This is a genomic window from Photorhabdus sp. RM96S (assembly GCF_042879335.1).
In the GTDB taxonomy this organism is placed as follows: domain Bacteria; phylum Pseudomonadota; class Gammaproteobacteria; order Enterobacterales; family Enterobacteriaceae; genus Photorhabdus; species Photorhabdus kayaii.
The window spans coordinates 57,672-115,342 of record NZ_JBHFKT010000013.1 but is presented as its reverse complement, the minus strand read 5'-3'; the positions used below and the strand labels follow the sequence as shown (position 1 = coordinate 115,342).

Annotated in this window: 50 protein-coding genes and 7 tRNA genes (2 of these 57 cut by a window edge); 37 read left to right on the top strand and 20 right to left on the bottom strand. The window is 42.8% G+C overall.

What is annotated here, in order from left to right; genetic code table 11:
* The 11 genes from ACGF49_RS10170 to der form a co-directional block, all read left to right on the top strand.
* Positions 1-4,910: the 3' portion of an alpha-2-macroglobulin gene (locus tag ACGF49_RS10170; protein WP_113043665.1), read on the top strand. Its footprint begins 121 nt before the window's first position; only the last 4,910 of its 5,031 coding nucleotides appear in the window; its start codon lies beyond the left edge, outside the window; the stop codon is at positions 4,908-4,910.
* A gap of 56 nt (positions 4,911-4,966) precedes the next feature.
* Positions 4,967-7,288 carry a peptidoglycan glycosyltransferase PbpC gene (pbpC, locus tag ACGF49_RS10165; RefSeq protein ID WP_113043664.1) on the top strand — a complete coding sequence of 774 codons (2,322 nt, stop codon included), beginning with the start codon at positions 4,967-4,969 and terminating at the stop codon, positions 7,286-7,288.
* 218 nt (positions 7,289-7,506) lie between these two features.
* On the top strand, positions 7,507-7,932 hold the full coding sequence (gene ndk / locus ACGF49_RS10160) for a nucleoside-diphosphate kinase (protein ID WP_112876258.1): 426 nt from the start codon (positions 7,507-7,509) through the stop codon (positions 7,930-7,932).
* Between the two features lie 182 nt (positions 7,933-8,114).
* Positions 8,115-9,293: a bifunctional tRNA (adenosine(37)-C2)-methyltransferase TrmG/ribosomal RNA large subunit methyltransferase RlmN gene (locus ACGF49_RS10155; protein ID WP_113043663.1), complete on the top strand. Its 1,179-nt coding sequence runs from the start codon at positions 8,115-8,117 to the stop codon at positions 9,291-9,293.
* 93 nt (positions 9,294-9,386) lie between these two features.
* Positions 9,387-9,812 (top strand): tetratricopeptide repeat protein, encoded by a 426-nt coding sequence (locus ACGF49_RS10150; protein ID WP_229015580.1) that lies wholly within the window; start codon positions 9,387-9,389, stop codon positions 9,810-9,812.
* A gap of 122 nt (positions 9,813-9,934) precedes the next feature.
* Positions 9,935-10,969 carry a cytoskeleton protein RodZ gene (gene rodZ / locus ACGF49_RS10145; RefSeq protein ID WP_262978132.1) on the top strand — a complete coding sequence of 345 codons (1,035 nt, stop codon included), beginning with the start codon at positions 9,935-9,937 and terminating at the stop codon, positions 10,967-10,969.
* A 74-nt stretch (positions 10,970-11,043) separates the two neighbouring features.
* Positions 11,044-12,165, top strand: coding sequence for a flavodoxin-dependent (E)-4-hydroxy-3-methylbut-2-enyl-diphosphate synthase (ispG, locus tag ACGF49_RS10140; RefSeq protein WP_113043660.1), 1,122 nt, complete (start codon positions 11,044-11,046; stop codon positions 12,163-12,165).
* A 117-nt stretch (positions 12,166-12,282) separates the two neighbouring features.
* Positions 12,283-13,560 (top strand): histidine--tRNA ligase, encoded by a 1,278-nt coding sequence (gene hisS, locus ACGF49_RS10135; RefSeq protein ID WP_112895224.1) that lies wholly within the window; start codon positions 12,283-12,285, stop codon positions 13,558-13,560.
* An 11-nt stretch (positions 13,561-13,571) separates the two neighbouring features.
* A complete protein-coding gene (locus tag ACGF49_RS10130; RefSeq protein WP_387490793.1) occupies positions 13,572-14,192 on the top strand; it encodes a YfgM family protein in 621 nt (206 codons plus the stop codon).
* Between the two features lie 14 nt (positions 14,193-14,206).
* Positions 14,207-15,379, top strand: coding sequence for an outer membrane protein assembly factor BamB (bamB, locus tag ACGF49_RS10125; RefSeq protein WP_113043658.1), 1,173 nt, complete (start codon positions 14,207-14,209; stop codon positions 15,377-15,379).
* Positions 15,380-15,536: 157 nt separating this feature from the next.
* The gene (gene der / locus ACGF49_RS10120) at positions 15,537-17,018 is read left to right on the top strand and encodes a ribosome biogenesis GTPase Der (RefSeq protein ID WP_113043657.1); all 1,482 of its coding nucleotides are present in this window, start codon (positions 15,537-15,539) and stop codon (positions 17,016-17,018) included.
* A gap of 24 nt (positions 17,019-17,042) precedes the next feature.
* On the opposite strand, the gene ACGF49_RS10115 is transcribed toward der, so the two are convergent.
* The 3 genes from ACGF49_RS10115 to hemF all read right to left on the bottom strand — a co-directional run bounded on the left by ACGF49_RS10115 (position 17,043) and on the right by hemF (position 19,779).
* Positions 17,043-17,360 carry a protealysin inhibitor emfourin gene (locus tag ACGF49_RS10115; RefSeq protein ID WP_228899746.1) on the bottom strand — a complete coding sequence of 106 codons (318 nt, stop codon included), beginning with the start codon at positions 17,358-17,360 and terminating at the stop codon, positions 17,043-17,045.
* Between the two features lie 159 nt (positions 17,361-17,519).
* Positions 17,520-18,638 carry a metalloprotease PrtS gene (gene prtS, locus ACGF49_RS10110; RefSeq protein WP_262978131.1) on the bottom strand — a complete coding sequence of 373 codons (1,119 nt, stop codon included), beginning with the start codon at positions 18,636-18,638 and terminating at the stop codon, positions 17,520-17,522.
* 232 nt (positions 18,639-18,870) lie between these two features.
* A complete protein-coding gene (hemF, locus tag ACGF49_RS10105) occupies positions 18,871-19,779 on the bottom strand; it encodes an oxygen-dependent coproporphyrinogen oxidase (RefSeq protein ID WP_387490787.1) in 909 nt (302 codons plus the stop codon).
* Between the two features lie 137 nt (positions 19,780-19,916).
* Between hemF and ACGF49_RS10100 the strand changes: the two genes are divergently transcribed.
* Entirely contained in the window at positions 19,917-20,348 is a 432-nt protein-coding gene (locus tag ACGF49_RS10100) for a GNAT family acetyltransferase (RefSeq protein ID WP_011145692.1), read from the top strand.
* A gap of 124 nt (positions 20,349-20,472) precedes the next feature.
* Here ACGF49_RS10100 and ACGF49_RS10095 read toward each other — a convergent pair whose 3' ends face one another.
* Positions 20,473-20,889, bottom strand: coding sequence for a YgiW/YdeI family stress tolerance OB fold protein (locus ACGF49_RS10095; RefSeq protein WP_041379996.1), 417 nt, complete (start codon positions 20,887-20,889; stop codon positions 20,473-20,475).
* Between the two features lie 174 nt (positions 20,890-21,063).
* Here ACGF49_RS10095 and ACGF49_RS10090 point away from each other — a divergent pair, with 174 nt between their 5' ends.
* The 6 genes from ACGF49_RS10090 to cysM all read left to right on the top strand — a co-directional run bounded on the left by ACGF49_RS10090 (position 21,064) and on the right by cysM (position 26,738).
* Entirely contained in the window at positions 21,064-21,672 is a 609-nt protein-coding gene (locus ACGF49_RS10090; RefSeq protein WP_387490784.1) for an RpoE-regulated lipoprotein, read from the top strand.
* A 242-nt stretch (positions 21,673-21,914) separates the two neighbouring features.
* Positions 21,915-22,937: a sulfate ABC transporter substrate-binding protein gene (locus ACGF49_RS10085; protein ID WP_228899754.1), complete on the top strand. Its 1,023-nt coding sequence runs from the start codon at positions 21,915-21,917 to the stop codon at positions 22,935-22,937.
* Positions 22,937-23,770: a sulfate/thiosulfate ABC transporter permease CysT gene (gene cysT, locus ACGF49_RS10080; RefSeq protein WP_113043650.1), complete on the top strand. Its 834-nt coding sequence runs from the start codon at positions 22,937-22,939 to the stop codon at positions 23,768-23,770. The genes ACGF49_RS10085 and cysT overlap by 1 nt, the downstream gene beginning before the upstream one ends.
* Positions 23,770-24,615 carry a sulfate/thiosulfate ABC transporter permease CysW gene (gene cysW, locus ACGF49_RS10075; RefSeq protein WP_262978129.1) on the top strand — a complete coding sequence of 282 codons (846 nt, stop codon included), beginning with the start codon at positions 23,770-23,772 and terminating at the stop codon, positions 24,613-24,615. The genes cysT and cysW overlap by 1 nt, the downstream gene beginning before the upstream one ends.
* Before the next feature lie 14 nt (positions 24,616-24,629).
* Complete coding sequence (gene cysA / locus ACGF49_RS10070) at positions 24,630-25,718, top strand: sulfate/thiosulfate ABC transporter ATP-binding protein CysA (protein WP_113043648.1); 1,089 nt, start codon at positions 24,630-24,632, stop codon at positions 25,716-25,718.
* Between the two features lie 138 nt (positions 25,719-25,856).
* Positions 25,857-26,738, top strand: a complete 882-nt coding sequence (gene cysM / locus ACGF49_RS10065; RefSeq protein ID WP_113043668.1) for a cysteine synthase CysM — start codon at positions 25,857-25,859, stop codon at positions 26,736-26,738.
* On the opposite strand, the gene ACGF49_RS10060 is transcribed toward cysM, so the two are convergent.
* From ACGF49_RS10060 to cysZ, 6 genes are all read right to left on the bottom strand, one after another.
* Complete coding sequence (locus tag ACGF49_RS10060; protein WP_387490780.1) at positions 26,646-26,876, bottom strand: hypothetical protein; 231 nt, start codon at positions 26,874-26,876, stop codon at positions 26,646-26,648. The genes cysM and ACGF49_RS10060 overlap by 93 nt on opposite strands.
* A gap of 157 nt (positions 26,877-27,033) precedes the next feature.
* Positions 27,034-27,543 carry a PTS glucose transporter subunit IIA gene (gene crr, locus ACGF49_RS10055; protein WP_011145700.1) on the bottom strand — a complete coding sequence of 170 codons (510 nt, stop codon included), beginning with the start codon at positions 27,541-27,543 and terminating at the stop codon, positions 27,034-27,036.
* 48 nt (positions 27,544-27,591) lie between these two features.
* Positions 27,592-29,319, bottom strand: coding sequence for a phosphoenolpyruvate-protein phosphotransferase PtsI (gene ptsI, locus ACGF49_RS10050; protein ID WP_112895211.1), 1,728 nt, complete (start codon positions 29,317-29,319; stop codon positions 27,592-27,594).
* Positions 29,320-29,628: 309 nt separating this feature from the next.
* Positions 29,629-29,886 (bottom strand): phosphocarrier protein Hpr, encoded by a 258-nt coding sequence (gene ptsH / locus ACGF49_RS10045; RefSeq protein WP_112895210.1) that lies wholly within the window; start codon positions 29,884-29,886, stop codon positions 29,629-29,631.
* Between the two features lie 552 nt (positions 29,887-30,438).
* The gene (gene cysK, locus ACGF49_RS10040) at positions 30,439-31,392 is read right to left on the bottom strand and encodes a cysteine synthase A (protein ID WP_113043647.1); all 954 of its coding nucleotides are present in this window, start codon (positions 31,390-31,392) and stop codon (positions 30,439-30,441) included.
* A gap of 114 nt (positions 31,393-31,506) precedes the next feature.
* A complete protein-coding gene (gene cysZ / locus ACGF49_RS10035) occupies positions 31,507-32,277 on the bottom strand; it encodes a sulfate transporter CysZ (protein ID WP_113043646.1) in 771 nt (256 codons plus the stop codon).
* Positions 32,278-32,497: 220 nt separating this feature from the next.
* Here cysZ and zipA point away from each other — a divergent pair, with 220 nt between their 5' ends.
* The 4 genes from zipA (at position 32,498) to ACGF49_RS10015 (ending at position 37,207) form a co-directional block, all read left to right on the top strand.
* The gene (zipA, locus tag ACGF49_RS10030; RefSeq protein WP_113043645.1) at positions 32,498-33,409 is read left to right on the top strand and encodes a cell division protein ZipA; all 912 of its coding nucleotides are present in this window, start codon (positions 32,498-32,500) and stop codon (positions 33,407-33,409) included.
* A gap of 61 nt (positions 33,410-33,470) precedes the next feature.
* On the top strand, positions 33,471-35,489 hold the full coding sequence (ligA, locus tag ACGF49_RS10025) for an NAD-dependent DNA ligase LigA (protein ID WP_113043644.1): 2,019 nt from the start codon (positions 33,471-33,473) through the stop codon (positions 35,487-35,489).
* A 234-nt stretch (positions 35,490-35,723) separates the two neighbouring features.
* Complete coding sequence (locus ACGF49_RS10020) at positions 35,724-36,908, top strand: NupC/NupG family nucleoside CNT transporter (protein WP_113043643.1); 1,185 nt, start codon at positions 35,724-35,726, stop codon at positions 36,906-36,908.
* A gap of 83 nt (positions 36,909-36,991) precedes the next feature.
* Positions 36,992-37,207, top strand: coding sequence for a DUF3820 family protein (locus ACGF49_RS10015; protein ID WP_113043667.1), 216 nt, complete (start codon positions 36,992-36,994; stop codon positions 37,205-37,207).
* A gap of 95 nt (positions 37,208-37,302) precedes the next feature.
* Here ACGF49_RS10015 and ACGF49_RS10010 read toward each other — a convergent pair.
* From ACGF49_RS10010 to gltX, 3 genes are all read right to left on the bottom strand, one after another.
* Positions 37,303-37,378, bottom strand: a tRNA-Ala gene (locus ACGF49_RS10010).
* Positions 37,379-37,434: 56 nt separating this feature from the next.
* Positions 37,435-37,510 (bottom strand) — tRNA-Ala (locus tag ACGF49_RS10005).
* A gap of 187 nt (positions 37,511-37,697) precedes the next feature.
* Positions 37,698-39,116, bottom strand: a complete 1,419-nt coding sequence (gene gltX, locus ACGF49_RS10000) for a glutamate--tRNA ligase (RefSeq protein ID WP_113043642.1) — start codon at positions 39,114-39,116, stop codon at positions 37,698-37,700.
* Positions 39,117-39,386: 270 nt separating this feature from the next.
* On the opposite strand from gltX, the gene ACGF49_RS09995 reads away from it, so the two are divergent.
* The 5 genes from ACGF49_RS09995 (at position 39,387) to ACGF49_RS09975 (ending at position 39,919) form a co-directional block, all read left to right on the top strand.
* Positions 39,387-39,462, top strand: a tRNA-Val gene (locus tag ACGF49_RS09995).
* Positions 39,463-39,492: 30 nt separating this feature from the next.
* Positions 39,493-39,568, top strand: a tRNA-Val gene (locus ACGF49_RS09990).
* 45 nt (positions 39,569-39,613) lie between these two features.
* Positions 39,614-39,689, top strand: a tRNA-Val gene (locus tag ACGF49_RS09985).
* A gap of 43 nt (positions 39,690-39,732) precedes the next feature.
* A tRNA-Lys gene (locus ACGF49_RS09980) sits at positions 39,733-39,808 on the top strand.
* A 35-nt stretch (positions 39,809-39,843) separates the two neighbouring features.
* Positions 39,844-39,919: transfer RNA gene (locus ACGF49_RS09975), tRNA-Lys, on the top strand.
* Between the two features lie 74 nt (positions 39,920-39,993).
* Here the strand turns inward: ACGF49_RS09975 and nadS are convergent.
* Positions 39,994-40,278: a NadS family protein gene (gene nadS / locus ACGF49_RS09970; protein ID WP_113043641.1), complete on the bottom strand. Its 285-nt coding sequence runs from the start codon at positions 40,276-40,278 to the stop codon at positions 39,994-39,996.
* Positions 40,279-40,674: 396 nt separating this feature from the next.
* Between nadS and ACGF49_RS09965 the strand changes: the two genes are divergently transcribed.
* The 4 genes from ACGF49_RS09965 to pgm all read left to right on the top strand — a co-directional run bounded on the left by ACGF49_RS09965 (position 40,675) and on the right by pgm (position 44,822).
* On the top strand, positions 40,675-41,028 hold the full coding sequence (locus ACGF49_RS09965) for a hypothetical protein (RefSeq protein WP_113043639.1): 354 nt from the start codon (positions 40,675-40,677) through the stop codon (positions 41,026-41,028).
* 135 nt (positions 41,029-41,163) lie between these two features.
* Positions 41,164-42,129, top strand: coding sequence for a glucokinase (glk, locus tag ACGF49_RS09960; RefSeq protein ID WP_113043638.1), 966 nt, complete (start codon positions 41,164-41,166; stop codon positions 42,127-42,129).
* 466 nt (positions 42,130-42,595) lie between these two features.
* Complete coding sequence (gene seqA / locus ACGF49_RS09955) at positions 42,596-43,120, top strand: replication initiation negative regulator SeqA (protein WP_113043637.1); 525 nt, start codon at positions 42,596-42,598, stop codon at positions 43,118-43,120.
* 61 nt (positions 43,121-43,181) lie between these two features.
* Positions 43,182-44,822, top strand: coding sequence for a phosphoglucomutase (alpha-D-glucose-1,6-bisphosphate-dependent) (gene pgm / locus ACGF49_RS09950; protein WP_387490772.1), 1,641 nt, complete (start codon positions 43,182-43,184; stop codon positions 44,820-44,822).
* A gap of 63 nt (positions 44,823-44,885) precedes the next feature.
* On the opposite strand, the gene ACGF49_RS09945 is transcribed toward pgm, so the two are convergent.
* Both ACGF49_RS09945 and ACGF49_RS09940 read right to left on the bottom strand, forming a co-directional pair.
* Entirely contained in the window at positions 44,886-45,257 is a 372-nt protein-coding gene (locus ACGF49_RS09945) for an EamA family transporter (RefSeq protein ID WP_387490802.1), read from the bottom strand.
* Positions 45,226-45,387, bottom strand: a complete 162-nt coding sequence (locus ACGF49_RS09940; RefSeq protein WP_339367037.1) for a hypothetical protein — start codon at positions 45,385-45,387, stop codon at positions 45,226-45,228. The genes ACGF49_RS09945 and ACGF49_RS09940 overlap by 32 nt, the downstream gene beginning before the upstream one ends.
* Positions 45,388-46,198: 811 nt before the next feature.
* On the opposite strand from ACGF49_RS09940, the gene ACGF49_RS09935 reads away from it, so the two are divergent.
* The 6 genes from ACGF49_RS09935 to ACGF49_RS09910 all read left to right on the top strand — a co-directional run bounded on the left by ACGF49_RS09935 (position 46,199) and on the right by ACGF49_RS09910 (position 52,717).
* Positions 46,199-47,431: an MFS transporter gene (locus ACGF49_RS09935; protein WP_349010376.1), complete on the top strand. Its 1,233-nt coding sequence runs from the start codon at positions 46,199-46,201 to the stop codon at positions 47,429-47,431.
* The gene (locus tag ACGF49_RS09930) at positions 47,397-47,792 is read left to right on the top strand and encodes a ParB N-terminal domain-containing protein (RefSeq protein WP_011145716.1); all 396 of its coding nucleotides are present in this window, start codon (positions 47,397-47,399) and stop codon (positions 47,790-47,792) included. The genes ACGF49_RS09935 and ACGF49_RS09930 overlap by 35 nt, the downstream gene beginning before the upstream one ends.
* Positions 47,785-48,981, top strand: a complete 1,197-nt coding sequence (locus tag ACGF49_RS09925) for a hypothetical protein (RefSeq protein ID WP_349010377.1) — start codon at positions 47,785-47,787, stop codon at positions 48,979-48,981. Before ACGF49_RS09930 ends, ACGF49_RS09925 begins: the two co-directional genes overlap by 8 nt.
* 242 nt (positions 48,982-49,223) lie before the next feature.
* A complete protein-coding gene (locus ACGF49_RS09920; RefSeq protein ID WP_191214879.1) occupies positions 49,224-51,074 on the top strand; it encodes an aminotransferase class I/II-fold pyridoxal phosphate-dependent enzyme in 1,851 nt (616 codons plus the stop codon).
* Positions 51,071-51,745, top strand: coding sequence for a formyltransferase family protein (locus ACGF49_RS09915; RefSeq protein WP_271858638.1), 675 nt, complete (start codon positions 51,071-51,073; stop codon positions 51,743-51,745). The genes ACGF49_RS09920 and ACGF49_RS09915 overlap by 4 nt, the downstream gene beginning before the upstream one ends.
* A gap of 159 nt (positions 51,746-51,904) precedes the next feature.
* On the top strand, positions 51,905-52,717 hold the full coding sequence (locus ACGF49_RS09910; protein WP_228902459.1) for a Cof-type HAD-IIB family hydrolase: 813 nt from the start codon (positions 51,905-51,907) through the stop codon (positions 52,715-52,717).
* 70 nt (positions 52,718-52,787) lie between these two features.
* Here the strand turns inward: ACGF49_RS09910 and kdpE are convergent, their stop codons facing one another.
* The 4 genes in view from kdpE to kdpB are tightly spaced (at most 11 nt apart) and all read right to left on the bottom strand, a layout consistent with a single transcriptional unit that may run on beyond the window.
* On the bottom strand, positions 52,788-53,480 hold the full coding sequence (gene kdpE, locus ACGF49_RS09905) for a two-component system response regulator KdpE (protein WP_191214880.1): 693 nt from the start codon (positions 53,478-53,480) through the stop codon (positions 52,788-52,790).
* The gene (gene kdpD, locus ACGF49_RS09900; protein WP_113043627.1) at positions 53,477-56,170 is read right to left on the bottom strand and encodes a two-component system sensor histidine kinase KdpD; all 2,694 of its coding nucleotides are present in this window, start codon (positions 56,168-56,170) and stop codon (positions 53,477-53,479) included. Before kdpD ends, kdpE begins: the two co-directional genes overlap by 4 nt.
* A gap of 8 nt (positions 56,171-56,178) precedes the next feature.
* Positions 56,179-56,760, bottom strand: coding sequence for a potassium-transporting ATPase subunit KdpC (kdpC, locus tag ACGF49_RS09895; RefSeq protein WP_113043626.1), 582 nt, complete (start codon positions 56,758-56,760; stop codon positions 56,179-56,181).
* 11 nt (positions 56,761-56,771) lie between these two features.
* Positions 56,772-57,671 carry the 3' portion of a potassium-transporting ATPase subunit KdpB gene (kdpB, locus tag ACGF49_RS09890; protein ID WP_113043625.1) on the bottom strand. The gene runs 1,167 nt beyond the window's last position, so the window shows 900 of its 2,067 coding nt (coding positions 1,168-2,067); its start codon lies beyond the right edge, outside the window; it ends in the stop codon at positions 56,772-56,774.

Below are 57,671 nucleotides of genomic sequence, written 5' to 3'. Positions count from 1 at the left end.
CTGCTCAACCGCAGTCCACGGAAATTCAAAGTGAAAAAGCACCTCAACAATCAAATACTCCCCCAAAATCAGTAAAACCGAAAGATGCAGCATCACTGGCTGAATTAGTAAAACGTTATGCCGGTAAACCAGTGAAGATTCTGGATGCCTCGGAAGTTCAGCTTGATGGCGCTAGTGCAATGGTGGTGACATTTTCTGTTCCTTTAGATCCGAATCAGGATTTTGCGCAGAATGTCCGTTTGGTGGATGTCAAAGAGGGCAAACTTGATGGGGCGTGGGAACTGTCAGATAACATGATGGAACTTCGCTTGCGCCATTTGCCGCCCTCCCGTAAGTTGCAATTGACCGTAGATAAAGATGTTAAAGGTATCAATGATCGTCAACTCGAAACGGCTTATGAGAAAACGCTGACCACCGCGACGATTTCTCCGTCTGTCGGTTTTGCCAGCAAAGGCTCTTTGTTACCCAGTAAAGTTGCTGAAGGTTTGCCGGTATTGGCTCTAAATGTTAATCGTGTTGATGTTAATTTTTTCAGGATAAAAGAGGTGGCATTACCGGTTTTTATTGCACAGTGGCAATATCGCAATAATATGAATTCTTGGGAATCTGAAGAGATGCTCAAAGATGCGGAACTGGTTTATACCGGCCGTTTCGATCTGAATCCAACACTGAATACCCGCGAAAAATTACTGTTGCCATTAAGTAATATCAAAGAGTTACAGCAAGATGGCGTTTATCTGGCGGTGATGCAACAAACGGGTAAATACGCTGATTCCAATCCAGCAACAATGTTTACCTTAAGTGATATTGGTGTTTCTATGCACAGCTATCTGGATAAGATGGATGTGTTTACCCAATCTTTGGCGCAAGGTAGCAGCCTGAAAGGGGTGGAAATACGGCTGTTGGATGAGAAAGGGCAATTATTGTCAAAGGCAACAACGGACGATGATGGGCACGTCAGCTTAGAAAAAAATGCGAAAGCGAAACTATTGCTCGCTACTCATGATCACCAAACCAGTATGATTGATTTGGTATCACCGGCGCTGGATCTGTCTGAATTTGATATCTCTGGTCTACAAGGGTACAGCAAACAGTTTTTTGTTTTTGGACCTCGTGATCTCTATCGCCCGGGTGAAACGTTGATTGTCAATGGCCTGTTGCGTGATGGTGATGGCCGTGCAATGAAAAGTCAGCCAGTTAAAGTGGATGTACTGAAAACCGATGGTCAGGTTGTTCGTAGTTTTGTCTGGCAACCCGAAAATGGGTTGTATCAGTATCGCTATGCGATCCCCCAGTCAGCGGCTACCGGGCTCTGGTCGCTACGTTTTGATTTGGGCGATAACAAACCCCGTTATTACAAGTTTAATGTCGAAGATTTTATGCCGGAGCGCATGGCTCTGGAAATTAGTAGTGAGTCGCAACCCGTGATGAAAGACCACGATGTGGATTTCGCGATTAAAGGCCGTTATCTATATGGCGCACCTGCCGCATATAATCGCTTGCAAGGGCAATTATTTCTGCGTCCAGCTCGGGATGCGATAGCAAAATTACCTGGCTATGAGTTTGGTGCGGTTACAGAAGACAATCTTAGTCGCACATTGGATGAGTTTGACTTGGTTTTAGGTAATGAGGGTAAAGCCGTAATTAATGTCAGTGCCGACAACTGGAGTTCGGTCTCTTCGCCGGTAAACGTCATTGTACAGGCAGGTTTGCTTGAATCTGGTGGCCGCCCGGTAACTCGTCGAGTTGAACAGGCCGTTTGGCCGGCAGAAAAGCTGGTTGGTATCCGTCCGTTGTTTAATCAGAAAGAGATTTATGACTATCGCGTAGGTCGTTACCAAAGTCGTTATAATGTGGATGAAAATTCACTGGCGCAATTTGCGGTGGTGTATGCCGATGCCAATGGAAAAAAATATGCTGCAAAAGATTTAACTGCCCGTCTGGTTTATGAACGCCGTGACTATTATTGGCGTTGGTCGGATGGTGAAGGTTGGCAATCAGGCTATGACCAGAAAGATTTGGTGATGGCGGATGAACATATCCAGATTGCTCAAGATGGTACGGCAAAGGTCAGTTTTCCGGTTGATTGGGGGTCGTACCGTATTGAAGTGGTTAATCCTGAAAATCAATTAGTGACCAGCGTTAATTTCTGGGCAGGTTACTCATGGCAGGACAATACCGGTGGTACAGGGGCTGTTCGTCCTGATCAGGTGAAGTTATCTCTGGATAAACCCGCTTATCAGGTAGGTGAGAAGATAAAACTGCATATGGTTGCACCACAGGCCGGTAAAGGTTATCTGTTGGTGGAATCCAGTGAAGGGCCACTTTGGTGGCAAAAAATTGATGTGCCAGAACAAGGTTTGGATGTGGAAGTGCCGGTAAATAAAGAGTGGCGTCGTCATGATCTTTATTTAACCGCTGTGGTGGTGCGTCCAGAGGATAAATCTCGTCAGGTGACACCGAAACGGGCCATTGGCGTGTTGCACCTGCCGTTGGCTGATGAAAATCGTAAGCTGGATTTGACGCTATCCGCACCGGAAAAAATGCGTCCGAATCAGAATCTTACTGTTAAAGTCAAGGCGATACCACAGCAAGGGCGGAAATTACCCAAGCAGGTTAATGTGCTGCTTTCTGCTGTCGATACGGGGGTGCTGAATGTCACGAATTTTAAAACGCCGGACCCCTATGAGGCTTTCTTTGGTCGTAAGCGTTACAGTGTCGATCAATATGATGTGTATGGTCAGTTGATTGAAGGTGAAGGCCGTCTGGCGAATCTGCGTTTTGGCGGTGATGGTGATGATAGCGCCCTTGATCGTGGAGGCAGAAAGCCATTAACCGAAGTTAAGATTATCGCTGAACAAGCACAGCCAGTGACGCTGGATGAAAATGGCGAAGGGCAGATTGTTTTGCCAATCCCTGATTTCAATGGTGAATTGAGGTTGATGGCTCAAGCGTGGAGTGAAGATGAGTTCGGCCACGGTGAAAATAAAGTTGTCATTGCTGCGCCGGTGATTACACAGATGGCACTACCTCGCTTTATGGCGAGTGGTGATCATGCATTGTTGTCGTTGGATTTGACTAACTTGACTGAACAGACGCAGAACTTGACCTTGAACTTTGCTGCTAATGACCTGATTAAGTTAGAGGGGGATATTAGCAAAGCGATAACATTGGAAAAAGGCAAACGCACCACAGTAGAGATTCCGGTCACAGCGGATTTGGGGGTTGGTCAAGGAGAGGTTTCCCTGACGATTGATGGTCTGAATTTACCCGGTGAAAATCTGAAACCGTATAAAAATAGTTGGAAGATTGGTGTGCGTCAGGCACAGCCAGCGGAAACTGTTCTGTTCGCTAATGTTATTCATCCGGGAGAAGAGTGGCAGTTGCCGTTAAATGCCTTATCGGGTTTATCACCAGAAGGCACCGAGGGGCAGTTGCTACTGAGCAGCCGTCCACCGTTACAGATTTCACGCTATATTCGTGAATTGTACGCCTACCCATATGGCTGTCTTGAACAGACAATCAGTGGGCTTTATCCGTCACTCTATTCGAACAAATCAGAGCTGAATAGTTTGGGTATCATGGCGGAAGATGATAATAAACGCCGGGCAAGTATTGATGAGGGAATTATTCATCTGTTGAGTATGCAGCGTCATGACGGTAGCTTTGCTTTATGGGATAAAACCGGTGATGAAGAATATTGGTTAACGGCTTATGCCACCGATTTTCTATTCCGTGCAAGTCAACGAGGTTTCAGCATCCCTAAAGAGGTGTTGACTTCTGCCAATAACCGTCTGTTACGTTATTTACAGGATAAGAGTGTTATTAACTATCCCTACAGCCAGAATCAGGAAGCAATGCGATTCTCGGTTCAGTCTTATGCTGGTCTGGTGCTTGCCAGTCAACAGAAAGCACCATTGGGCGCTCTGAGACAAGTTTATGAACGCCGTCAGCAAGCAGGCAATGGCTTGTCACTGGTACAACTGGGAGTCGCACTGAAATTGATGGGGGATAACACCCGAGCAGATGAAGCGGTTCGTTTGGGGATCAGTAAAAACCGGAATGATGATTTAGATTTAGGTGATTACGGCAGTGACATCCGTGACAACGCAATGATTGTTGCTCTGTTGACTGAAAATAACATGTTAATAAAGGAACGTGATGAGAAATTGCTGGCTCTGTCTGATGAATTGACATCCCGCAATTATTTCTCAACTCAGGAGAGTCATTCACTCTACTTGGCGGGACGTTTCTTTATTGATACATCAGTGCAGCCGTGGAAAGCGGTGATTAATCAGCGGACTTCACCAATAAGTAGAGATAAGCCCTATAGTGAGATGCTGTATCCACAGGATATTCAGCAAGGTGTGAGTATCAGTAACCTTGGTGACAGCACGCTCTATTCACGAGTGAATGTGGTGGCCTACCCACTGCGCTCTCCGAAACCTTACGCTAATGTGCTGAAAATTCAGCGTAGCTATCTGGATATGAAAGGTAATCCGGTTTCCATTGACCATCTGAAAAGCGGTGAAATGGTGGTTGTGAAGCTGATGGTGAGCTCAGATAAACCCGTACAGGATGCTTTGGTTGTTGATTTATTGCCCGCCGGCTTGGAGCTGGAAAACCAGAATTTGGCTAACAGCAGTGCCAAGTTGAGTGAGAGTGCCGCTAATCTTCAGGAGTTGATTGGCGATATGCAACAGGCGACGATTCATCATATTGAATATCGTGATGATCGATATGTGGCGGCAGTAGCGGTTGATCCGTCTCAGCCAGTGACGTTGCTCTATCTGGCACGTGCTGTAACTCCGGGTGTTTACACCATTCCTGCACCACAGGTGGAATCTATGTATGTGCCTTACTGGCGTGCAGTGGGTTCTACACCTGAAAAACTGGAAGTTGTCCGCTAAATTTGTCAGCCCTTATGCTCTGGTGTAAGGGCTGGTTTCTCTCTTGGTGTTCATAGATGAAGAAAACGCATCGCCTTATGTGGCTGATTGTACTGTTGTTGTTTTTGCTCCCGGCGGGTTTATGGCTGGCAGATAAAATCTGGCCTCTGCCACTGCGTGAAGTCAAAATGGCGCGCATTGTCGTGAGTGAGGATGGTACGCCACTTTGGCGTTTTGCCGATGATGAAGGTGTTTGGCGTTATCCGGTGACGTTGGGTCAAGTGTCGCCGGAATATATTCAAGCTTTGCTGACTTATGAAGATCGTTGGTTCTACCAGCATCCAGGGATTAACCCGATTTCTCTGGTCAGGGCTGCCTGGCAGGATATTCTGGCAGGTAAAATTTTGTCCGGCGGCAGTACGCTGTCAATGCAGGTTGCCCGGTTGATTGACCCCCATTCACGCACTTTCGGCGGGAAGCTGAAACAGATCTGGCGTACTTTGCAGCTTGAATGGCACTATTCTAAAGATGAAATTCTGGAGATGTATCTGAACCGTGCGCCGTTTGGTGGCACATTACAAGGTGTCGGTGCGGCGAGTTGGGCATATTTGGCTAAACCGCCCTCTGAACTTTCAGCGGGAGAAGCGGCTTTACTGGCTGTTCTGCCACAGGCTCCTAGCCGTTTAAGGCCAGATCGCTATCCTGAACGGGCACAGGCTGCTCGTGATAAGGTGTTGCAACGGTTGGAGCACTATAAAATCTGGCCGGAACAGACGATTGCTGATATTCGGCAAGAAACGTTGTGGTTGGCTCCTCGGCAGGTGCCACAGCTTGCCCCTTTACTTGCCAGACGAATGGCGAAAGGTACTCGTCAGGAGATCATCAAAACAACCCTTGATGTGGGATTACAGCGTCAGCTTGAAGATATGGCGGTGAATTGGAAGTATCAGTTACCAGAAAAAACGTCGATTGGCGTGTTAGTGGTTGATCATACAGACATGGCGGTAAAAGCCTATATCGGCTCGCTGGATCTACGGGATGATAGCCGTTTTGGTCATGTCGATATGATAAGTTCATGGCGTTCGCCGGGATCAACCTTGAAGCCATTTTTGTATGCCATGGCGCTGGATGATGGGTTAATTCATGGGGAATCATTGTTACAGGATGTGCCTCGCCGTTTTGATTATTATCGTCCCGGAAATTTTGACAGTGGCTTTCATGGGCTGGTCAGCGCCAGTGAGGCGTTGGTTCGTTCACTGAATTTACCCGCCGTGCAACTGCTTGAAGCCTATGGCGCCAAGCGGTTTACCGCCAATATGCGTAATGTGGGAACCGTATTGCGTTTTCCTCCCGGCAGTGAACCCAATTTATCATTGATTCTTGGTGGTACGGCAACCCGGATGGATCAACTGGTGGCGGCTTACTCGGCGTTTGCCCGTCAGGGGAAAGTTTCCCCCTTGAGATTCACTCCGCAGCAGACATTGCGTGATCGGCAACTTTTTTCCCCCGGCGCGGCATGGATAGTGAGGCGAATTATGGCTGGAGAAGCTCTGCCGCAACCTGATGATGTTTTGCCGGCACAAGTGCCGCTGGCTTGGAAAACCGGTACCAGCTATGGCTATCGTGATGCTTGGGCCATTGGCTTAAATGCGCGTTATACCATTGGTGTTTGGGTTGGTCGGCCGGATGGCACGCCAGTTGTCGGGCAGTTCGGCTATGCTACGGCGGTTCCCATCATGAATCAGGTCAATAATCTGTTATTCGCCAATATGCGAAATGGGGCTAAACGGATTCCGGTTGATCCGCGTCCAGCAAGTGTGAGTCGGGCAATCATCTGTTGGCCGGGAGGGCAGAGTTTGCCGAAGGGAGAGAAGAATTGCCGTCAGCGGCGTCTGAGTTGGATACTGAGTAACACTATTCCGCCTACGCTGCCTGCTGTGGGGCAAGAGGCTATTTCAGGCATCAATGAACAGGTGTGGTTGGATAAAAACGGTTTGCGCGTGGCTCCTGATTGTCCCGGCGCTCAGGCTAAAAATATCGCTTTATGGCCGATTACCCTCGAATCATGGTTACCAGCACAAGAGCGGCGGGCACAGCGTCTGCCACCGGTTAATTCTGAGTGTCCACCGTTGAAATCAGATGAAGCACCTTTGTTGATCGCGGGTATTCATAATGGAGATGTATTGAAACGGCTTCCTGGTTTTGGCAGCCTTGATTTACCTGTCACCACTCAGGGCGGTAGTGGTGGGCAACAATGGTGGTTTCTGAATGGAGAACAGGTAATGACCACAGAAAATAATCGGGGATTTGTTCAGACATTGACTCAGCCGGGTAAATATCAGCTTAGTGTTTTAGATTTTGGCGGACAAGTTGATTCTGTCAATTTTACCTTGAAGTAAACGATTCAGGTAAAAGTGTGATTTGTACGAAAAAATGGTAATTTTCGCTAAGGAAAATTTAATGGAATGTTATGTTTTCTGTAGGCAACTGCTATTCGTACCCCTATAATCAACGCCGTTTTTATCTCCGCTAAGGTTGCGGAATGAGTATTAACCGATTAACTTATCGGGAAAAATTAAAATTATCAGTTGCTGCAAGAAGAACCAAGAGGTTATCTATGACGGTTGAACGTACTTTTTCTATTGTTAAGCCTAACGCTGTGAAGAAAAATGCCATCGGGGCTATTTATGCTCGTTTTGAAAGTGCTGGGTTTAGAATTATTGCCGCCAAAATGCTTCACCTGACCCGTGAACAGGCTGAGGGCTTCTATGCGGAGCACAAAGGCCGCCCTTTCTTTGATGGTTTGGTGGAATTTATGACTTCTGGGCCGATTATGGTTCAGGTGTTGGAAGGCGAGAATGCAGTACAGCGTCACCGTGATCTGATGGGGGCAACTAATCCTGATAATGCATTGGCAGGTACTCTGCGCGCTGATTATGCAGATAGCTTCACTGAAAACGCGGTTCACGGCTCTGATGCGGTTGAATCTGCAAACCGTGAAATTGCGTATTTCTTCACAGAAGATGAAATTTGCCCACGTTAATTGATTTGCCGTTACCCGTAGCATCATGGCATTAAAGTTTGTACAATGCGGCGCCCCGTTGTTAATTCAACGGGGCGCTTATTATTTGCTACTATACTAAACTGATAGTGACCTGAATTGAAACTTCGCGTTGAGTTCATTAACGCAGAGCCGAAAGTGTTACAACGAGGCGATATAAAAAGATGTCCCAACCAAATACTGCGGCACAATTTGCTGCTTCTGTCGTGTCTGAAACTCCAGAAAAGAAAGGCGGTAAAATTAACCTGCTTGATCTGAATCGCAAGCAAATGCGCCAGTTTTTCATTGAGATGGGAGAAAAACCCTTCCGTGCTGATCAAGTGATGAAATGGATATATCACTACTGTTATGACGATTTTGAGCAGATGACAGATATTAACAAAATTCTGCGAGCAAAATTGCAACAAGTTGCAGAGATCCGTGCACCTGAAGTCGCAGAAGAGCAACGTTCGGCCGATGGTACGATTAAATGGGCGATCACTGTTGGCGATCAGCAGGTTGAAACGGTTTATATCCCGGAAGATGATCGCGCAACTTTGTGTGTCTCTTCTCAGGTAGGCTGTGCACTGGAGTGTAAATTCTGTTCCACTGCTCAGCAAGGGTTTAACCGTAATTTGCGGGTTTCTGAAATTATTGGTCAAGTTTGGCGTGCCGCAAAAATTATTGGTTCACTGAAATCCAGTGGTCGTCGCCCGATTACCAATGTGGTGATGATGGGGATGGGAGAACCGCTGCTTAACCTAAATAACGTGGTGCCTGCCATGGAAATCATGATGGATGATTTTGGTTTCGGTTTGTCAAAGCGCCGTGTGACGTTATCCACATCCGGTGTAGTGCCGGCACTGGATAAACTTGGCGATATGATTGATGTTGCTTTGGCAATTTCCCTGCATGCACCGACAGATGATGTACGGGATGACATTGTTCCTATCAACCGTAAATATAATATCGAGCAGTTCCTTGCTGGTGTGCGCCGCTATTTGACTAAATCTAATGCTAATCAGGGCCGTGTAACCGTGGAATATGTCATGCTGGATCATATTAATGACAGCGTGGAACAGGCACATCAATTAGCTGAATGCTTGAAAGACACACCGAGTAAGATCAATCTGATCCCATGGAACCCGTTTCCGGGGGCGCCATATGGCCGTAGTTCCAACAGCCGGATTGATCGCTTTGCTAAGGTGTTGATGGGATATGGTTTCACTACTATTGTCCGCAAGACTCGCGGTGATGATATCGATGCCGCATGTGGTCAACTTGCCGGTGATGTAATTGATCGTACCAAACGTACATTGAAAAAACGTCAGGCCGGTGAACCTATTCAGATAAGAACAGTCTGAATGGGAATGTTGGTATGTCCTGTCATGCAGTAACGGAAATGCATAAGTGAAATGATCGTTACAATGACATATCTTTGGTCGGTGGGGATGGAAATGATAAGGAAATCGTTATCGGGAATGATGGTTGTTGCCGTGGTGGTTGCTATGTTGTTGGCAGGATGTTCCAATCAACCAACAAACGGCAATCAACAGCGAAAAGTCGCAGCAGAAACCCGGATTCAATTGGGAATGGCCTATTTGGCTAAAGGTAATTTACCTGCCGCCAGATATCACTTTGATAAGGTTTTACTGGTAAAGCCAGACCATTATCAGGCTCAATTAGGTATGGCGTTGTATGAGCAATATTCTGGTCAGCCGGAAGCCGCTCGTCAACGTTACAAAATGGCGATGCAGTACGCGCCAGGAAATGATACGGTATTGTATCATTACAGCGTTTTTCTCTGTGAGCAGGAGCAGTATGAAGAAGTCAAGACTCTGTTTACTGGGAGCCATGCTGACAGGCGTGTTTGTTATCAGTGATTTGCCGCTAGTAAAATAGCAAATCTATTTCGCCGCGCAGGCCATTGTGTAATTTAAAGATTATAGCAAGGCGCCGGCGCGAAGTTTTTCACAACCTGAACAAGTACCGCGTCTTCTTGCTAATGAATACTGAAACGACTCCAGAACAAGCTTATTTAACCGCAGGTCAGCTCCTGCGTCAGGCTCGTGAACAACACGGGCTAACCCAGCAGACTGTAGCTGATCGCTTGTGTTTAAAACTTTCTACTATCCGTGATATTGAAGAGGACAATATTCCAGCCACTATGGTACCGACTTTCCTGCGTGGTTATGTTCGCTCTTATGCTAAGTTGGTACAAATTCCAGAAGCAGAAATTCTGGCAATTCTGGATAAGCATACCCCGGCAAAAACCGCGAAAGTTTCACCGATGCAGAGTTTTTCGTTGGGTAAAAAACGTAAAAAACGCGAAAGTTGGTTGATGTGGATTACGTGGTTGATTATTTTAGTCGTAATTAGTTTGACGGGAGCATGGTGGTGGCAAAACCACATAGCTCAACAGAAGGAATTGATTTCGATGGCTGATCATTCTGCGGCTAAGGTTGCTCAGAAAAAAGCCAGTTCAGAGGATTTACCCACTGAAAATCACGATCAGGTGACACAGTTACCAACCCGCGAACAGGCAACAAGTGAGCCATCATCATCTGCCGCTGTAACCGAAAATGCAGTGGCAGCGAATAATACTGGTGGTCCTAGTGGGCATAGTGAGGAAGTGGCCCAATCTGCGCCATCAACGCAAAATCAAGTGGTGAAAACACCTGAAACTCAATTAGCAGGTAACGGGCCACAAACTCAGACTGCTCCGTTGTCAGCCAATCAAGGGACAGCTCAAGTACCGAGTGTGTCTGAAAATAATTCAACGGCAGTCGCTGACAGTAATAATCTGATGATGAATTTTAAAGCATCCTGTTGGTTGCAAGTTATTGATGCAAAAGGAAAGAAATTATTTAGTGGAACTAAACATAAGGGTGACCATCTGAGTCTCTCTGGCTCATTACCTTATGAGTTAACTATCGGTGTTCCGGCTGTTGTGGATGTACGGTTCCGGGGGCAATCTGTTGATTTAAGCCGCTTTATTAAAGAGGGTCGTATCGCACGTCTTAAAGTACCGGCAGCATAATGAAAGGCCTGTTACAGTAGGGCATAGTTGTAATTTTATCAGTAAGCACATGGAAGTCTGGGAGAAACACCAGTATGCATAATGAATCGCCGATAAAAAGACGCAAATCTACGCGTATTTATGTAGGCAATGTGCCTGTCGGGGATAGTGCACCCATTTCGGTGCAGTCAATGACAAACACACGTACTACAGATGTGGAAGCGACTGTTAAACAGATTAAATCGCTTGAGCGTGTTGGCGTTGATATTGTTCGCGTATCAATACCAACGATGGACGCCGCGGAAGCATTTAAGTTGATTAAGCAGCAAGCGAGTGTTCCTTTGGTTGCAGATATCCATTTTGATTACCGTATAGCGCTTAAAGTTGCAGAGTATGGTGTCGATTGCCTGCGGATTAACCCTGGAAATATCGGTAATGAAGCACGTATCCGTGAGGTTGTGGCTTCTGCCCGTGATAAAAATATCCCAATCCGCATTGGTGTAAATGGCGGATCATTGGAAAAGGATCTTCAGGAAAAATATGGTGAGCCCACCCCAGAAGCGTTGGTGGAATCGGCTATGCGCCATGTGGATATTCTTGACAGACTTAATTTTGATCAGTTTAAAATCAGTGTAAAAGCGTCAGATGTCTTTCTGGCGGTTGGTGCCTATCGCCTGTTAGCTCAGAAGATTGATCAGCCATTGCATCTTGGTATTACCGAGGCGGGTGGTGCGCGTGCAGGCTCTGTAAAATCTGCCATTGGCTTGGGTATCCTCCTGTCAGAAGGTATCGGTGATACCCTGCGTATTTCTTTGGCTGCCGATCCTGTCGAAGAAGTTAAAGTGGGTTTTGACATTCTGAAAGCATTACGTATTCGTTCCCGTGGTATAAATTTTATCGCTTGTCCAACCTGTTCCCGTCAGGAGTTTGATGTTATTGGCACAGTTAATGCTTTGGAACAGCGTTTGGAAGATTTACTCACACCGATGGATGTTTCTATTATTGGTTGTGTGGTTAACGGACCCGGCGAGGCGGAGGTTTCTACTTTGGGTGTCACCGGCGCCAGAACGAAAAGTGGTTTTTATGAAGATGGGATACGGCAGAAAGTGCGTCTCGATAATGCTGATATGATCGATCAGCTTGAGGCTAAGATCCGTGCTAAAGCATCAATGCTCGATGAAAATATGCGCATTGGCATAAGTCAACTGGACAAATAATGTATCTGATACTGGCTCATCGTGATGATGAGCCAGCGTTGTTTTGTTTGTTAATTGAAGCTCGTCGGTATTCGCTTCAATCAATATCATTTTTGAATCATTAACTAGAGATAAGACGTGGCAAAAAATATCCAAGCTATTCGAGGCATGAATGACTACTTGCCGGCAGATACGGTTATCTGGCAGCGTATCGAAACTATTTTGAAACGAGTACTGGCGGGTTATGGTTATAGCGAGATCCGCACACCGATTGTAGAGCAGACCCCGTTATTTAGACGGGCTATTGGGGAAGTCACTGATGTGGTTGAAAAGGAGATGTATACCTTTGATGATCGCAATGGTGAAAGTGTGACCCTACGCCCTGAAAATACCGCAGGTTGTGTGCGTGCCGGTATTGAACATGGTCTGCTGTACAATCAGGAACAGCGCGTATGGTATTTAGGGCCAATGTTCCGTTATGAGCGTCCACAAAAAGGCCGTTACCGCCAATTTTATCAATTAGGTGCTGAAGTTTTTGGTCTTCAAGGGCCTGATATTGATGCCGAACTTATTTTATTGACTGCTCGCTGGTGGCGTGAGCTCGGTATTTTTGAGCATGTGACGCTTGAACTGAATTCCATTGGTTCGTTGGCGGCACGTGCCAATTACCGCGAAGCGTTGGTGGCTTTTCTTGAGCAGCACAAAGATAAGCTGGATGAAGATTGCAAACGCCGTATGTACAGTAATCCATTACGTGTTCTGGATTCAAAAAATCCAGAGGTTCAGCAACTGCTTAATGATGCGCCGGAACTGTTTGATTATCTTGATGCCGAATCAAAGGAACATTTTGACAGCCTGTGTGCACTTCTTGATGGGGCGGGTATCAAGTATCGGATTAATCAGCGTTTGGTTCGTGGCTTGGATTATTATAACCGCACAGTATTTGAATGGGTGACAACGGCACTCGGGGCTCAAGGGACGGTCTGTGCCGGTGGTCGGTACGATGGGCTGGTTGAGCAACTGGGGGGCCGACCAACGCCTGCTGTGGGTTTTGCCATGGGGATGGAGCGTTTGATTTTGCTGGTGCAAGAAATTAATCCAGCATTTGTCGCGGAGCGGACAGTTGCAGATGTTTATCTCGCTTCTTTTGGTGAAGGTAGTCAGCAAGCGGCATTAATTTTGGCTGAACAGGTACGTGATACGTTGCCCCAATTGCGTTTAATGATGAACCACGGGGGAGGGAACTTTAAGAAGCAACTGGGGCGTGCGGATAAACAAGGCGCCAAAATTGCACTGATTCTCGGTGAGGATGAAGTTCGTTCTGGTCAAGTAGCCATTAAAGATTTACGTACAGGTGAACAACAAACGTTGCCGCAAAGCGAAATTGCGGTTCGCTTGGTTGAACTGTTAGGTTAAGGAGAGACTCTGTGGAAGTCTATACCAATGAAAACGAACAAGTAGACGTAATTCGTCGCTTTTTTGCCAATAATGGTAAAGCCTTGGTTTTTGGGCTGGTGTTGGGTGCCGGGGTGCTGATTGGCTGGCGTTACTGGCAATCTCATCAGACAAATCAGTTGCAGGAAAGTGCAGAAGCTTTTGAACGAGTAGATCAAGGATTAATTACCAGTACAAAAGAGAGTCATGTTGCTGCCGAAAAATTTGCCAGTGAAACTAATAATAGTTATGGCGTGATGACGCATATGCATTTGGCTCAACTTGCTGTTGAAAAGAATGAATTAACTAAAGCAGATAAGTTTTTATCTGCGGCGGCCGGTCAGGTAAAAAATGAAGATTTGCTGTCTCTGGTGAATATTCGCCTAGCCAGGGTTCAATTGGCGGAAGATAAAGCGGATGCCGCGCTGAAAACATTGGAACAGGTTAAAGGTTCCGGTTGGGTTGCCGTTGCAGAGGATATCCGCGGTGATGCCCTGTTGAAAAAAGGTGATATTGCCGGCGCCCGCGCAGCGTATACCAAAGGTTTGAGCTCAAATTCACCACAGGCGATCAAATCGATGTTAAATCTTAAATTGAATAACTTATCCAGCTAAGGGGAATTCTTTCAATGCAACTGCGTAAAACACTCTTGGTTGGTTTGGTGGCTTCCGTTCTGCTAGCCGGTTGTTCAAGTGAGCAAGACACAGTAACGATGTCACCATTGCCACAGGTCGAAAATCAATTTAATCCAAGCGAAGTTTGGGATAAATCTGTAGGTGATGGTGTAGGTCGTTATTATTCTCACTTGACGCCAACTTGGCAGGGCTCCGCTGTTTATGTTGCTGATCGTCATGGCATCGTTAAGGCGTTGGGCATTGATAGTGGTAAAGAGATATGGTCGGTGAATCTGGCGGAAAAAGCGGGTTTCCTCTCTTCTCGTATACCTGCATTGCTCTCTGGTGGTCTGACCGTTGCTGGGGATCATCTATATGTAGGTACTGAACGTGCCAAAGTTATTGCATTGAATACCAAAGACGGCCAAGTTGCCTGGCAATCCGACGTTGCCGGTGAAGCGTTGTCGCGTCCTGTGGTGAGTGATGGTCTGGTGCTGATTCATACCAGTAATGGGATGTTGCAGGCATTAAGTGAGTCAGATGGTAAAGTGCAATGGTCCGTTAATTTGGATTCACCGTCATTATCATTGCGTGGTGAATCGGCGCCTGCCGTGGCTTACGGTGCTGCCGTCGTAGGTGGGGATAATGGCCGTGTCAACGCCGTCTTGATTTCTCAGGGGCAGTTGATTTGGCAACAACGTATTTCTCAGGTAACCAGTTCTACAGAAATCGGTCGTCTTAATGATGTTGATACGACACCGGTTATTTCTGAGGGCGTGATATATGCAATAGCTTATAACGGTAATCTGGTGGCGCTTGATATGCGTTCAGGTCAGATCCTCTGGAAGCGTGATTTGGGTTCAGTGAACGAGATGGTTGTTTATGGTGATAATATCTATATTGTTGACCAAAATGATCGTGTTATGGGTCTGCGTCAAAGTGATGGTGTCACTTTGTGGACTCAGACAAAATTGCAACACCGTAATTTAACCGCGCCTGAAATGTATAATGGCTATCTGGTTGTCGGTGACAGTGAAGGTTATCTGCACTGGCTGAATATGGATGACGGTAAGTTTGTTGCTCAACATAAAGTTGATAGTTCCGGTTTAATGAGTCGTCCGGTTGTTGCCAGTGATAAATTGATGGTACAGGCGAAAAACGGTACGGTTTATCTGTTTACCCGTTGAGTATTGCTTACTGCCTGTTTACCGGAAATAAAGTAAAGCGTTAGTTATCCTACGGCTCCTGGATAGAAAAAGAACAGGAGCCGTTTCGTCTTTTTAGTGTTCTGTTGTGGTGAACAGCGGAGTACTAATTTCAAATTAAGTCATGAGGCATCAACAAATGATACCTGTCGTCGCCCTGGTAGGGCGCCCAAATGTGGGTAAGTCCACATTATTTAACCGTTTAACCCGTACAAGAGATGCGCTGGTAGCGGATTTTCCAGGTCTGACTCGCGACCGTAAATATGGTCGAGCTGAGGTTGAAGGGCAGGAGTTTATCATCATTGATACCGGTGGTATCGATGGCACCGAAGAGGGTGTGGAAACCCATATGGCAGCTCAATCTTTGATGGCGATTGAAGAGGCCGATATAGTTCTGTTTATGGTAGATGCTCGTGCCGGACTTATGCCAGCAGACCACGCGATAGCAAAACATCTACGTGGCCGAGAAAAAGCTACTTTTTTGGTCGCGAATAAAACCGACGGTGTTGATATTGATACCGCTACTGCTGAATTTTATTCCCTCGGATTGGGGGATATCTATTCTATCGCGGCTTCTCATGGTCGTGGTGTCACCCAACTTATCGAACGAGTACTGTTACCTTTCTCCGGTAAAGGTGAAGAAGATGTGGTTGAGTTGACTGAGGAAGAGGCCAACGCCGCTTATTGGGCAGAGCAGGAACAGAATGAAATTGAGTTGGTAGAAGAGGAGGAGGATTTTGATCCATCAACTCTGCCATTGAAATTAGCCATTGTCGGTAAGCCAAATGTGGGCAAGTCTACATTGACTAACCGTATCTTGGGTGAAGAAAGGGTTGTGGTTTACGATATGCCAGGAACTACCCGTGACAGCATTTATATTCCAATGGAGCGCGATGGCCGTGAATATATCCTTATTGATACCGCGGGGGTACGTAAGCGGGGTAGGATCACTGAAACGGTTGAAAAATTTTCAGTCATAAAAACCCTTCAAGCGATTGAAGATGCTAACGTTGTATTACTGGTGATCGATGCGCGAGAAGGTATTTCCGATCAAGATTTGTCATTATTGGGTTTTATTCTCAATAGCGGGCGCTCATTGGTCATTGCGGTCAATAAATGGGATGGCATGTCACAGGAAGATAAAGAGCGTGTGAAAGAGATGCTGGATTATCGTCTTGGTTTTGTTGACTTTGCCAGAGTACATTTTATCTCTGCTTTGCACGGTAGTGGGGTGGGGAATCTGTTTGACTCGATCCTTGAGGCTTATGATTGCGCCACTCGTCGTGTCAATACTTCACTGCTAACCCGTATCATGCATATGGCCGAAGAAGATCATCAACCGCCGATGATCCGTGGTCGCAGGGTGAAAATGAAATATGCTCATGCTGGTGGTTATAATCCACCAATTGTTGTGATCCACGGTAATCAGGTAACAGATTTGCCTGATTCTTATAAGCGTTATCTGATGAACTATTTCCGCCGATCCCTAAAGGTGATGGGAACGCCCATTCGGATTCAGTTTAAAGAAGGGGCGAATCCCTATGCTGACAAACGTAATACGTTGACACCAAATCAAATGCGTAAACGTAAACGTCTAATGGCGCATCTGAAAAAGCGTTAATGCTAATAGGAAAAGGGGTGGTGATTAACCACCCTTTTTGTCGGTGTTCCAGATCTGGGTAATGATTTCCGGTGCATCTGACTCAGGAAGGGTGAAGTGGTGTTCTTCATTTCCATTGACGATACTGAGCAGATAATAATCTTGATCAGGATATGCTGCTGATGGCATAGAATCGGAAAAGTCTTGTTTTATGGCTTGAAGAAATAACTGTTGTTGGTGTGAAGACAATGATTCTAAATCCACTGTTTTATCTTGGTTGAGGCCAGGTGTAGCGGCAAATCCTCCTTGTAGGGAAATTGTGATTTTACTATCAGTTGTGAGTTTGAGCGTTTTATTATTCATGATATACCAATTTTTTACGGTTATTTTTCAGGTCTCTTTAGTATAGCGTGAAATTCGTCGTTAACAATTTTAGCATCTTTTATTAGATATATTTTTTACTAGTCAGGTATTACAAATAATAAAATATCGCTGGCGTTAAACCAGCGATATGTTTATAGATTACTCTTCAGTTTTATCTTCAGTTTTATCTTTAGTTTTGTCCTTATCGCCGCCCTTATCGTCTTTATCTTCCTTCACTTTAACGCCCACTTCTGTCCAGCTATCAATAGTTGCTTTTTCAACATCCTCATCAAATAGCTCACGAGCATGTTTAATTGTTAATTTAGCGAAGGATAAGAAGTTAGTATCACGTGCAAGATCTTTATCCAACAATGTGTTGTACCATATTTTTCCTGCTCTTTCCCAGGCATATCCACCTAATTTTATCGCCAGATTATAGAAGGCTTTATTAGGAATACCTGAATTTATATGAACACCACCATTGTCTCTATAAATCGGCAAGTCTTTATAATCATCCATATGACCCGGCTGTGGATCTTTACCGAGATCCTTATCATCATATGCACTGCCAGGGTTTTTCATTGAACGAATCCCTACACCTTTAACGTCTTTGCCCAGTAACTCACTACCTATAATCCAATCAGCGTCTTCAGCTTTTTGTTTCAGATAATGTTGTTTTACTAATGTGCCAAAAACATCTGCTATTGATTCATTCAATGCTCCAGACTGGAAGAAATAGACCAAATCTGCTGTTTTTTCGATAACACCATGAGATAATTCATGGCCGATAACATCAATAGATGTTGTGAAATCATTGAAAAGTTTGCCATCTCCGTCGCCAAATACCATTTGCCCGTCGCCCCAGAATGCATTCATATATTCTTCGCCATAATGCACAGTGGCAATCAATTTCATTCCTTTATCATCTAATGAATTGCGACTAAAAACTTCTTTATAGAAATTATAAGTTGCTTCTAAATATTTATATGCGTTATCAACTGATTTATCTCCGTTATCTGGTTCTCCTTCATCTCGTACTAATTTGCCTGGCAACTTGCGTTTATTTTCTGCATCGTGAATAGAACGATGTATAGTTGTCTTAGTAACTTTATCATCATCGGAATCATCAGAAGATTCTTTAATAACATTGTCCAACATTAAACTCTTAGTATGATTTAATGTCATTAATACTTTCTTCTTTTCGTTATCATTATTATAAATATTTTGAAGAATGTACGGTGGTATTAAGCCTCTGTAGTTATTGTTTTGTATTTGCATAAAATATCTCCTGGAATAAATTTTTAGTTTTAATTAGAGGTACTCTTTAAGTACGGATTCATATTAAACACGTTTCCAACAGATAGTCATCAGGGCTAACCTGCTTCTTTTATGTTAAGGGGTTGTTAACAAAATGTTAAGTTTTTTTATGTGAGGGATTTTTGCATTGGCTGTAATAAAAATATAAATAGTTAGGAATAGTTTTTTATAATATTCCTAACATGATGGAAAATCATATCCAGTTTTTTGCTGGTAGAAAGTCGGTATATAAAGCGGCTTCTGTAGATTCTGGTTCAGGGTGATAATCATGTTCCCAGCGAGCTAATGGTGGCATGGACATTAAGATAGATTCTGTTCGTCCCCCACATTGTAATCCAAATAAGGTTCCTCTGTCCCAAACGAGGTTAAATTCTACATAGCGACCACGGCGATATAATTGAAATTGTCGTTCACGTTCACCCCATAATATCTCCTTCCTTTTTTCTACAATAGGTAGATAGGCAGAAAGGAAACCTTTACCTATATCTTGAGTAAAATTAAAACAATGTTCAAAGTCAGGTGTATTCAAGTCGTCATAGAATAAGCCACCAATTCCACGGGCTTCGTTACGATGTTTAATATAGAAATAATTATCACACCATTCTTTATATTTTGGGTAAACATCTTCTCCATAGGGGCGACATATATTTCTGGCAGTGGTGTGCCAATGAATAGCATCTTCCTTAAAACCATAATAAGGTGTTAAATCAAAACCCCCACCGAACCACCACACTGGTGCTTCACCTTCTTTTTCTGCAATAAAGAACCGAACATTCGCATGGCTGGTTGGTATATAGGGATTCAAAGGATGAATAACTAGAGAGACGCCCATGGCCTGATAATGACGTCCGACCAGTTCAGGACGGTGAGCTGTTGCTGATAAAGGAAGCATATCTCCTGATACATGAGAAAAATTAGCGCCTGCTTGTTCGAATATCGTGCCTTCTTTCATAATTCGACTACGGCCTCCGCCACCTTCTTCTCGTTGCCAGCACTGCTCAGTAAATTTCTCTTTGCCATCTATTTGTTCCAATTGTTGGCAAATTTCATCCTGTAATGAAAGGAAAAAAGATTTAATCTGATTAATGTTTGGTGTATTCATGGTTCTTTTCCCATTATGGTGTGGTGAGCGCTATATTATAGCTATTAGTGGAAGAGAACGCATTTTCGTATTGATTCCGGTGTTAAAGCGGAGATAATGAGAAAATAGTTATTTCAATAAAAACAGGTTGGTTAGGGATGGAAATTCGGGTATTTCGACAAGATGATTTTGAAGAAGTGATCACCTTATGGGAACGCTGCGATTTACTTAATCCTGGTGTTGACCCTGAAGTGGATATCGAGCGTAAATTGACGCATGATCCTGACCTGTTTTTAGTTGCGGAAGTGGTTGGTGAAGTGGTTGGGACGATTATGGGTGGTTATGATGGTCATCGTGGTTCAGCTTATTATTTAGGAGTTCATCCTGAATTTCGCGGTAGGGGAATTGCGAATGCATTAATTGCCCGGTTGGAGAAGAAATTGATTGCTCGTGGTTGCCCAAAAATAGTTCTTATTGTTCCTGAAGATAATGATGCCACTATCTATATGTGTGAAAAACTGGAATATGAAGATCGTCATCAAGAGAGCGTTATTTTCAGTAAGCGTTTGATTGTTGATCAGGAATACTGAGTTTCTACCCTATGGATTTCAAGATGGCTCGCGACGGCAAGGGAGTGAAGCCAACAAAGAGGCAACTTGAAAGATGACGGGTATAGATATGGCTGAGTGAAAGAATTCCACTCAGCCGCAAGCATTAGTTCAATTTGGTGACTTTTTTCACATCAACAGTCATACCATTCCACTCTTTATCGACTTCACCTTCAAGGCGGACTCTATCTTGAGGCGTTATCGTTTGACCATTCCAGTATTTATGATCAACTTCAACTTCAACAATTCCGGCATTATCGCGGAATATGAAGTGATCACTGTGGATACGGGATTCAATATGCCCTTCCAGCACGACCCAACTGTCGTCTCTCATATTTTTAACTTGTTGGGTGGTGGAAACTCTCGCATTTTGATCGATAAAACCACCTTGTGGTACTGCTTGGACCGGAGGCTGTGTTGAATCGGGACCAGAAAAACCACCAAATTGCGTTTGTGAGGCTTGAGCCATTGACGGCATACTGAACAAAGTAATCAAAGCAGTGGTTATAAATATTTTTTTCATCATATTGACCTTATCAATAGTAATGACTTTTATGGGGGGGTAATGATACCGCTAAGTTGTATTTTATCAATAAAATATTAATCTAAAGTAATTAATTTAAATATTCTCTGAAACTAACAATCAGATGTGATGTCTCAGTGCCTATCTCTGTATTGAGTCATAAGGGAACCCGTTATGCAGAAGTATACTTTAACTAACATGTTGTCAGGATTGCGTTTTTTCATAATAAGTGGTGCATTGTTGCTGGCCGGTTGTACGGGGTCATCGGGTTTTTCATGGTCGGATTTGTCTCCTATTAGCTGGTTTGGTAGCCCCTTAAAAATCTCAGATCAGGGTGTGGGAGAAATAAATGGTCTGACAGCAATGAATAAAGAGGCAATAGAGAAGGGGTTGGATGGAAAGTATCACTTACGCAGTGGCATGGAAGCAAAAAATGGCCAATTGGTGACAGTATTTCAAGCAATGGATGGTGATCAATTGAAGATAGCGTTATTTGGTCAGGCCGATGGAAAAATCAGTCGCATCGAAGTGTTGGATGAAGATATTGAAACCGTCTGGGGAACAAAGGTCGGCATGCCATTTTCAGCACTTTATAGCAAGGCATTTGATGTTTGCCGAAATACGGTGAGTGAGTCAGAGAAGAGCGCTATTGTCTGCGTATCCCCACAGAGCAAACATGTCAGTTATCTGTTTACAGGTCATTGGAATGGCCCTGAAGGTTTAATTCCTTCTGATGATGTACTGAAAAAATGGAAAGTGGAACGTATCGTCTGGAAACGATGAGAGTTTCTGATTAAAAACATAAACTGAGCCAGCTTAGTGAATTTGACGTTCCTCTTGCGGAGCCGTAACAGGCCCGCTTTTTTCATTTAAAAACCTTATTATTCCTGTCATCTTATTGCATTTCATACTTTCTAAGTGCAATTTGGTATATTAAACGGCGATAGTTATCTACCTTGTTATAAATAAACTGGGTACATTAGTCACTGGAGCGTTATTTGATGAAATAACGGATAAGGTGAAAAATGAAAAAGTATTCAATAAAAAATACGATACTAAACGGACTAGTAGTAGTAACTTTATTAGGCAGCAGTCATGCCTCTGCTGTAGAGCTATTAAACAGCTCTTATGATGTTGCGCGTGAGCTATTTTCTGCACTGAATCTTGAATTTGAAAAACAGTGGAATGAGCAGTATCCACAAGATAAGTTGATAATCAAACAATCCCACGCTGGTTCCTCCAAACAAGCACTGGCAATTCTTCAAGGATTGCGGGCTGATGTGGTGACTTACAATCAGGTAACGGATGTGCAAATTTTGCATGATCGTGGCAATCTGCTTTCGGCTGATTGGCAGAACCGCTTGCCAAATAGCAGTTCACCTTACTATTCCACGATGGCGTTTCTCGTGCGTAAAGGTAACCCCAAAAATATTCGTAATTGGGATGATTTAGTGCGTCAGGATGTCAAATTAGTCTTCCCAAACCCTAAAACCTCCGGTAATGGTCGTTATGCTTATTTGGCCGCCTGGGGAGCTATTCAACAGGAAAATGGTGGAGATCAGGGTAAAACTCGCGAATGGATGAAACGTTTCCTGAAAAATGTCGCTGTGTTTGATACTGGCGGTCGCGGGGCAACAACTTCATTTATTGAGCGTGGTTTGGGCGATGTACTGATCAGTTTCGAATCTGAAGTGAACAACATTCGCAAGCAGTATGGTGATGATAAATATGAAGTGATCGTTCCACCGGTAGGTATTCTGGCAGAATTCCCTGTGGCTTGGATTGATAAGCATATTGCGAAAAACGGTACAGAGAAAGCGGCTAAAGCTTATCTGAATTATCTTTATAGCCCACAGGCACAGCAGATCATTACTCGCTTTAATTATCGTGTCAGTAATAAAAACGTGATGGCTCAACAGAGGGCCCGTTTTCCGGAAACTAATCTGTTTCGATTGGAAGATCAATTTGGTGGTTGGTCACAAGTGATGAAAACTCACTTCAATACTGGCGGTATGCTGGATCAATTGCTGGCCGAGGGGCATAAGTAATGTTTTCGAGATCCAGTAAGCGAGTATTGCCTGGTTTTGGGTTGAGCTTAGGCAGTAGTTTGTTCTATACCTGCTTGATTTTATTGTTACCCCTGAGTGCATTAGTTGTGCAGCTTTCCAGTATGACCTGGGAACAGTATTGGCAGGTGATTGCTAATCCCCAAGTTGTAGCAGCTTATAAAGTGACATTGCTAGCAGCAGCGGTTGCCAGCTTGTTTAATGCGGTGTTTGGTATGTTGATGGCATGGGTTTTAACCCGCTATCGTTTCCCAGGCCGTAGCTTATTGGATGGTTTGATGGATCTCCCTTTTGCGTTACCTACTGCGGTAGCGGGATTGACATTGGCAACGCTATTCTCTGTGAGTGGTTGGTATGGCTCTTTGCTTGGGCACTTTGATGTGAAAGTAGTGAATACTTGGTTGGGTATTGCGGTAGCGATGGCGTTTACAAGTCTGCCATTTGTAGTGCGAACGATTCAGCCGGTACTTGAAGAGTTAGGGCCAGAATATGAAGAAGCAGCTCAAACATTAGGTGCTAATCGTTGGCAAACTTTCTTGCGGGTTGTATTGCCAGAATTATCTCCGGCTTTAATTGCGGGCACCGCACTCTCTTTTACCCGCAGCTTGGGGGAGTTTGGTGCAGTGATCTTTATTGCCGGTAATATTGCATGGCAAACAGAAGTGGTATCGCTGATGATTTTCATCCGTTTACAGGAGTTTGATTACCCCGCAGCCAGTGCCATCGCATCAGTTATATTGGCAATATCCCTGATATTACTCTTTAGCATTAATACTCTGCAAAGCCGCTTTGGTCGGCGGATTGGAGGGCATTAATGGTTGAATTATCTGAATTTTGTGTAGCACAACGACCACCTGTAAATTGGGCGAAATGGACGTTGATCATAACAGGCGTATTGTTTTCAATCTTACTGTTAGTGATCCCCATTGTCTGGATATTTATGACTGCCTTTTCTAAAGGCGTTGAGATAGTCACTGAGAATCTTTTAGATCCTGATATGTTGCATGCCATCTGGTTAACGATACTGATCGCGTTAATTACCGTTCCGGTAAACCTAATTTTTGGCGTCATGATCGCTTGGCTGGTAACGCGCTTTCAGTTTCCCGGGCGGCAATGTTTATTGACATTGATCGACATTCCGTTTGCTGTTTCGCCGGTCGTAGCTGGTTTGATCTACCTATTGTTTTATGGTTCGAATGGGTGGGCCGGAAGTTTGTTGGAACCCTATGATATCCAATTGATGTTTTCCTGGCCGGGAATGGCCTTAGTAACGATATTTGTGACTTGTCCTTTCGTTGTTCGAGAGCTGGTGCCAATGATGCTTAGTCAGGGGAGCCAGGAGGATGAAGCTGCAATTTTATTGGGGGCGTCTGGTTGGAAAATGTTTTGGCGGGTGACGTTACCTAATATCCGTTGGGCGTTGTTATATGGTGTGGTTTTGACCAATGCCCGGGCAATTGGTGAATTTGGTGCTGTCTCAGTGGTATCCGGTGCTATTCGTGGTGAAACTTACACATTGCCGTTGCAGGTTGAATTACTGCATCAAGATTACAACACCGTAGGGGCATTTACTGCGGCGGCATTGTTGGCATTGATGGCAATTATCACTTTGATTGTTAAAAGTGCTTTGCAGTGGCGGTTAAGTCGTCAACATGGTTAAGGTAGGAGCAGAATATGAGTATTGAAATTAATAATATCAGTAAATATTTTGGTCGGACTCAGGTTCTGAGCGATATCACTCTGAATGTTTTTTCTGGAGAAATGGTTGCTCTGCTTGGTCCGTCAGGCTCCGGTAAAACAACCTTGTTGAGAATTATTGCTGGTCTGGAACAACAAACTGCGGGGAAGCTGAGTTTCCACGGGCAAGATGTTAGCCGTATGCATGCTAAAGATCGGCAAGTTGGATTCGTATTTCAGCATTATGCACTGTTTCGGCATATGACTGTGTTTGATAATGTTGCTTTTGGATTGACAGTACTGCCACGACGTAGGCGTCCGAATATGGCGGCTATCCGCCGTAAGGTTATGGAGTTGCTGGAGATGGTGCAATTGACGCATTTTGCTGAACGCTATCCATCACAACTTTCTGGTGGGCAGAAACAGCGGGTGGCGTTGGCAAGAGCATTGGCTGTTGAACCACAAATTCTATTACTCGATGAGCCATTTGGTGCACTGGATGCTCAGGTAAGAATGGAATTACGCCGTTGGTTACGCCGGCTCCATGAAGAGCTTAAATTTACCAGTGTCTTTGTCACTCACGATCAGGAAGAAGCGATGGAAGTGGCTGACCGGGTTGTTGTCATGAGGCAAGGGAATATTGAACAGGTAGGTACGCCACAAGATGTATGGCGTTATCCGGCAAGCCGTTTTGTGATGGAGTTCTTGGGTGAGGTCAATCATTTTAGTGGGGAAATTAAAGGCTCTCAGCTGTTGATTGGCGGGCAGCACTTGCCTCTCAATGTGACGCCAATCCATCAGGGGAATGTTGATGTATTCTTGCGTCCGTGGGATATCATGATGAACTCGCAACCGACACTTTCTAGTCCATTGCCAGTACAGGTGACTGAGGTCAGTCCTAGAGGGCATTTCTGGCAGCTTTCGGTTCAGCCTCTAGGCTGGCATCATGAATCGGTTGCTGTTATTTGGTTTGATGAAACTTCAGTACCCACAAGAGGAAACTGTTATTTTATTGGTGGCACTGAGGCGCGTTTATATGCGGGTGATAAGCAATTGCAAACACTGAGTTTAGCCCAAACTGCCTGATAATTATTTGAATTTGGTTGGTACCATTTTGCTCATCGCCTTACCGCCAGGGATGGGCATTTTTTATTTAGGGTCTTGCGATATATGTCTGAATATGGTTATTTCGCATTTCTATTAAATAAAATTTGGGTAATAACTGTGGCAAGTTTGGAACATTTTATAGGGAATACCCCACTAGTAAAATTACAACGAATGACCGATAGGCTAGGTGTAGAAATATGGGTGAAACTTGAAGGTAATAATCCGGCAGGCTCGATAAAAGACAGAACAGCGCTATCAATGATTCAGCAAGCTGAATTGCGGGGTGAGATTTCTCCCGGTGACGTATTAATTGAAGCTACTAGCGGAAATACGGGTATTGCGTTAGCAATGATTGCCGCAGTAAAAGGTTATCATCTTAAATTACTGATGCCTGATAATATGAGCCTTGAGCGTCAAGCTTCTATGCGAGCTTATGGTGCAGAACTGATTTTGGTGAGTAGCGCAATGGGCATGGAAGGTGCACGTGATTTAGCTCAGCAAATGGAGCGTAATGGTGAAGGTAAAGTACTTGATCAATTCAATAACCCGGATAATCCTTTAGCGCATTTTACGACGACAGGGCCGGAAATTTGGCAGCAGACGCAAGGGCGTATTACACATTTTGTTTCCAGTATGGGAACGACGGGAACTATTACCGGTGTTAGCCGCTATTTAAAAAGCCAGTCTAATAGTGTACAGATTATTGGCTTACAACCAGCGGCGGATAGCCATATTCCAGGTATTCGCCGTTGGTCGTCGGCTTATTTGCCTGGCATTTTTCGCAAGGAGTTAGTTGATCAAGTGTTGGATATCACTCAGAAAGAAGCTGAAGATACCATGCGTTTGTTAGCTCAGAAAGAAGGGATTTTCTGTGGGGTTAGTTCCGGCGGTGCTGTTGCCGGAGCATTAAGTGTTGCGGCACAAAATCCAGGTTCTGTCATTGTTACCATTATCTGCGACCGTGGTGACAGATACCTTTCTACCGGGGTATTTAATTAATCTGGTTATATACCCGTCATCTTTCAAGTTGCCTCCTTGTTGGCTGCGTTCACTCACCCCGGTCACATAGTTATCTATGCTCCCGGGGATTCGCTCCCTTGCCGTCGCGATGCATCTTGAAATCCATTGGGTATACATTCAGCGTGAGTAGAGTAAAAGAGGTGGGTAAGCTCTGCTCACACTAGCCAATTTCTAAATAGAAAACGATGTAAATTGAAAATAAGGGATAAAAAAACAGCCGCGATTGTCGGCCGTTTTTTAATATGAAAATGATACTGTAACAGTTAAAGTGTTGCTACTTTTTAATACGCATAATGGGGGTTTCACCAACAGTGACAGAACCACTCAACTTGGATAACTCTTTAATCTCATCCATGTTGGAAATAACAACAGGTGTCAGGGTTGATTTTGCTCTCTCTTCAAGGAATTTAAGATCGAATTCCAAAACTAAATCACCTTTTTGTACACGCTGACCTTCTTCAGCAATACGTTTAAAGCCTTCGCCTTTAAGCTCAACCGTATCAATACCAAAATGGACAAATAGCTCAATACCGCTGTCCGATTCGATAGAAAATGCATGGTTGGTTTCAAATATTTTACCGATTGTTCCATCAACTGGTGCAACTATCTTGTTGCCGGCGGGTTTTATAGCGATACCATCGCCGACAATTTTCTCGGCGAAGACAACATCTGGAACATCTTCAATATTGACAATCTCACCAGATAAAGGCGCGATAATTTCAATAGTGCCGCTGTTTTTTTTATCATCTGAAACTAGAGATTTCAGTTTATCAAACAGACCCATGAATCTTCTCCTAATTGTTTATATTGGACCGCGTTTTAACCGATATTGTTAGCAAAGTGTTTTTTCTTTGATGAAGGTATCAACCAATTCTATCAACCCCTTAGCGGTAGACTGAGAAAGGGCTTGCTCAGCTAACGCTTTTGCATCTTCGTAACGAGTATTACGAATGATTTTCTTGATGCGGGGAATAGAAATCGCACTCATACTAAACTCATCCAGCCCCATGCCTAATAGCAACAAGGTAGCACGTTCATCACCTGCAAGCTCGCCACACATCCCCGTCCATTTACCTTCAGCGTGTGAAGCATCGATGGTTTGCTTAATCAGGCTCAATACTGCTGGTAGCATCGGGTTATAAAGATGAGAAATCAACTCGTTACCGCGGTCTACAGCAAGAGTATACTGAGTTAGATCGTTTGTCCCAATACTGAAAAAGTCAACTTCTTTTGCCAGGTGATGAGCAATAACTGCTGAAGCTGGTGTTTCTATCATCACACCCACTTCGATTGCTTCATCGAATTTTTTACCTTCTTCGCGAAGCTGGCCTTTCAGCAATTCAAGTTCTACTTTCAATTCCTGTACTTCTTCTACAGAAATAATCATTGGGAACATAATACGTAATTTACCGAAAGCAGATGCACGTAAGATAGCACGTAACTGAGAATGTAAGATCTCTTTTCGATCAAGGCAAATACGAATTGCACGCCAACCAAGGAATGGGTTCTCTTCTTTCGGTAGATTCATATAGGGCAGATTTTTATCACCACCGATATCCATCGTACGTATAATAACCGCTTGGCTGCCTATTGCCTCGGCAACGGCTTTATAAGCTTGGAACTGTTCTTCTTCTGTTGGCAGTGCATCACGATCCATAAACAGAAATTCTGTACGGTATAAACCGACACCTTCGGCACCATTGCGTTCAGCACCGATCACATCACGGACGGTACCGATATTGGCACAGACTTCAACCTGATGACCATCAAGAGTCATTGCCGGGAGATCTTTCAACTTTGCAAGTTCAGCTTTTTCTGACAAATATTCGTTTTTGGTCTTTTTAAGTTGTTCAATTTCTGCATCAGACGGGTTGATGTAAATATGGTTATTTACTGCATCCAGGATTAGGTAGTCACCATTCTGGATTGTCGCCGTCGCCTGGGTGGTACCCACTATCGCGGGCAGTTCAAGAGAGCGGGCCATGATTGACGTGTGAGAAGTTCGGCCACCTAAATCGGTAATAAAACCGAGTACTTTTTCCAGATTGAGTTGTGCGGTTTCAGATGGAGTCAGGTCGTTGGCAACCAGAATGACTTCTTCTGAAATTGAGCCAAGATCAACAATGGGCATCCCCAGAATGTTTTTCAGCAAGCGTTTACCGATATCACGCACGTCTGTGGCACGTTCTTTCAGGTATTCATCATCTAATTCTTCAAGGGCTTGGGCCTGGGTTTCAATAACAGAATAAACCGCGGCATCTGAGGTTTTGAAATCGTTTTTGATTAACGCAATAATTTCTTGCTCAAGTTCTTCATCTTCCAATAGCATAATATGCCCTTCGAAGATTTCAGCTTTTTCTTCTCCGAGGTTTTTTGCTGCTATATTCTTGATGATTTCTAGCTGAGATGAGGCTTTTTCACGACCTTGCATGAAATGGGAAATTTCTTGTTCGACTTGCTCTTGGCTAATTTTTTTCTGATTGATAATGATTGAGTCTTCTTTCAGTAATAGTGCTTTACCGAAAGCAATGCCTGGTGATACTAATATGCCTGAAATCATGATGTTACCTAACTACTAATAATTATTCTTTAAAGAGCCAGCCCGCAGATGGTTTGCTGTTTTAGGACATGCATTTAAACTGATATCCCCAGATAAAAGTTTATCCGGGGATGAGGAACGGCTAAGTGAATACCTGTTTATACCCGTTATCTTTCAAGTTGCCTCTTTGTTGGTTGCACTCGCTCACCCCGGTCACATAGTTTCCTATGCTCCCGGGGATTCACTCCCTGGCCGTCGCGATGCATCTTGAAATCCATAGGGTATATTCACAATCTCTGAATCTTGACTGGCTTTACGGTTAATGGAAAGTTATTCCAGTTCTGCCATTAATTTAACCAGATGCTCGATTGCTTTTTGCTCATCTTCACCTTCAGCAGAAATGGTCACTACAGTGCCTTGAGTGAGTCCCAAAGTTTGTAGCTTAAATAGGCTTTTGGCACTGGCAGTTTTACCACTGGAAGTCAGAGTAATGTCGGAGGAGAAACTTTTGGCTTCTTTAACAAACTGTGCAGCGGGACGGGTGTGTAGGCCATTTGGCGCAGTAATAGTGACTTCTTGCTGGAACATAACGTTTCCTCAATAACTTAGATTTTTGCTATGTAAGTTAAGAATTTGTAATGGACAAATTTTAACTTGAGTGTTTATTCACTGCCTATCCCATTTAAGACGATTTTATTTACCTAAAGAGCGAACTGAGTCATGTTCTGGCAAAAGCGATAAATAGCTCTTGAACGCTCTTTAGTACGACCCGTAAGTTCCGAGTCATGTGTGCTGTCTGTATTCACTTTTACTGGTAAGAATGAACAGCACTAACGACGTCTACTGAGATAGACTCTCAGGTTGATAATGTAATAAAAATTTTTATTCATTATCAGAAAAATTGTTCTTTCCGATGCTTCTGATTGATAGTTTGAAGTAAAGATAGATCACGGAACTACTTAACTGAAACTACTACTTCTACTAATTAATTTCGAGCATCGAAATAATTATTATTGGTTAAATACTAGACCCATTGTAAGAAATCATCTGGCAAAGTGTAAAAATTTGATCTACCACACAGAAAAAGCACCATTTAGGTGCTTTTTTATCAATAAATCTAAGTAACTTACTTAAAAACTTTTATTCATCAGACAAGTCAGCAAACAGTACACTGCTTAGATAACGTTCGCCTGATGAAGCCAGAATGACGACGATATTTTTGTCTTTATATTCTGGTTCCTGAGAAAGTTTCACTGCTGCTGCAACGGCGGCACCAGAGGAGATACCGACCAAAATGCCCTCTTTCACCATGATTTCACGCGCGGTTTTGATAGCTTCCTCACCGCTGATTTTGAAAACGCGATCAACCAGTGTCAAATCAAGGTTATCTGGAATGAAACCTGCACCAATACCTTGAATCTTATGGGGACCCGGTTTCACTTCTTCACCGGCCAGAGTCTGGCTGATGACGGGTGATTCTTCAGGCTCTACGGCAACCGCGGTGATATTTTTACCTTTGGTGTTTTTCAGGTAACGGGTGACACCTGTTAATGTACCGCCAGTCCCTACACCGGTAACAAATACATCCACTTCACCGTCTGTGTCTTCCCAGATTTCCGGGCCTGTGGTTTTTTCATGGATTTCCGGGTTTGCCGGATTGCTGAACTGTTGCAGGATAATATAACGATCGGGATCGCTAGCTTTAATTTCATTGGCTTTCTCAATGGCACCTTTCATGCCTTTAGCGCCTTCCGTCAGTACCAGTTGTGCTCCCAATGCTTTCAATAGCTTGCGGCGCTCAATACTCATGGTTTCTGGCATAGTCAGCGTTAATTTGTAGCCCCGAGCGGCGGCAACATAAGCAAGGGCTATCCCGGTATTACCGCTGGTAGGTTCTACCAACTCTTTCCCGGGTTGTAGGATACCGTGTTTTTCAGCATCCCAAATCATGTTGGAACCAATGCGACATTTTACACTAAAACTTGGGTTACGGGATTCTACTTTTGCCAGAATACGCCCATTGCCAAAGTGTTTTAGGCGAATTAACGGGGTACGACCAATAGTCAAAGAATTATCTTCGTAAATTTTATTCATACTCGTCTTTCAACTCCCTTTAGTGATATCCGATCAACAATACGCCAACAACCGGTTAATGGAAATATAACTTAAATATATTTTTATTGTCTAAAAGGATACCTTAAATGAATATCACGGCATAATACCAGGAGCGTGTTGATCTCGATAGCGATCGACCCACATTGCCGTCGCTGCGCATACAGCAATAGGCATAATGACCAAATTGACAATGGGTATCATGGTTAAAATATTCACTGTTGCGCCAAATTGCAGATTAATTATTTTGTTTTGGCGAAGGGCACTACGCATTGTTGGAAAACTGACTTTATGGTTATCAAAGGGGTAATCACAATACTGAATCGATAACATCCATGCACTGAAAATAAACCAGAGCACAGGTGCGGCAGTCTGGCCGATGACAGGAATAAAATAGAGTATCAATAAGACCAGAGCGCGTGGAATATAGTAGCGCAGCTTGACTAATTCCCGTTTCAGGATACGTGGAACATCTTTGAAGAGTGCGATAACGCCGGTATCCGGCGCGGGGGTTCCTGTTAAATCCGCTTCCAATTTCTCTGCCAGCAGACCATTGAATGGTGCTGCGATAAAATTCGCTATTGTGCTAAAGAAGTAAGTAAAAATCAGCAAAACAGAGATCACGGCCAGCGGCCATAAAATATAACTGAGCCATTGCATCCAATCTGGTACTTTGCTCACTATCCAAGGGAGCCAATTCTCCAGTTTTTGGTAGAGCCACCAAAATGAACCACCGAGAAACAAAACATTTGCCAACAAAGGCAATAAGACAAATCTTTTAATGCCTGGGCGAGTCATTAATTTGCAACCTTGCACCAAATACTGAAAGCCGCTCAAATTTTTTGGCGATTTTGTCAAATTCAGCATACTTCCTATTCTCTCCTGTGTGATTGAAACGCTATCATATAGGCAGGATTTTCGACTGACTAGTATTGTTCTGTATAAAAAAAATGCAAAAGAGGCTTATTAGGCATTTTTCTGATAAGAAAAGTGTGTATAAGCTTGCACTTGTGTTATTTGACAAATACAGTTAATACAGAAAATATTCCGCCGTGGTGGCATACTTAATTAAACAACAGAGATAGCAATGATGCAGGATTTGCGTCTGATATTAATCATTGTTGGTGCGATAGCAATAATAGCTTTGCTGTTACATGGGTTGTGGACCAGCCGTAAAGAGCGTTCTTCGCTTTTTCGTAATCGCCCAGTTAAACGTCATAAACATGATCGTCAGAATAGTTTCGTCGATGACAGTGATGATGAAGCGTTCGACAATCAGCAAAAGCCTTATGCCCATAAGCAGGTGAAATCTCATCAGGAGTATAACGCTGAGTCAGCTATCAAACGCCGTCAGCAAAAGTTGACTGAAATTGATGCTGCAACGCCTGAAGAAAGCGATGATCCATTGCTGGCGGGCCGTCAGCCTGAAACGACAGCGAGAAAAGCCGTCTTAGAAGAGCAGGAGCCCCAACTTGGTCTGTTTGAATTTGAAGGGCAGAATGAGTCTGAAAGAAACGGATCTGTGATTGAAGGAAAATCTCAGGAAGCGGCTGGCGAAAAAGAAGCTCAGACTAAAGTGAAAGAAATTGTTTTGGTTCTTCACGTAGCAGCACACCACGGTCAGGAATTGAATGGTGAATCCTTGCTGCAAAGTATTCTACAATCTGGCTTCCAGTTTGGGGAAATGCAGATTTTTCATCGTCACGTGAACCCATCAGGTAGTGGCCCGGTCCTGTTTAGTCTGGCAAATATGGTGAAACCGGGTTCATTTAATCCTGAAACAATGGTTGATTTTACGACTCCAGGGGTTTCCATGTTTATGGTGGTCCCTTCTTACGGAGAATCTAGTCAGAATTTTAAACTGATGTTGCAGGCGGCCCAGCGTATTGCTTCTGATGTTGGGGGTGTGGTGCTTGATGATGAGCGAAAAATGCTGACACCGCAAAAAATCGAATTGTATAAGGCACGTATTCGCAGCACACTTGGTGTTCAGGTATAATCAATTTATCGAATGTTCAAGCCTCCGCCAGTCGGGGGCTTTTTATCGCTGGTTATAAATCATGAAATCAACTGCTCAACAAATAGAAAAGCTCAGAACAACCCTGCGTCATCATGAATATCTGTATCACGTCATGGATGCACCAGAGATCCCTGATGCAGAATATGATCGGTTAATGCAGGAATTGAAGGATCTTGAAGAACAATGCCCTGAGTTGATTACATCGGATTCACCAACGCAGCGGATTGGCGCTGCTCCTCTGACGGCTTTTGAACAAGTCCGCCATGAAATTCCTATGTTGTCACTAGATAACGTATTTGATGAAGAGAGTTATCTGGCGTTTGATAAGCGGGTGCGTGACCGCCTGAAAGAGACCCAGGATTTAGTTGTGTGCTGTGAGCTGAAACTGGATGGCTTGGCGGTTAGCCTGTTGTATGAAAATGGTGAATTGGTACGGGCTGCAACTCGTGGTGATGGTACAACAGGGGAAAATATTACATCAAATATACGGACTATCGGCGCAATTCCACTGCGTCTATTCGGCGAAAATATTCCAGCTCGTATTGAAATTCGCGGTGAAGTTTTCATGCCGCAAAAAGGGTTTGAGAAACTGAATGAGGAAGCACGCCGCACGGGTGCAAAAGTATTTGCTAATCCACGTAATGCGGCGGCGGGCTCTCTACGTCAGCTCGATCCTCGTATTACGGCTAAACGCCCATTGGCTTTCTTCTGTTATGGTGTTGGTATATTGGAGGGGGGCGAGTTACCAACCAGTCACTACGAGCGATTGATACAGTTTAAGAAATGGGGATTGCCGGTCAGCGATAAAGTTAAAGTTTGTACCGATAGTCAACAGGTTATTGATTTTTATCATAATATTGTAAACCAGCGTTCCGCATTGGGGTTTGATATCGATGGTGTTGTTGTCAAAGTCAATTCGCTGGAATTGCAGGAAACATTAGGCTTTGTTGCTCGTGCGCCCCGTTGGGCTACGGCATTCAAATTTCCTGCACAGGAGCAAATGACGATTGTTCGTGATGTTGAGTTTCAGGTTGGTCGTACTGGCGCAATCACACCGGTAGCACGTCTGGAGCCAGTGCAGGTCTCTGGTGTAATTGTCAGTAATGCAACATTGCACAATGCGGATGAGATTGAACGTTTAGGTTTGCGGATTGGCGATACGGTTATTATCCGCCGTGCTGGTGATGTGATTCCACAAGTTGTCGGTATTTTGGAAGAGAGAAGGCCACAGGACAGTAATGACGTTGTTTTCCCTGAACATTGCCCGGTATGTGGGGCAGATATTGAAAGGATTGAAGGGGAAGCTGTCGCGCGTTGTACGGGGGGATTGGTATGTGGTGCTCAGCGAAAAGAATCGCTTAGGCATTTTGTTTCCCGTCGGGCGATGGATGTTGACGGCATGGGCGAAAAGATTATCGATCAGCTAGTGGATAAAGAGTATGTCAAAACCCCAGCAGATCTTTTCAGGCTGACGGCGGGCAAGTTGACTGGGCTTGATCGCATGGGGCCGAAATCTGCCCAGAATGTAGTAGATGCGTTAGAAAAAGCCAAAAAAACCACCTTTGCCCGTTTCCTTTATGCATTGGGTATCCGTGAAGTTGGGGAAGCGACCGCTGCTAATTTGGCTGCTCACTTTGGCGAACTGGATAACTTACGTTCCGCTGATGAGGAAGCATTGAAAGAGGTTCAGGATGTTGGCGAAGTGGTGGCGAAACATGTTGTTAACTTTTTCATTGAACCTCATAACCAAACAGTTATTGACGATCTGATTGATAATATCGGTATCAACTGGGAACCGGTCGTCGTAACGAAAGCTGAGAAGATTGATAGTCCATTTTCGGGTAAAACAGTTGTACTGACAGGTTCATTGCATCAGCTATCTAGGGATGAAGCCAAAGCTAAACTTGTTGCACTTGGGGCAAAGGTGACGGGCAGCGTTTCTAAGAAAACAGATTTGGTGATTGCGGGTGAAGCCGCCGGTTCAAAATTAGCTAAAGCTAATGAGTTAAATATTCCGGTTATTGATGAAGAAGAAATGATCCGTTTGTTGGGTGAATAACTTTTTGTTTACATACTGATTATTGAGAGCTTTTCTCAATAATCAGTTATGTGCGATAAGGTTTCTTTAAAGCTTATGTTATACGATTCAGCTAAAAATGTGATCAGATACATTAAGTAAAGGTTTACAGTAAGAATTATTTCAGTCTAATGTGATATCTATCCTTATTTGATCGCCTTTTATTACATAGAATGCGTTGATAAAAACTCGCTTTCTGTCGTGTTTGGAGTTGATATGTCTCAGATCCTGCATTTCTTTTTAGCTTTGATTGTCATTGGCGGCCTTGCTATTTTGGCGAGTAGTGACCGTAAAAGTATTCGCCCTCGCTATGTTATTCAATTGCTTGTTATTGAACTTATCTTGGCTTGGTTTTTCCTGAATTCTGGTATTGGTCAAGAATTTGTCATGGGATTTGCTGGTTTGTTTGAGCATTTATTGAAATATGCGGGTGAAGGGACTGAATTCATTTTTGGCGGCATGATGGATGCAAAACTGGCATTCTTCTTTCTGAATGTATTGTGCCCGATTATCTTTATTTCTGCGCTGATTGGTATTTTGCAGCATATCAAACTATTGCCAATCATCATCCGTGTTATTGGTACTCTGCTGTCTAAAGTCAACGGTATGGGTAAACTGGAATCATTTAACGCAGTGAGTTCTCTGATACTTGGGCAGTCTGAAAACTTTATTGCTTATAAAGACGTACTGGGAAAAATGTCAGAGCGCCGTATGTACACGATGGCGGCGACTGCAATGTCAACGGTTTCTATGTCAATCGTTGGTGCTTACATGACAATTTTAGCGCCTAAATATGTTGTAGCAGCATTGGTGCTTAATATGTTCAGTACCTTTATCATCCTATCATTGATTAATCCGTATGCTGTTGACAGTGAAGAAGATATTCAGATGAGCAATCTTCACGAAGGCCAAAGTTTTTTCGAAATGCTAGGTGAATATATTTTGGCGGGTTTCAAGGTGGCGCTCATTGTTGCTGCTATGTTGATTGGTTTCATTGCCCTGATTGCGGCTGTTAATGCGTTGTTCAGCATGGTGTTTGAGAAGAGCTTCCAGGAAATGCTCGGTTATGTGTTTTATCCATTTGCTTGGGTGATTGGGATTCCTACAGATGAAGCATTGAAGGTTGGTAGCGTCATGGCAACCAAATTAGTTGCTAACGAATTTGTAGCAATGCACAGCTTACAATCAATTGCGACAGAACTTTCTCCTCGTTCACAGGGTATTTTGTCGGTATTCTTGGTTTCTTTTGCTAACTTCTCTTCCATTGGGATTGTGGCAGGTGCGATTAAAGGCTTGAATGAGAAACAGGGTAATGTCGTTTCCCGCTTTGGTTTGAAACTACTGTTTGGTTCAACGCTTGTCAGTTTCTTGTCTGCGGCTATTGCAGGTTTGGTACTGTAAAAGATAACGTTTTATCATGGAATGTTGCATCATGGATGATGCCATTTCCTTTTCACCTATTTCTCCTTATAGACGTGCAAATTATGGAAAAAGAGAACCTGATAGAAATTGCTAATACTGTAATGCCGTTCGGTAAATACAAAGGGCGTATGCTCATTGATTTACCGGAAGAGTATTTATTGTGGTTCGCTCGTAAGGGTGAATTTCCACAAGGTAAATTGGGTGCGCTGATGGAGATGACTTTAGCAATAAAACTAGAGGGACTAGATTCGTTGGTGAAGCCATTGAAAAAAGGCTAGCTAAGGTTGGCGTTTGTTTTTTAATCGATGATGGTGGTTAGATAGGGTAATAACCAAAAGGCCCTGAAGGCATAGCTTTCAGGGCCTGATAATTTTGGTGGAGCTAAGCGGGATCGAACCGCTGACCTCTTGCATGCCATGCAAGCGCTCTCCCAGCTGAGCTATAGCCCCACGAGTGTGGTATTTCCTAATTTAGTACCAAATACCTTATTTCAATATAAAGGATTTGGTGGAGCTAAGCGGGATCGAACCGCTGACCTCTTGCATGCCATGCAAGCGCTCTCCCAGCTGAGCTATAGCCCCAATCAAAATTATGGAACGGGGCGCATAATATGAAACCCTGCAAATACTGTCAACGGCTAACTTATCATTCTCACAACAAGCGTTGAAAAAGCCATCAATTTTATAATCAATTAGCAAAATAGAGACTGAGCAATGGGTTGAAATAAAAAGGCATCACATGTGATAAGTGATGCCTTGGGTGCATTAATTAGGATTGAGTTTCACGTTGAGCAATGAATTCCAGCGCTTGATTGATACGGGAGAGAGTACGGGTTTGCCCGATAGCGTGAATAGTGACATCCACACCTGGGGATTGACCTGCACCGGTAGCTGCAACACGCAATGGCATACCGACTTTACCCATACCGACTTCTAGCTCATCAGCGGTGGATTGAATGGCATGATGCACATTTTCTGGTGTCCAATCAGTAATTGAAGCCAGCTTTGCATGGACAACTTCAAGAGGCTGACGGGCAACTGGGCGCAAATGTTTCTTCGCCGCATCGGCATCAAATTCAGCAAAATCTTCATAAAAGTAGCGGCAGGATTCCGCCATCTCTTTCAGAGTCTTACAACGTTCGCCCAGTAATTTAATTAGATCAACCAACTGTGGACCATGACGGGTATCAATACCTTGTTGTTCAATATGCCATGCCAGATGAACGGCAACTTTCTCTGGCGGCAGGGTATTAATATAGTGATGGTTCAACCATTGCAATTTTTCGGTATTGAATGCACTGGCGGATTTATTGATGGCATCCAGGCTGAACAGCTCAGTCATTTCTTCAATGCTGAAAATTTCTTGATCGCCGTGCGACCAACCCAAACGAACCAGATAATTCAGCAGTGCATCTGGCAGGTAGCCATCATCACGGTATTGCATAACGCTCACTGCACCGTGACGTTTGGATAATTTTTTACCGTCATCACCTAGAATCATCGAAACGTGTGCATATTCTGGCACGGGAGCGCCTAGTGCTTTCAGGATATTGATTTGGCGAGGTGTATTATTGATATGGTCTTCACCGCGGATGACATGGGTGATCTCCATATCCCAGTCATCGATAACAACACAGAAATTATACGTTGGTGAGCCATCGGTACGACGGATAATCAGATCATCAAGTTCCTGATTACTGAACTCAATGGGGCCTCGGATACGATCATTAAAAACAACAGAACCTTCCTGTGGATTGCGGAAACGGACGACATGGGGTTGATCTGGGTTATGTTGACACAGATTGTCACGGCAACGGCCGTCATAACGCGGTTTCTCGCCATTTGCCATTTGAGTTTCCCGCAATTCTTCCAGACGCACTTTAGAACAATAGCAGCGATAGGCACTCCCTTGTTCTAGCATTTGATCAATTGCCTGATGATAACGATCAAAACGTTTCGTCTGATAATAAGGGCCTTCATCCCAATTCAGATTTAACCAGTTCATACCGTCCATAATGGCATTGATAGCTTCCTGAGTTGAGCGTTCAAGGTCAGTATCTTCGATACGCAATACAAATTCGCCTTTGTTATGGCGGCTATATAACCAGGAATAAAGTGCGGTACGGGCACCGCCAACATGAAGATAGCCAGTTGGGCTTGGTGCGAAACGGGTTTTAATTTTACTCATCGGGGATTGCCTTAATTACGTTTCACTTTTCAATGAACGTTATTGGTGATTTAAAGTAATAAAAGTGGGGGTCATTTTATCACTGCACCTTAATTCCTCAATGCTGTTAACGGGAAGTTGTTGAGGAAAGTCAGTGTACTTGTCTAAACTGTACCCTATAGTGACGATAATTATCTCACCCTTGTTTAATTTTGAGACGAACGATATTTTTCTCTAGAAAAAGCGTTGACTCACTCTGAACTATCCCTATAATGCGACTCCATCACGACGGGGCGATTAGCTCAGTTGGTAGAGCATCTCCCTTACAAGGAGGGGGTCATCAGTTCGAATCTGGTATCGCCCACCATCTCGTTGTGATAAAAATGATTTTATGATTGGGCGATTAGCTCAGTTGGTAGAGCATCTCCCTTACAAGGAGGGGGTCATCAGTTCGAATCTGGTATCGCCCACCAATCATAAATTCAGTGGTATAGAAGCAGTAATAGTCATCATGAAGTGGGCGATTAGCTCAGTTGGTAGAGCATCTCCCTTACAAGGAGGGGGTCATCAGTTCGAATCTGGTATCGCCCACCACTTCATCAAGATTATTTCAGGCGGTATCACATATCTTTGGTGCGGGTCGTTAGCTCAGTCGGTAGAGCAGTTGACTTTTAATCAATTGGTCGCAGGTTCGAATCCTGCACGACCCACCATTCCAAAAGATATTCAGAGTAGTTCTCCTATAGATGGGTCGTTAGCTCAGTCGGTAGAGCAGTTGACTTTTAATCAATTGGTCGCAGGTTCGAATCCTGCACGACCCACCATCTTAAAGCTTCATTCAAAACCAATTTCCCTAGAGTAAGTCGTCAGCTCAGTCGGTAGAGTAGTTGGCTTTTAATCAATGGGTCGCCAGAGCCTTATAGAAATTAGGGTTTTCTTGGATGATAGCTAACACTTTTGCCGCTAGTCCTGTCGGATTTCGACGCTTCTGCTCCCAGCTTTTAATTGTATCAAGGCTGGTGCTTAAAGCCTCCGCTATCTCTGCCTGTGAAATGTTAAGTTGAGCACGGATAGCTTTAACGTCGGCAACTTCATATCGGGTCACACGCGCTGCGGCTTTATTACCTTGTTTAATTTCAACTGCTTCTTCTAGGGATGCTTTCAATTCGTCAAAAAAATTCATGTTACACCTCATCTTTTAGTAATTTTATTACCACGGCTAGATTTTCGTGTACTGTATTTGTGCTGTGAAATTGCAGAATAGTATCAATATTCTTAGCATGAGCTTCATCATTATATGTATATACAAATTTCACGCTAAAATAATATATCTTATCTATTAGTGATACAAAGTCCATTGCTATTTTGTGAGTCATTTTGAGTTGCTTAGATCTGTCTGGCGGAGTATTTTGTATATACAGATTAACCATGAGTTAAAAACTCCGAAGCACATGAAGCTCTTGATATCATCAAACATCAAATTGAAATTAGCAGGCAAAAACCGCCTGTTAAAGACAGCTTATACACCTAATGAAGATGAATTGAGAATTTACCGAAAATACGGTTTGGGAACAGAGAAATGAGCAAACAAACTGATAAGCGAGCAAATAACCTGATAGCTTCCACTGATGAAGCATGGGAGAACGGTGAGCTTGGTTGTAGTGAAGCTCACGTTAAAGTATCTGATGATGTAACAGAAGATCTGATTAACGAAGCGCTGGAGTTACAGCCCATTTCAATCAGATTAAATCGGTCTCTGATTGAAGACTTGAAAATGATAGCAGACCTTAATGGCCTAGGTTATCAGCCATTAATCAGGCAAGTTTTAAATCGTTTTGCCAATAGTGAGAAAAAACGGGTACTCGCCGAAGCTCACAGCAAGGCAATGAAAAGTGAAAAAAGAAAATCCAATAAACGTCATAAAGCTGCTTAACCATATAGTCTTAGCTGCATAGTATATAAATGTAAAAAACCAACTGGTGAGGTTGGTTAAACGATCTATACCAATAATGCCAGATAGGATAAGCTTCACCTAATTGTTGTACTAGCTGATTATTAGGATATAAAAATGAATCTCTACGGACTTGTTGCTGATATTGGCGGCACTAATGCCAGATTAGCACTTTGCAATTTGGAAAATGGGGCTATTGAGTGGATCGAAACGTATAGTGCAAAACAACACACCGGATTAGAATCTATTATCAGTCACTATTTGGCTGCGCAAAAAACAGTGGTGACTTATGCATGTATTGCTATTGCTTGCCCGATAAATGGTGATTGGGTAGAAATGACCAATCACCAATGGGCATTTTCTATTCGTGAGCTGAAACAGACACTTGGGCTAGAAAAATTAGATGTGATTAATGACTTCACGGCTGTATCTATGGCGATTCCAATGTTAACAGAAGAATACAAGGTTCAATTAGGAGGAGGAGAAGCGGTTAAAGACAAACCGATAGCGGTTTACGGTGCGGGGACTGGCCTTGGTGTAGCTCATTTGATCAAAGCAGGCAAGCAATGGGTCAGTTTACCTGGTGAAGGTGGTCATGTAGATTTTGCCGCGAATAGTGAAGAACAAGATGCAATATTGGCTGTTTTACGTCGTAAACTTGGACATGTTTCGGTAGAAAGAATCTTGTCCGGTAGTGGGTTGGTAAACCTTTATCAGGCCATTGCCATTTTGGATCATCGTCAGCCGGAAGATTTAGAACCAGAAACCGTGACGCAACGGGCATTGGATGAAAGTTGCCAATATTGCCATCGTGCTCTGACACTATTTTGTGAAATTATGGGACGATTTGGCGGCAATTTAGCGTTAAATATGGGGACTTTTGGTGGTGTGTATATCGCTGGCGGTATAGTGCCGCGGTTTCTTGATTTCTTTAAGCAATCGAACTTTCTTCAGGGATTTGAAGATAAAGGGCGCTTTAAACCGTTAGTACAGCAGATTCCTGTTTATTTGATTACTCATCCACAACCAGGATTATTAGGTTCAGGTACCTATTTACGGCAACAACTTTCACTTATTGATTAAATTATAAGGCAGATATATACCCTATGGATTTCAAGATGCATCGCGACGGCAAGGGAGTGAATCCCCGGGAGCATAGGTAACTATGTGACCGGGGTGAGCGAGTGCAGACAACAAAGAGGCAACTTGAAGGATAACGGGTATATACATCTTGACATTAATGATTGTATATATCTGACTGGAATTTTTTAAAATATCGCCATTGAAAATTTATATTAATATTGAAAGCTATGAAAATCTATTTCATTTTTAAGTGCTAATTGTGGGAAGTATTTAACATGACAATGAGATTTATATTCACAATATTTATGTAACTGATTGATTTATTTTAGATGAAAAGCGGATATTTTATTATGCTGTTTTTCATGTTTAAATACTTTTAACTTATTGAAATTTTAATTGTTTTGTTTTCTCTTTTTATACTTTATAATCTGTCAAAATTTTTTATTTAGAACAGTACTGGATAGAAATGAAAACGATAGAAGTTGATGAAGACCTTTACCGCTATATTGCCAGCCACACACAACATATTGGTGAAAGTGCATCTGATATTTTACGGCGAATGTTGAAATTTAACGCCGAGCAGCCAGTACAAAATGTGCAGCCTATCAGTGCTGTGGAGAAAGCGCCAGTCGCCCGCCAGCGTGATTCTGTCCGTGTGATACGCGAATTATTACTTTCAGATGACTATTCTGACAAGAAAAAATCTGTTGAGCGTTTTATGTTGATCCTGTCTACATTATACAGCTTGAACAGTGAAAGTTTTTCCCAGACGACTGATGCCATGCACGGTCGTACCCGTGTTTATTTTGCCGGTGATGTACAGACATTGCTCGCCAGTGGCAAACAAACCAAACCTCGTCACATTCCGGGCACGCCTTTTTGGGTCATTACTAACACTAACACTGACCGTAAGCGTAGTATGGTTGAGCAAATTATGCAGGATATGAAATTCTCAGCCAATTTTATCGACAAGGTGTGTGGCACAATTTAACTGATTGAGGCTGTGCTGACGGATAAAGTTTAGTGCAGCTCTTGTCCAGGGGAGATTTAAAGTGGTAAATCATCCGCGTGCGGGGCAGATTGCCCGCCAAAGTGATCTGATAAATGTAGCGCAGCTTACATCACAGTATTACACCTTGCATCCTCAGCCGGAAAACTCAGAGCATAAAGTTAAATTTGGTACATCCGGTCATCGTGGCAGTTCTCAGCGTCACAGTTTTAATGAAGCGCATATTCTGGCAATTACTCAGGCTGTTGCGGAAGTTCGCAAGCAACGGGGAATCAATGGCCCTTGTTATGTGGGTAAAGATACCCATGCTTTATCAGAAGCGGCATTTATTTCCGTACTGGAAGTCTTGACGGCTAACAGCGTGAATGTGATTGTGCAGGAAAATAATGGATTTACGCCAACACCTGCGATTTCTCATGCCATCCTCTGTTATAACCGCTTGGGGAAAGCGTTGGCTGATGGGATTGTTATTACCCCTTCCCATAATCCACCAGAAGACGGGGGGATTAAATATAATCCACCTGATGGTGGTCCCGCAGATACGGATTTGACAGCAATTATAGAACGTCGTGCTAATGAGTTGCTTACAGAAGGTCTGAAAGGCGTTAAACGTTTGCCATTTGTTCAGGTATTGAACAGCGAATATTTGCATCAGCAGGATTTAGTTGAACCATATGTTAGCGCGTTGGGTGATGTGGTTGATATGGCCGCTATCCAGCGGGCCGGGCTGAAAATCGGTATTGATCCTTTGGGGGGATCTGGCATTGCGTTCTGGCAGCGTATCGGTGAGCGCTACAATTTGGATCTGACATTGGTGAATGATCAAGTTGATCAGACATTCCGTTTTATGCACTTGGATCATGATGGCGTCATTCGTATGGATTGCTCATCCCCTTGGGCAATGGCGGGTTTGTTAGCCATGCGTGATAAGTTTGATCTGGCTTTTGCAAACGATCCTGATTATGACCGCCACGGTATTGTCACTCCCGCTGGTTTGATGAATCCGAACCACTATCTGGCAACGGCGATAAATTACCTATTCCGCCATCGTCCGCAATGGTCAGAAAGTGTTGCGATAGGTAAAACATTGGTATCCAGTGCCATGATTGATCGGGTCGTCGCCGATCTTGGCCGTAAATTGGTAGAAGTACCGGTGGGTTTTAAGTGGTTTGTTGATGGATTACATAAAGGTGAATTAGGCTTTGGTGGAGAGGAGAGTGCGGGGGCTTCTTTCCTGCGTTTTGATGGTACGCCGTGGTCTACAGATAAAGATGGGATTATCTTGTGTTTGCTGGCGGCAGAGATGACCGCAGTGACAGGGGAAAATCCGCAGCAGCATTACAATAAGTTGGCAGCTCGCTTCGGTACGCCAAGCTATAGCCGCATTCAGGCGCCGGCAACTTATCAGCAGAAAGCATTATTAGCCAAGTTGTCACCAGAAATGGTGAAAGCGGATAAGCTTGCCGGTGATCCAATCACCGCCCGGTTGACAAAAGCTTCGGGTAACGGCGCGTCAATAGGCGGTCTAAAAGTGATAACAGAAAACGGCTGGTTTGCTGCTCGCCCATCGGGGACAGAAGAAGCCTACAAAATTTATTGTGAAAGCCTGCTTGGCCCTGAGCATCGGCAGAAAATTGAGCAGGAAGCACTGGATATTGTTAACCAGGTTTTTGCCGCCGGTTGATCTTTTTGGCCGATTAAAAAGAATCCGCAACAGTGGTAACGGCTTTTGCGGATTTTTTATTTTTCAGCCCAGAGCAACCATTAATGCACCGGCAGTAATCAGTGCAACACCACCTGCGGCCATCAGTGATATTTTTTCACCAAATAAGATAACGGCGAAGATGACGGCAAACACGACACTGAGTTTATCAATTGGGGCAACCTGAGAAACATGACCGTTTTTAATTGCTAGAAAGTAAAACAGCCATGACAATGCCCCCGCCACACCGCTTAAAACGATAAAAAGCAATGCTTTGCGGTTTGCCACTATTTCACTCACCAGATTTAACTTTCCCTGTACGACAACAACGCCGACAAGAAACAACGCCATAATGACTGCGCGTATTGCTGTTGCTGTATTGGCATCAAGATTTTGCAACCCGATTTTCCCGAAGATAGCGACTAAAGCGGCAGTAAACGCTGATAATAAGGCATAGATAAGCCAGGTACTCATCGCGAATAAATCCTATATACCCGTCATCTTTCAAGTTGCCTCTTTGTTGGCTGCACTCGCTCACCCCGGTCACATAGTTTGCTATGCTCCCGGGGATTCACTCCCTTGCCGCCGCGATGCATCTTGAAATCTATAGGGTATATTACCTTCATTAAATAAATTAAAGAATAAACTCATTACTAATCCCCATTTTAGTTAGTGAATATTTTGGGCCCGTGAGATAGTTTCCAGTTTTAATCTCGGATACTTCATATAAATCTATAAATAATAATTATCCCCACCGGAGTTTAGCTATTAAACTAAAATACAGTTTTATTTATATGTTTCACTTTGAACATAATATTACAGTTTATTTTGGGATTAAATTAAGCTGAGTTTTTCAGTTAATTGATGACTATTTGAATATACCCGTCATCTTTCAAGTTGCTTCTTTGTTGGCTGCACTCACTCACCCCGGTCACATAGTTATCTATGCTCCCGGGGATTCGCTCCCTTGCCGCCGCGATGCATCTTGAAATCCATAGGGTATAGATAAAGATTGAACGGAAAGGTTTTTATCTGAGATTAAGGACCCTTTTTACCTGTTTTTTTGCCTGTTAAAGTGCTAAGTACTTATGTCATTATGTTGCTTACTAACATCACCAGCATTTGATCTACGTTTAATATGTAATAAAAATGTCATATTTAGTTTGCAATTAATATCTGGTTTGATAATATATTAAAAATAAATTATATATCATTGAATTTACTTTATCGTACAGATTATCCTAGTTCTTGCTTCTACATTTGATTTTTGTAGAGGCAAGGGGATCTTATGTGCTCTCATAAATATTTTAAGTTCTTGGTTTAAAAGATACCAATATAAATAATATAAGAAAATAACAATGAAAAATTTTTCTCTTAATAGTTATACATCCATACCGGCATGTATATGGGGTCTATTTCTTGGGACTTTTGTAACAAGATCAACATCAATGATGGTATGGCCTTTTATATCCATCATACTATATACCAAGTTTCATTTTACTGCATCGATGATTGGATTAGTTCTCTCTTTATCCATTGCGATTTCATCAATATTAAGTTTTTATGCTGGTTACTTCTCTGATAAAGTTGGCCGGGCTAAGATAATCATCATTGGATGTCTTATATCTTCATTGGCATATTTAATATTATGGTTATCTGAACATCAGTCTGGTTTTATTATTGGTACTTTATTAGCGAATATTTCTTGGGCGCTTGTGAATAATCCAATAAAAGCCGTTATCGGCGATGTTATCGAGGAGAAGCAGGTAAGAGAGAATGCCATGTACTTAAGGTATTTATTTCTTAATGCGGGTGCGGTAGTCGGGCCTTATTTAGGCGTAAAATTAAGCATGGATATTCATTCTATCTCTTTTCTGATTGTTTCGATATCCTATGTCATTTTTATGATCCCTGTTTATTTATTTGGTAAGAAAATAAAAATAAACTTAACAAATAATGATGACTTTAAAGGAACGATGAAGGTTTTATTAAATGACCGTGTGTTTTTGATGTTGGTCATCAATAATATTCTCATGATGTTTATTTTTGGTCATTTTGATTCAACTTTGCCACAGTTAATTACTTCATTAGGGTTTAATGGGTATGCTGAGTTTATTGCTTCGCTTATTATGTTACATGCGATAACCATTGTCGTTATGCAGTTACCGTTTTCCATGTTAACGCAAAAAATGGCGTTAGAAACGAAAATAAATATAGGGTCGGTGTTACTTATTTTATCTGAATTAATGTTCTTTATTTCATTCAAGTATTATGATGTTTATTTATTGTGGTATGTAGCTGCTTTTACCATGAGTATCAGTCAAACTATTTTGTTTCCATGTGTGAATGTTTTTATTGATCGTTTGGCACCAAATGATTTACGTGGCGCATATTTTGGTGCAGCGTCACTCTATAGTATCGGTTTTTCTATATCTCCATTGGTTGGTGGTACTGTTATCCAATTATTTAATGGTGGAGTGTTATTTCAATTATTAGCGATATTAAGTGTATTGATGTTGGTAATTTTCTGTCGGATGTTTAAACTAAGGGATAAACATGAAATTAATATTAGAAGAAGTCTCAAATCTTAGACCAACTGAATTACATTGTCCTGTTCGTGTTGAGCAGTTAATAGAGAAAGTTAAACTTGAAGGTTTTTGGACTCAACCAATCTGGATTGATGAAGCAACGCATGTGGTTATTGATGGTCATCATAGACTGGAATTAGCCAAGACACTAAAATTAAGTTGTATTCCTTGTCTGGCATTTGATTATGAGAAGGAGCTGTTGGTTTATTCCCGCAATGAGAATAAAACAATTAATCATCGTGATGTTATTAAGGCGGGTTTAGATAAGCAACCTCTTGGTTATAAACAGACTCGTCATGAGTTTGCCGGGAATGTTATTGAAACACAAATTTCGTTAAAAATGTTAGGGTTTGTCAATGAATAAGCAGTTTTATGATGTGGTAATGTGTGGTGCAGGTCCTGCAAATATTTCATTAATCCCGGATTTATTAAAAGATGAAGCTATAAAAAATTGCCTGATTTTAGAAAAAACAGAGATGGTGGGTTCTGGTTCATTAAAGAAATATAAAATTACCGCGAACTCTTTAGGTAGTGTATTTTTAGAGAAATTTGACGGTTGTGATGATGAGCTTAGTCAATATATAAGATCAACATCGGAATGGGAACATTTTAGTGCCAATAAAGATAAGCCCGTTGAATTGAGATTTGTCGGCCAATATTTGGAGAGAATTGCCCGCTTTATTCAGGAAAACAAATATGGTGATTGGTTTAATATTTTGACTGAAGCGGAAGTGAAAAAAATTAAGCAGAATGAAGAGGGTAACTATGATATAACTTATCATAAAAATAATGAAGATTATATTGTATCCGCGCGAAAAGTACTGTTTAATATAGGTGGAAATCCAAACGAATCCAGATTATTGCATAATAGCAATAATATTACCTCTGGTGATTTTATTAAAGGTTTTTATGATGAGGTTATAAATAAAGGTGATGTAAAAAGTATATCAATATTGGGTTCATCACACAGTTCAGTTTCTTGTTTGATTAGACTTATTGAGCAATTAGAATTTGCAGGAAAAATAAATGTTTTTGTGAATAAAGATTTCAAGTTGTTTTTTGATTCGCCTTCAAGCGCAGAATCTTACGACTACGATTTTACACAGGAAGATATTTGCCCTTTAAGTAACCGAGTTAATAGATATTCAGGTTTAAGATATGATTCTTTTGCTTTTGCACAAGAACTTAAAAAAAGAAAATATAAAAATATTTCTATCTTGAATATTTCAGAAATTTCTGATGATGAAGTTATTAAACTCATTAATTGTGATGATTTATTGATTCACTGTACGGGATATCACTCAAAACTTGTCGAAATTATTGATAAAAATAATATTCCTTTTGAATTTAAAAGTGATAGATATGGTTTGCTAACTAATGAAAAATTAAGTCCTATATCGACGTCAGGTGAAGTACTTAATAATTTTCACACATTTGGTCTGGGATCGGGTGTCAAGACGGGGGGTGAAAATGGTGGAGAGGCGAGTTTTCATGGAAGAATTGACGGGGTTTGGGTATATCAGCATGTTATATATGACATCGTATTTAATTGATATTTAATTCAAAATAAATTTTATATCATTAATGAACTATATTTTAGGTTAATTCCTATTTAACAATAAAAATAACCTTTTAACAGCCATTTATACCCTATGGATTTCAAGATGCGTCGCGACGGCAAGGGAGTGAATCCCCGGGAGCATAGCGAACTATGTGACCGGGGTGAGCGAGCGCAGCCAACAAAGAGGCAACTTGAAAGATAACGGGTATAAAATAATTTATTAAGACTATGCATATGAAAACAGTAATACTTCTCTGTGCCGGAAGAGGCAGTAGATTATCAACTAGAACATCAAATAAACCAAAACCTTTGGTAGAAACAAATCAGATATCATTTATCGATAATGCGCTGAGGAATATCGAATCTGTCGGTATTAAAAAAGTGATTATTGTGGTGGGTTATAAAAGTGATGTTTTAATGTCTCATATTAAACAAAAGACATATAATTTGGATATTGAATTTGTTAATAGTGAAAAGTGGGAATCAACCAATAATATCTATTCTTTATACCTTGCCAGGAATTGGATTAAGCAAGATACGCTGATCCTTGAAGGGGATATCTTCTTTACTAAGAAATGTTTGGAAATTGTCATGTTAAAAGCAGGAGATCTCAATGTCCTTGTTTCTCCTCTTAGTGGCAATATGGAAGGGACTTATGCAAAAATAGATAAAGATAATATTATTGCATTAAATTCTACTAAGGATAGTCATTATCAGGTTGAAGATGGTCAATATAAAACAGTAAATATTTATAATATTTGCACCGCTAATTTTGCTGAATATGTTACTAAAGAGTTAGAAAGTTACATTAATGGTGGATCGACTGGGCTATATTATGAGGATATATTTAAACAGTCTTTACTGAATAATATGGCTGAATTTAAAGCAAGTATTGTTGATCATTCTCAATGGTATGAGGTAGATAATACTTATGATCTTGCTATTTGTGACTTCATTTCAAGTAATAATAAATTAGATCTTGTTCAAAATAGGCATGGTGGATACTGGCGTTACCCTATTATTGACTTTGGCTTAATTTACAATTTCAACTTTCCACCTAAAAAATTGAAAGATGAAATAAAGAATAATTTTGATGAAATATTGTTAAATTATCCTGGCGGGAATCGTTTAGTCGAGCATGCTTTATCTGAATTTATCGGGATAGAAAGAACGCAATTATGTATTTCAAATGGTGCTGCGGAGATAATTAAACGGCTTCCTGATGTTTATACCGGTAAAGTATTAGTTACTGTGCCATCATTTAATGAATATGCTAATTGCTTTGGAAAAGCAAGGACAATATATAGTTATACCAAAGAGCATCGGCAGTTTGAGATAGATATTGATGAAGTATTAACATTAGTAAAGGAAGAACAGCCAGGCGTGGTTGTTATTGAATCACCTAATAATCCGACAGGTAAATTGACACCTATTGATAGTCTGTTATATTTGGCTGGCGAATTGTTGGCATTAAATATCCACTTAATTGTTGATGAATCTTTCTTGGATTTCTCTAAAATGCGTGATGACACAATGTTAACGCATTTAGATAACTATAAGAATTTATCTGTTATTAGAAGCATGAGCAAAACCTTTGGGATTGGTGGTATTCGTATTGGGTATATTGCCACTGCAAATCAGGAATTACTTGGTAAAATAAGAGCTGTGTTACCAATTTGGAATATTAATGGTTTTGCTGAAGAGTTTTTATTGAGATTACCTCAATATAGAGAGAGTTATAAATTAAGCTGTGAAAAAGTGATTAGTGATACGTTAAAATTACAGCAAGAATTAAACTCAATAGAGGGTATTACCGCATTTGAGACAGACTCTAATTTTGTTTACTGTAAATTACATATTTCTGATGCGAAGACGATATCACGGTTACTTTTAGATATTCATGGGCTGTATGTGAAAGAGTGTTCTGGTAAAGGGAATGCAGGCTCTGATCTCTATTTACGTATTTCTTGCAGAACACCAAGCGATAATGAAATTTTAATAAATACATTACGTACAATTATGCAATGGCAAATAAACATTAATGATATTAAAGCGATCAAGAAAGTTAAAGAGGTTTGCGAATGAATAATCCCAAAACAGTGGTAATTTGTGGTAAAGGAGAATTGGCAATTTTCATTTGTCAATATTTCTTAAATCATAAAGAGTATAAAATATCACACGTGGTGGCAGATAAATTCGAACCTGTAAGCACTGATCAGACGTTAATTGATTTCTGTTATCAAAATAATATTGCTGTTATTGAAGATAATAAGGTTGAAAATCTACCCGGCTATGAAAATGGTGATTTCACTTGCGATTTATGTTTTGTCGTATTTCATAAGCGGATATTGCCTTTAAAATTCATTAATTCGTGTAAGAAAATATTAAATATCCATTTGTCTTATTTACCTAAATATCGAGGCGTAAGACCGGTTAATTGGGCTTTGAAAAATGGAGATCAATCGCATGGCGTGACGATCCATGAAATCAACGAAGGTATTGATGCTGGGCCGATTGTGAATCAGATCTCGTTTTCTATTTATCCTGAATTTGAAGAGGTCATTGATACTTATACACGGGCTATTTGCTATGCCAGACAATTATTCCTTGACACGATGCTAATATTGGAAAAAATAACACCAAGACCTCAGATTGATTCAGAGGCAACAATTTATTATGAAAAGGATAATCATAGTCTGGAAGAAAGGATGACATTTACTAAGAAAGCATCGCTTGAATTGCTGAATCAAGCATAGATATACCCTACAGATTTCAAGGCGCATTGCGACGGCAAGGGAGTGAATCCCCGGGAGCATGGATAATTATGTGACCGGGGTGAGCGAGTGCAGTCAACAAAGAGGCAACTTGAAAGATAACGGGTATAATAACGGCTTTTAATATATCGGGAAGCGCCCATGTATAATCTTATTGCTACAGATCTTGATGGAACTCTATTACTTCATGGGGATACGATAGGTGAATTTACCCATCAGGTGTTGACTAATTTGTCAAATAAAGGCAAGCAGATCGTATTTGCCACCGGCAGGCATCATGCTGATGTTAATTCTATTATTGGTGACTTTGATATACCTGTACATCTGATTACGTCTAATGGCGCCAGATTGACCAGTGCCTGTAAAAAATTGGATATTAGACAATATCTACCGGGTGATGTAGTAAAAAGAGTGATTGAGGAAACACAGGCGGATCAGGATTTAGTGATTAATATGTATTGTGGTTCTCAATGGTTAACCAGTGAGCTACACCATAGTTTCAATGATTTTAATCAGAATGATAATTTTAATCCCGCAGTTAGGCAGGCTGATGAAATGCCTTGTGATGCGGTTGAGAAAATCTTTTTCATTCACAAGAAGAGAGATCATGATGCGTTGGTTAAATTAGAAGGTCATTTAATTGATCTATTTTCTGATCATGTCAGTGTTGCTTTCTCATTTCCTTGGTGTCTGGAGGTAATGGGTAGTGGTGTTTCAAAGGGACAGGCTTTAATTCAGTTAGCTGAGTTTCTTGGCGTCCCAATTAATAAAACGATTGCGTTTGGTGACGGTATGAATGATGTGGAAATGCTTTCAACTGCCGCTAAAGGGGTCATCATGGGCACTGCACAGGATAGGGTTAAACAAGCGCTTCCTTACGCTGATATTATTGGTTCTTGCCGCGAAGAGTCTGTCGCTTATTATTTATCTGAACATGTGTGTCAGGTAAAATAAGCGGATCTCAGCTTTGTTGAGAGATGTTAATTGCCTGAGACATGAAGTGATTCGATACGTGTCTCAGGCATTAAGGCATAAACCGATAGCCAATGCCGGTTTCAGTCAATAAATGTTTGGGTCTGGTTGGGTCGGTTTCTAATTTTTGTCGTAAATGCCCCATATAAATCCGTAAATAATGGTTGTGTTCAACATAATTAGGGCCCCAAACTTGGTTGAGTAATTGGCGTTGGGTGAGTACTTTGCCGCTATTCGCCAATAATTCACCGAGTAACCGGAATTCAATCGGAGTTAGATGCAGTTCTTCATCGTTTTTGGTGATTCGGCGGTTAACCAGATCGACAACCACATCAGAAAAATGAACGATCGATTCTTCTTTATTGGTTCTGGCAAAACGGCGTAAGGCAACCCGGACTCTTGCCAATAGTTCACTGATGCCAAAGGGTTTACTCAGATAATCATCTGCGCCGACATCCAATGCCGCAACTTTATCCGCTTCTTTATCGCGGGCAGAGAGAACAATAACGGGAATTGCGCTCCATTGGCGCAGATCACGAATCAAGTTAATACCGTCACCATCCGGCAAGCCCAAATCAAGAATAATTAAGTCAGGCTTGCGGGTTCCCGCTTCAATTAGGCCCCATTTCAACGTATCACTGTCAAATACGCGATAGCCTTCACCTTCCAAAGCTAGTCGAACAAAGCGTCGGATCTCTTTTTCATCTTCAATAATCAAAATGGTGTTATTGTTGGTAATAATCACATCTCCTCAGTAATAATTTCAGGGGGCTTCTCTAACGGTAGAACAAAGTGAAAACTTGCTCCACCTTTTTCGTTATTGGTTGCCCAAATCTTTCCTTGGTGGATTTCAATAATTGCTCGGCAAATTGCTAATCCAAGGCCCACTCCTGGAATAGCAGATTCTTTGCGAGCGCGGGAGAATTTATCGAAAATTAATTGTTCTTGTTCCGGCGGAATGCCTTTACCTGCATCCCAAACTTCAATATGAATTTGATTTTTTTCTGTTGTTGCTTTAATACCTAGTGGTATTTGCTCATCGGTATATTTGATTGCGTTTTCCAACAAGTTGATAAATACCCGCTCCAGTAAACTGGCATCACAATGCAATAGTAAATCGGATGGCAGGGAAACCGCGACGGGATGACGGTTGAGTGCATATTCCAGTGAACGTAAGGTACTGCCGACGATCTCTTCTAGCGATTGCCATTCCAGATTGAGCTGAATGCCTCCCGATTGGATACGCGCCATGTCCAGTAAGTTATTAACCAGACGGGAAGTGCTGAGAATTTGTTGACGAATCTGGTTCACCTGCTTGGTATGTGGAGAGCCTTCGGCAGATAAATCCAACATCAGGATTTCCGCTTGTCCAAATAGGACTGTCAGCGGTGTGCGTAAATCGTGAGACAGGGCCGCCAGAAGCGAGTTACGTAACTGTTCCCGCTCTGTATCCAATTTAGCGGATTCTGCCCGGCGTGAGAGTTGCAATCTTTCCAGTGCATTGGCGATCAGGCCGGTAAATGTTTGCAGCAATCGCTGTTGTTCAGGGATCAGTAATTGGCGCAAATAGGATGGCTCAATCGCCAATACAGCCAGTGTCTGAGAAGGTGTAGCGATAGGCTGTAGTTGGTAAGGTACGCTAGGTAAGGTATCTGTTCCCGCCCCAGCCGGTAGATTTTTATCAAAACTCCATTTTGCAATGGCATCATTAATCAGCATATGGCCGCCATTATTGGTCGTCAGTTGATATAAGTTGCCATCCTCGTTGGGTAAAAAGAGGCCGGTTTTAGCCTGAAAACCATTAGTAAGAAAATGGTAGCTGGTGCGGGCAATATCTTCTTCATTCAGCGCCCGGCTCAGTTCACGGGTCATTTCATAGAGATTGCGGGTTCGTTGTTCGCGGTAACGGGCAATTCGCGCCTGATATCTCATTCCCGCGGTGAGGTTTCCGACAACGACACCGACTATTAGCATGACAGTAAAGGTCAGCAGGTACTGCATATCGGTAACAGCAAGAGACCAATGAGGCTGTACAAAGAAGATATCGAAACTGATGACGTTAATGAAAGCGGCAAAGATTGATGGTTGGCGTCCGTAAAATAGCGCAATGATGACGACGCCAAGCAGATAAAGCGTGACAAGATTGGCTTTATCAAGGGTCAGCAAGAATGTTCGGGAGAACAGGGTAATAAGTGTACAGAGCGCAATAGCGATCAGGCAGCCCTGAATCTGTATTCGCCATTTTTCACTGACAGTGCGGTTGTCCTGCTCTTTATCCCATCGGCTGCGCTCTTCTAATGCGACAATCACCAGATCCAAATCTGGTCCTAGTTTCCCTAATCGATCAGCAAAACCTGGGCGCAATTGCCAGCCAAACAGCTTCTGTTTGGAGGTACAGCGACGCCCTATCAGAATTTTGCCGAGGTTATGTTCTCTGGCATAACGTAATACTGCTTTTTCTTTGTTTGGCTCAGACAGCGTCGCGGTTTCAGCCCCCAATTCATGCGCTAATCTGAGTGCTTTTAAAATAGTGCGCCGTTTACCTTCGGGTAGTTGGTACAGTTTTGGGGTTTCAACATAGATGGCATGCCAGATACAGCCTAATCGGGCTGCGAGGCGAGCGGCAGTGCGGATGAGCTTTTCATTACCTGAGCTATTACCAATGCACAGCAGAAGATTATCACGGGTATGCCAGACCGGTTCATGCCCTTGTGTGTCGCGGAAAGCACGCATTTGATCATCCACGCGATCAGCCGTCCGGCGCAAAGCGAGCTCTCGTAATGCAATTAAATTACCTTTGCGGAAAAAATGTTCAATGGCGCGTTCTGCCTGGCTAGGGATATAGACCTTACCTTCATGGAGCCGCTGGCGCAGATCATCTGGGGGCAAATCAACTAAGACAATTTCATTCGCCTGATCAAAGATATGATCAGGGACGGTTTCCCTGACCTGGATACCAGTAATATCACCCACAACATCATTGAGGCTTTCCAGATGCTGAACATTGATGGTAGTCAGTACATCTATGCCAGCCTCAAGCAACTCTTCAACGTCCTGCCAGCGTTTGGGATGACGGTTGGTGTGAGGATTACTGAATGCCAACTCATCCACTAAAATGATGGCCGGATGGCGGGCAATGGCAGCATCAAGATCAAAGACGCTGATTTTGCGCCGTCGGTAGTAGATCTGCTTCAGTGGCAGTTGTGGCAGACCATCAAGTAAAGCGGCAGTTCCTTGCCGCTCATGGGTTTCTACCACGCCGATAACCACATCCAGTCCTTGAGCACGCAATCTTTGCGCTTCCTGCAACATGGCATAGGTTTTTCCGACGCCAGCGCAGGCACCGAAAAATATCTTTAATTTACCGCGCTGTTTCTCATTAACCAGTGTCAGTAATTCATCAGGGTCAGGGCGCTGTGGTTCGTGTTGATCCATATTCAGCCTTACTGTTTTTTCTCTGGTAAATTATCAAGGGCAAGATTAAGTTTTAACACATTAATTACGGGCTCACCGAGGAATTCCGATGGGGGGGGCTCAATATTATCCCTGATTAATTGTTTTATCACTTTAATCGGTAAATGGCGTGCATCAGCGACTCTCTGTGCTTGAAAGTCAGCGGCGGCGGGTGAAATGTGAGGATCAAGACCGCTTGCGGATGCGGTGACCAGATCAACCAGCACAGGTATATCAGGTTGACGATTAAATTGACGCAGTTGTTCAACTCTGCGTTTGATTTCATCATCCAATATCGGGTTGGTAGTCGCTAAATTACTGCCGCCAGAGGACAGGGTGTTATAGGGATAATCTACGGTAGCAGAAGGGCGACCCTGAAAATAGATCGCTTTAGTAAAGGGTTGACCAATCAGCTCAGAGCCAACGGTTTGACCATCTTGTTTAACCATAGAACCTTGGGCTTGATAAGGAAACATCAGTTCTGACAGACCTGTTGCCAGCAATGGATAAGCTACGCCGGTAATCAGTGTCAGAAATATCAACAACACAACAGAAGAACGTAACCAAATCATTTTCATCACCTTTATTTAAGTATCAGCAAAGTCAGCAACAGATCTATCAGTTTGATGCCGATGAAAGGCGCTATCAGACCACCCAGACCATAAATCCACAGGTTGCGGCGTAAAAGCGCTGATGCATTCATTGGGCGGTAGCTCACGCCTTTTAGCGCTAGTGGGATCAAGAAAACAATAATGAGCGCATTAAAGATAACGGTCGATAAAACCGCCGAAGTAGGCGAGTGCAGGTGCATGATATTCAAGATATTTAATTGTGGGTAAGTGACGGCAAATGCCGCGGGGATAATGGCAAAATATTTTGCGATATCATTGGCGATACTGAATGTGGTCAGAGAGCCGCGTGTCATCAACATCTGTTTACCAATATGGACAACTTCAATCAGTTTGGTTGGGTTGGAATCCAGATCCACCATATTGCCGGCTTCTTTGGCTGCTTGAGTGCCTGAATTCATAGCAACGGCAACATCGGCTTGAGCAAGAGCAGGGGCATCATTAGTGCCATCACCTGTCATGGCAACCAGACGGCCTTCGGATTGATATTGGCGGATCAGGGCTAGTTTGGCTTCGGGGGTAGCTTCCGCCAGAAAGTCATCAACTCCAGCTTCTGCGGCAATCGCAGCCGCGGTCAGACGATTATCGCCGGTAATCATAACGGTTTTGATTCCCATACGGCGCATTTCACTGAATCGCTCTTTAATGCCGCCTTTGACGATATCTTTTAGCGCGACAACGCCCAGTACCTGTTGATTTTCTGCGACAACCAGCGGAGTACCGCCTTTCCGCGCCACGGTCTGTACCAAAATTTCCACGGCTTCAGGGAATTTTCCGTGATTGGCTTCAATATGGCGGCGGATTGCATCGACAGCGCCTTTGCGGATCATGCGGTTTTCCACATTAACACCACT

Bases quoted from the DNA above. Each gene is read 5' to 3' on its own strand.
- pbpC (WP_113043664.1), top strand. From the start codon at position 4,967: ATGAAGAAAACGCATCGCCTTATGTGGCTGATTGTACTGTTGTTGTTT.
- ndk (WP_112876258.1), top strand. From the start codon at position 7,507: ATGACGGTTGAACGTACTTTTTCTATTGTTAAGCCTAACGCTGTGAAG.
- ACGF49_RS10155 (WP_113043663.1), top strand. From the start codon at position 8,115: ATGTCCCAACCAAATACTGCGGCACAATTTGCTGCTTCTGTCGTGTCT.
- ACGF49_RS10150 (WP_229015580.1), top strand. From the start codon at position 9,387: ATGATAAGGAAATCGTTATCGGGAATGATGGTTGTTGCCGTGGTGGTT.
- rodZ (WP_262978132.1), top strand. From the start codon at position 9,935: ATGAATACTGAAACGACTCCAGAACAAGCTTATTTAACCGCAGGTCAG.
- ispG (WP_113043660.1), top strand. From the start codon at position 11,044: ATGCATAATGAATCGCCGATAAAAAGACGCAAATCTACGCGTATTTAT.
- bamB (WP_113043658.1), top strand. From the start codon at position 14,207: ATGCAACTGCGTAAAACACTCTTGGTTGGTTTGGTGGCTTCCGTTCTG.
- der (WP_113043657.1), top strand. From the start codon at position 15,537: ATGATACCTGTCGTCGCCCTGGTAGGGCGCCCAAATGTGGGTAAGTCC.
- ACGF49_RS10115 (WP_228899746.1), bottom strand. From the start codon at position 17,360: ATGAATAATAAAACGCTCAAACTCACAACTGATAGTAAAATCACAATT.
- prtS (WP_262978131.1), bottom strand. From the start codon at position 18,638: ATGCAAATACAAAACAATAACTACAGAGGCTTAATACCACCGTACATT.
- hemF (WP_387490787.1), bottom strand. From the start codon at position 19,779: ATGAATACACCAAACATTAATCAGATTAAATCTTTTTTCCTTTCATTA.
- ACGF49_RS10100 (WP_011145692.1), top strand. From the start codon at position 19,917: ATGGAAATTCGGGTATTTCGACAAGATGATTTTGAAGAAGTGATCACC.
- ACGF49_RS10095 (WP_041379996.1), bottom strand. From the start codon at position 20,889: ATGAAAAAAATATTTATAACCACTGCTTTGATTACTTTGTTCAGTATG.
- ACGF49_RS10090 (WP_387490784.1), top strand. From the start codon at position 21,064: ATGCAGAAGTATACTTTAACTAACATGTTGTCAGGATTGCGTTTTTTC.
- ACGF49_RS10085 (WP_228899754.1), top strand. From the start codon at position 21,915: ATGAAAAAGTATTCAATAAAAAATACGATACTAAACGGACTAGTAGTA.
- cysT (WP_113043650.1), top strand. From the start codon at position 22,937: ATGTTTTCGAGATCCAGTAAGCGAGTATTGCCTGGTTTTGGGTTGAGC.
- cysW (WP_262978129.1), top strand. From the start codon at position 23,770: ATGGTTGAATTATCTGAATTTTGTGTAGCACAACGACCACCTGTAAAT.
- cysA (WP_113043648.1), top strand. From the start codon at position 24,630: ATGAGTATTGAAATTAATAATATCAGTAAATATTTTGGTCGGACTCAG.
- ACGF49_RS10060 (WP_387490780.1), bottom strand. From the start codon at position 26,876: ATGTATACCCAATGGATTTCAAGATGCATCGCGACGGCAAGGGAGCGA.
- crr (WP_011145700.1), bottom strand. From the start codon at position 27,543: ATGGGTCTGTTTGATAAACTGAAATCTCTAGTTTCAGATGATAAAAAA.
- ptsI (WP_112895211.1), bottom strand. From the start codon at position 29,319: ATGATTTCAGGCATATTAGTATCACCAGGCATTGCTTTCGGTAAAGCA.
- ptsH (WP_112895210.1), bottom strand. From the start codon at position 29,886: ATGTTCCAGCAAGAAGTCACTATTACTGCGCCAAATGGCCTACACACC.
- cysK (WP_113043647.1), bottom strand. From the start codon at position 31,392: ATGAATAAAATTTACGAAGATAATTCTTTGACTATTGGTCGTACCCCG.
- cysZ (WP_113043646.1), bottom strand. From the start codon at position 32,277: ATGCTGAATTTGACAAAATCGCCAAAAAATTTGAGCGGCTTTCAGTAT.
- zipA (WP_113043645.1), top strand. From the start codon at position 32,498: ATGATGCAGGATTTGCGTCTGATATTAATCATTGTTGGTGCGATAGCA.
- ligA (WP_113043644.1), top strand. From the start codon at position 33,471: ATGAAATCAACTGCTCAACAAATAGAAAAGCTCAGAACAACCCTGCGT.
- ACGF49_RS10020 (WP_113043643.1), top strand. From the start codon at position 35,724: ATGTCTCAGATCCTGCATTTCTTTTTAGCTTTGATTGTCATTGGCGGC.
- ACGF49_RS10015 (WP_113043667.1), top strand. From the start codon at position 36,992: ATGGAAAAAGAGAACCTGATAGAAATTGCTAATACTGTAATGCCGTTC.
- gltX (WP_113043642.1), bottom strand. From the start codon at position 39,116: ATGAGTAAAATTAAAACCCGTTTCGCACCAAGCCCAACTGGCTATCTT.
- nadS (WP_113043641.1), bottom strand. From the start codon at position 40,278: ATGAATTTTTTTGACGAATTGAAAGCATCCCTAGAAGAAGCAGTTGAA.
- ACGF49_RS09965 (WP_113043639.1), top strand. From the start codon at position 40,675: ATGAGCAAACAAACTGATAAGCGAGCAAATAACCTGATAGCTTCCACT.
- glk (WP_113043638.1), top strand. From the start codon at position 41,164: ATGAATCTCTACGGACTTGTTGCTGATATTGGCGGCACTAATGCCAGA.
- seqA (WP_113043637.1), top strand. From the start codon at position 42,596: ATGAAAACGATAGAAGTTGATGAAGACCTTTACCGCTATATTGCCAGC.
- ACGF49_RS09935 (WP_349010376.1), top strand. From the start codon at position 46,199: ATGAAAAATTTTTCTCTTAATAGTTATACATCCATACCGGCATGTATA.
- ACGF49_RS09930 (WP_011145716.1), top strand. From the start codon at position 47,397: ATGAAATTAATATTAGAAGAAGTCTCAAATCTTAGACCAACTGAATTA.
- ACGF49_RS09925 (WP_349010377.1), top strand. From the start codon at position 47,785: ATGAATAAGCAGTTTTATGATGTGGTAATGTGTGGTGCAGGTCCTGCA.
- ACGF49_RS09920 (WP_191214879.1), top strand. From the start codon at position 49,224: ATGAAAACAGTAATACTTCTCTGTGCCGGAAGAGGCAGTAGATTATCA.
- ACGF49_RS09915 (WP_271858638.1), top strand. From the start codon at position 51,071: ATGAATAATCCCAAAACAGTGGTAATTTGTGGTAAAGGAGAATTGGCA.
- ACGF49_RS09910 (WP_228902459.1), top strand. From the start codon at position 51,905: ATGTATAATCTTATTGCTACAGATCTTGATGGAACTCTATTACTTCAT.
- kdpD (WP_113043627.1), bottom strand. From the start codon at position 56,170: ATGGATCAACACGAACCACAGCGCCCTGACCCTGATGAATTACTGACA.
- kdpC (WP_113043626.1), bottom strand. From the start codon at position 56,760: ATGATTTGGTTACGTTCTTCTGTTGTGTTGTTGATATTTCTGACACTG.